This window comes from Bacillus sp. V5-8f, assembly GCF_002863565.1.
In the GTDB taxonomy this organism is placed as follows: Bacteria; Bacillota; Bacilli; order Bacillales; family DSM-1321; genus Peribacillus.
This window is the reverse complement of sequence record NZ_PGUW01000002.1, coordinates 173,014-230,684: the sequence shown is the minus strand read 5'-3', so window position 1 is coordinate 230,684 and position 57,671 is coordinate 173,014. Positions and strand designations below refer to the sequence as shown.

The 57,671-nt window shown below is 40.8% G+C and carries 55 protein-coding genes, 1 pseudogene and 1 riboswitch (1 of these 57 running past the window's edge); of the genes and pseudogenes, 16 read left to right on the top strand and 40 right to left on the bottom strand.

Features of this window, described 5'->3' with window-relative positions:
• The 7 genes from CUU64_RS02800 to pepF form a co-directional block, all read right to left on the bottom strand.
• Positions 1 to 501 carry the 5' portion of a CaiB/BaiF CoA transferase family protein gene (locus CUU64_RS02800; protein ID WP_101631892.1) on the bottom strand. It extends 684 nt beyond the left edge of the window, so 501 of the gene's 1,185 nt are visible here — the first part of the coding sequence; the start codon lies at positions 499 to 501; its stop codon lies beyond the left edge, outside the window.
• A gap of 269 nt (positions 502 to 770) precedes the next feature.
• Positions 771 to 1,172, bottom strand: coding sequence for a cytosolic protein (locus CUU64_RS02795; protein WP_101631755.1), 402 nt, complete (start codon positions 1,170 to 1,172; stop codon positions 771 to 773).
• A 110-nt stretch (positions 1,173 to 1,282) separates the two neighbouring features.
• On the bottom strand, positions 1,283 to 2,041 hold the full coding sequence (locus CUU64_RS02790; protein ID WP_101631754.1) for an exodeoxyribonuclease III: 759 nt from the start codon (positions 2,039 to 2,041) through the stop codon (positions 1,283 to 1,285).
• 109 nt (positions 2,042 to 2,150) lie between these two features.
• Positions 2,151 to 2,669, bottom strand: a complete 519-nt coding sequence (gene mug, locus CUU64_RS02785) for a G/U mismatch-specific DNA glycosylase (RefSeq protein WP_101631753.1) — start codon at positions 2,667 to 2,669, stop codon at positions 2,151 to 2,153.
• A gap of 232 nt (positions 2,670 to 2,901) precedes the next feature.
• Complete coding sequence (locus tag CUU64_RS02780; protein WP_257985384.1) at positions 2,902 to 3,138, bottom strand: 2TM domain-containing protein; 237 nt, start codon at positions 3,136 to 3,138, stop codon at positions 2,902 to 2,904.
• Positions 3,139 to 3,226: 88 nt separating this feature from the next.
• Complete coding sequence (locus tag CUU64_RS02775) at positions 3,227 to 3,568, bottom strand: STAS domain-containing protein (RefSeq protein WP_101631752.1); 342 nt, start codon at positions 3,566 to 3,568, stop codon at positions 3,227 to 3,229.
• Positions 3,569 to 3,729: 161 nt separating this feature from the next.
• A complete protein-coding gene (pepF, locus tag CUU64_RS02770; protein WP_101631891.1) occupies positions 3,730 to 5,526 on the bottom strand; it encodes an oligoendopeptidase F in 1,797 nt (598 codons plus the stop codon).
• Between the two features lie 378 nt (positions 5,527 to 5,904).
• On the opposite strand from pepF, the gene CUU64_RS02765 reads away from it, so the two are divergent.
• Positions 5,905 to 6,084 carry a hypothetical protein gene (locus tag CUU64_RS02765; protein WP_101631751.1) on the top strand — a complete coding sequence of 60 codons (180 nt, stop codon included), beginning with the start codon at positions 5,905 to 5,907 and terminating at the stop codon, positions 6,082 to 6,084.
• A 137-nt stretch (positions 6,085 to 6,221) separates the two neighbouring features.
• Positions 6,222 to 6,845: a sporulation-specific diadenylate cyclase CdaS gene (gene cdaS, locus CUU64_RS02760; protein WP_101631750.1), complete on the top strand. Its 624-nt coding sequence runs from the start codon at positions 6,222 to 6,224 to the stop codon at positions 6,843 to 6,845.
• Between the two features lie 63 nt (positions 6,846 to 6,908).
• On the opposite strand, the gene CUU64_RS02755 is transcribed toward cdaS, so the two are convergent.
• From CUU64_RS02755 to CUU64_RS02745, 3 genes are all read right to left on the bottom strand, one after another.
• Positions 6,909 to 8,120, bottom strand: coding sequence for an iron-containing alcohol dehydrogenase (locus CUU64_RS02755; protein WP_101631749.1), 1,212 nt, complete (start codon positions 8,118 to 8,120; stop codon positions 6,909 to 6,911).
• Between the two features lie 21 nt (positions 8,121 to 8,141).
• On the bottom strand, positions 8,142 to 9,674 hold the full coding sequence (locus tag CUU64_RS02750) for an aldehyde dehydrogenase family protein (protein ID WP_101631748.1): 1,533 nt from the start codon (positions 9,672 to 9,674) through the stop codon (positions 8,142 to 8,144).
• A gap of 78 nt (positions 9,675 to 9,752) precedes the next feature.
• Positions 9,753 to 10,640, bottom strand: coding sequence for a R2-like ligand-binding oxidase (locus tag CUU64_RS02745; RefSeq protein WP_101631747.1), 888 nt, complete (start codon positions 10,638 to 10,640; stop codon positions 9,753 to 9,755).
• A gap of 148 nt (positions 10,641 to 10,788) precedes the next feature.
• On the opposite strand from CUU64_RS02745, the gene CUU64_RS02740 reads away from it, so the two are divergent.
• The gene (locus CUU64_RS02740) at positions 10,789 to 11,475 is read left to right on the top strand and encodes a LuxR C-terminal-related transcriptional regulator (RefSeq protein WP_101631746.1); all 687 of its coding nucleotides are present in this window, start codon (positions 10,789 to 10,791) and stop codon (positions 11,473 to 11,475) included.
• On the opposite strand, the gene CUU64_RS02735 is transcribed toward CUU64_RS02740, so the two are convergent.
• The 5 genes from CUU64_RS02735 to uvsE all read right to left on the bottom strand — a co-directional run bounded on the left by CUU64_RS02735 (position 11,465) and on the right by uvsE (position 18,354).
• Positions 11,465 to 12,448 carry a DMT family transporter gene (locus tag CUU64_RS02735; protein WP_101631745.1) on the bottom strand — a complete coding sequence of 328 codons (984 nt, stop codon included), beginning with the start codon at positions 12,446 to 12,448 and terminating at the stop codon, positions 11,465 to 11,467. The two genes, CUU64_RS02740 and CUU64_RS02735, sit on opposite strands and share 11 nt — an antisense overlap.
• A 279-nt stretch (positions 12,449 to 12,727) precedes the next feature.
• Entirely contained in the window at positions 12,728 to 14,971 is a 2,244-nt protein-coding gene (locus tag CUU64_RS02730) for an AAA domain-containing protein (RefSeq protein ID WP_101631744.1), read from the bottom strand.
• A gap of 108 nt (positions 14,972 to 15,079) precedes the next feature.
• A complete protein-coding gene (locus CUU64_RS02725) occupies positions 15,080 to 16,180 on the bottom strand; it encodes a branched-chain amino acid aminotransferase (RefSeq protein ID WP_101631743.1) in 1,101 nt (366 codons plus the stop codon).
• A 164-nt stretch (positions 16,181 to 16,344) separates the two neighbouring features.
• Positions 16,345 to 17,304, bottom strand: coding sequence for a metallophosphoesterase family protein (locus tag CUU64_RS02720; RefSeq protein WP_180954442.1), 960 nt, complete (start codon positions 17,302 to 17,304; stop codon positions 16,345 to 16,347).
• 78 nt (positions 17,305 to 17,382) lie between these two features.
• Entirely contained in the window at positions 17,383 to 18,354 is a 972-nt protein-coding gene (gene uvsE, locus CUU64_RS02715; protein WP_101631741.1) for a UV DNA damage repair endonuclease UvsE, read from the bottom strand.
• A 181-nt stretch (positions 18,355 to 18,535) separates the two neighbouring features.
• On the opposite strand from uvsE, the gene ylbJ reads away from it, so the two are divergent.
• Positions 18,536 to 19,735 carry a sporulation integral membrane protein YlbJ gene (gene ylbJ / locus CUU64_RS02710; RefSeq protein WP_101631740.1) on the top strand — a complete coding sequence of 400 codons (1,200 nt, stop codon included), beginning with the start codon at positions 18,536 to 18,538 and terminating at the stop codon, positions 19,733 to 19,735.
• Positions 19,736 to 19,758: 23 nt separating this feature from the next.
• Here the strand turns inward: ylbJ and CUU64_RS02705 are convergent, their stop codons facing one another.
• Positions 19,759 to 20,634, bottom strand: a complete 876-nt coding sequence (locus tag CUU64_RS02705) for a patatin-like phospholipase family protein (protein ID WP_101631739.1) — start codon at positions 20,632 to 20,634, stop codon at positions 19,759 to 19,761.
• Positions 20,635 to 20,863: 229 nt separating this feature from the next.
• On the opposite strand from CUU64_RS02705, the gene CUU64_RS02700 reads away from it, so the two are divergent.
• Positions 20,864 to 21,961: an AI-2E family transporter gene (locus tag CUU64_RS02700; RefSeq protein WP_101631738.1), complete on the top strand. Its 1,098-nt coding sequence runs from the start codon at positions 20,864 to 20,866 to the stop codon at positions 21,959 to 21,961.
• A gap of 86 nt (positions 21,962 to 22,047) precedes the next feature.
• Here the strand turns inward: CUU64_RS02700 and CUU64_RS02695 are convergent, their stop codons facing one another.
• The 4 genes and pseudogenes from CUU64_RS02695 to CUU64_RS02680 all read right to left on the bottom strand — a co-directional run bounded on the left by CUU64_RS02695 (position 22,048) and on the right by CUU64_RS02680 (position 26,224).
• Positions 22,048 to 23,049, bottom strand: a complete 1,002-nt coding sequence (locus CUU64_RS02695; RefSeq protein WP_101631737.1) for a phosphotriesterase family protein — start codon at positions 23,047 to 23,049, stop codon at positions 22,048 to 22,050.
• Positions 23,042 to 24,730, bottom strand: coding sequence for a long-chain fatty acid--CoA ligase (locus tag CUU64_RS02690; RefSeq protein WP_101631736.1), 1,689 nt, complete (start codon positions 24,728 to 24,730; stop codon positions 23,042 to 23,044). Before CUU64_RS02690 ends, CUU64_RS02695 begins: the two co-directional genes overlap by 8 nt.
• A gap of 352 nt (positions 24,731 to 25,082) precedes the next feature.
• Positions 25,083 to 25,865, bottom strand: a pseudogene (gene fdhD / locus CUU64_RS02685) (formate dehydrogenase accessory sulfurtransferase FdhD); the annotation flags it as partial.
• 14 nt (positions 25,866 to 25,879) lie between these two features.
• Positions 25,880 to 26,224, bottom strand: a complete 345-nt coding sequence (locus CUU64_RS02680) for a Na-translocating system protein MpsC family protein (protein ID WP_101631734.1) — start codon at positions 26,222 to 26,224, stop codon at positions 25,880 to 25,882.
• A gap of 415 nt (positions 26,225 to 26,639) precedes the next feature.
• Between CUU64_RS02680 and fdhF the strand changes: the two genes are divergently transcribed.
• From fdhF to CUU64_RS02665, 3 genes are all read left to right on the top strand, one after another.
• Positions 26,640 to 29,579, top strand: coding sequence for a formate dehydrogenase subunit alpha (gene fdhF / locus CUU64_RS02675; RefSeq protein WP_374702696.1), 2,940 nt, complete (start codon positions 26,640 to 26,642; stop codon positions 29,577 to 29,579).
• A gap of 18 nt (positions 29,580 to 29,597) precedes the next feature.
• On the top strand, positions 29,598 to 30,089 hold the full coding sequence (locus CUU64_RS02670; RefSeq protein ID WP_101631732.1) for a helical membrane plugin domain-containing protein: 492 nt from the start codon (positions 29,598 to 29,600) through the stop codon (positions 30,087 to 30,089).
• 132 nt (positions 30,090 to 30,221) lie between these two features.
• The gene (locus tag CUU64_RS02665) at positions 30,222 to 30,995 is read left to right on the top strand and encodes a formate/nitrite transporter family protein (protein WP_101631731.1); all 774 of its coding nucleotides are present in this window, start codon (positions 30,222 to 30,224) and stop codon (positions 30,993 to 30,995) included.
• Between the two features lie 138 nt (positions 30,996 to 31,133).
• Here CUU64_RS02665 and CUU64_RS02660 read toward each other — a convergent pair whose 3' ends face one another.
• Both CUU64_RS02660 and CUU64_RS02655 read right to left on the bottom strand, forming a co-directional pair.
• Entirely contained in the window at positions 31,134 to 31,631 is a 498-nt protein-coding gene (locus CUU64_RS02660) for a hypothetical protein (protein WP_101631730.1), read from the bottom strand.
• 99 nt (positions 31,632 to 31,730) lie between these two features.
• Complete coding sequence (locus tag CUU64_RS02655) at positions 31,731 to 32,177, bottom strand: YueI family protein (RefSeq protein ID WP_101631729.1); 447 nt, start codon at positions 32,175 to 32,177, stop codon at positions 31,731 to 31,733.
• 230 nt (positions 32,178 to 32,407) lie between these two features.
• Between CUU64_RS02655 and CUU64_RS02650 the strand changes: the two genes are divergently transcribed.
• On the top strand, positions 32,408 to 33,151 hold the full coding sequence (locus CUU64_RS02650; protein WP_101631728.1) for a L,D-transpeptidase family protein: 744 nt from the start codon (positions 32,408 to 32,410) through the stop codon (positions 33,149 to 33,151).
• 1,080 nt (positions 33,152 to 34,231) lie between these two features.
• The gene (locus CUU64_RS02645; protein WP_374702693.1) at positions 34,232 to 35,434 is read left to right on the top strand and encodes a chromate transporter; all 1,203 of its coding nucleotides are present in this window, start codon (positions 34,232 to 34,234) and stop codon (positions 35,432 to 35,434) included.
• A gap of 104 nt (positions 35,435 to 35,538) precedes the next feature.
• On the opposite strand, the gene CUU64_RS22445 is transcribed toward CUU64_RS02645, so the two are convergent.
• The gene (locus tag CUU64_RS22445) at positions 35,539 to 35,661 is read right to left on the bottom strand and encodes a hypothetical protein (protein ID WP_257985383.1); all 123 of its coding nucleotides are present in this window, start codon (positions 35,659 to 35,661) and stop codon (positions 35,539 to 35,541) included.
• 318 nt (positions 35,662 to 35,979) lie between these two features.
• Between CUU64_RS22445 and CUU64_RS02640 the strand changes: the two genes are divergently transcribed.
• Together CUU64_RS02640 and CUU64_RS02635 are read left to right on the top strand one after the other, a co-directional pair.
• Positions 35,980 to 37,080, top strand: coding sequence for a CotS family spore coat protein (locus CUU64_RS02640; protein ID WP_101631726.1), 1,101 nt, complete (start codon positions 35,980 to 35,982; stop codon positions 37,078 to 37,080).
• Positions 37,077 to 38,645 carry a glycosyltransferase family 4 protein gene (locus tag CUU64_RS02635; RefSeq protein ID WP_101631725.1) on the top strand — a complete coding sequence of 523 codons (1,569 nt, stop codon included), beginning with the start codon at positions 37,077 to 37,079 and terminating at the stop codon, positions 38,643 to 38,645. Before CUU64_RS02640 ends, CUU64_RS02635 begins: the two co-directional genes overlap by 4 nt.
• Before the next feature lie 38 nt (positions 38,646 to 38,683).
• On the opposite strand, the gene CUU64_RS02630 is transcribed toward CUU64_RS02635, so the two are convergent.
• The 16 genes from CUU64_RS02630 to CUU64_RS02555 form a co-directional block, all read right to left on the bottom strand.
• Positions 38,684 to 39,334: an amino acid ABC transporter permease gene (locus CUU64_RS02630; protein WP_101631724.1), complete on the bottom strand. Its 651-nt coding sequence runs from the start codon at positions 39,332 to 39,334 to the stop codon at positions 38,684 to 38,686.
• A gap of 13 nt (positions 39,335 to 39,347) precedes the next feature.
• The gene (locus tag CUU64_RS02625; RefSeq protein WP_101631723.1) at positions 39,348 to 39,986 is read right to left on the bottom strand and encodes an amino acid ABC transporter permease; all 639 of its coding nucleotides are present in this window, start codon (positions 39,984 to 39,986) and stop codon (positions 39,348 to 39,350) included.
• A 63-nt stretch (positions 39,987 to 40,049) separates the two neighbouring features.
• A complete protein-coding gene (locus tag CUU64_RS02620; RefSeq protein ID WP_101631722.1) occupies positions 40,050 to 40,877 on the bottom strand; it encodes a transporter substrate-binding domain-containing protein in 828 nt (275 codons plus the stop codon).
• 15 nt (positions 40,878 to 40,892) lie between these two features.
• Positions 40,893 to 41,621: an amino acid ABC transporter ATP-binding protein gene (locus CUU64_RS02615; protein ID WP_101631721.1), complete on the bottom strand. Its 729-nt coding sequence runs from the start codon at positions 41,619 to 41,621 to the stop codon at positions 40,893 to 40,895.
• A 274-nt stretch (positions 41,622 to 41,895) separates the two neighbouring features.
• Positions 41,896 to 43,257: an APC family permease gene (locus CUU64_RS02610; protein ID WP_257985382.1), complete on the bottom strand. Its 1,362-nt coding sequence runs from the start codon at positions 43,255 to 43,257 to the stop codon at positions 41,896 to 41,898.
• A 14-nt stretch (positions 43,258 to 43,271) separates the two neighbouring features.
• On the bottom strand, positions 43,272 to 44,177 hold the full coding sequence (locus CUU64_RS02605; RefSeq protein ID WP_101631720.1) for an acetamidase/formamidase family protein: 906 nt from the start codon (positions 44,175 to 44,177) through the stop codon (positions 43,272 to 43,274).
• Between the two features lie 77 nt (positions 44,178 to 44,254).
• Complete coding sequence (locus CUU64_RS02600) at positions 44,255 to 45,625, bottom strand: hypothetical protein (RefSeq protein ID WP_101631719.1); 1,371 nt, start codon at positions 45,623 to 45,625, stop codon at positions 44,255 to 44,257.
• A complete protein-coding gene (locus CUU64_RS02595) occupies positions 45,618 to 46,319 on the bottom strand; it encodes a response regulator transcription factor (protein ID WP_101631718.1) in 702 nt (233 codons plus the stop codon). The genes CUU64_RS02600 and CUU64_RS02595 overlap by 8 nt, the downstream gene beginning before the upstream one ends.
• The gene (locus CUU64_RS02590; RefSeq protein ID WP_101631717.1) at positions 46,300 to 47,061 is read right to left on the bottom strand and encodes a sensor histidine kinase; all 762 of its coding nucleotides are present in this window, start codon (positions 47,059 to 47,061) and stop codon (positions 46,300 to 46,302) included. The genes CUU64_RS02595 and CUU64_RS02590 overlap by 20 nt, the downstream gene beginning before the upstream one ends.
• A 495-nt stretch (positions 47,062 to 47,556) precedes the next feature.
• On the bottom strand, positions 47,557 to 48,738 hold the full coding sequence (locus CUU64_RS02585; protein WP_101631716.1) for a CaiB/BaiF CoA transferase family protein: 1,182 nt from the start codon (positions 48,736 to 48,738) through the stop codon (positions 47,557 to 47,559).
• A gap of 300 nt (positions 48,739 to 49,038) precedes the next feature.
• Positions 49,039 to 49,449 carry a hypothetical protein gene (locus CUU64_RS02580; protein WP_101631715.1) on the bottom strand — a complete coding sequence of 137 codons (411 nt, stop codon included), beginning with the start codon at positions 49,447 to 49,449 and terminating at the stop codon, positions 49,039 to 49,041.
• 166 nt (positions 49,450 to 49,615) lie between these two features.
• Positions 49,616 to 49,888, bottom strand: coding sequence for a phage holin (locus CUU64_RS02575; RefSeq protein WP_101631714.1), 273 nt, complete (start codon positions 49,886 to 49,888; stop codon positions 49,616 to 49,618).
• Between the two features lie 128 nt (positions 49,889 to 50,016).
• Positions 50,017 to 50,745, bottom strand: coding sequence for a 7-carboxy-7-deazaguanine synthase QueE (queE, locus tag CUU64_RS02570; protein WP_101631713.1), 729 nt, complete (start codon positions 50,743 to 50,745; stop codon positions 50,017 to 50,019).
• Positions 50,738 to 51,214, bottom strand: coding sequence for a 6-carboxytetrahydropterin synthase QueD (gene queD / locus CUU64_RS02565; RefSeq protein ID WP_101631712.1), 477 nt, complete (start codon positions 51,212 to 51,214; stop codon positions 50,738 to 50,740). Before queD ends, queE begins: the two co-directional genes overlap by 8 nt.
• Positions 51,215 to 51,218: 4 nt before the next feature.
• Positions 51,219 to 51,878, bottom strand: a complete 660-nt coding sequence (gene queC, locus CUU64_RS02560) for a 7-cyano-7-deazaguanine synthase QueC (protein ID WP_101631711.1) — start codon at positions 51,876 to 51,878, stop codon at positions 51,219 to 51,221.
• A 56-nt stretch (positions 51,879 to 51,934) separates the two neighbouring features.
• A riboswitch (PreQ1 riboswitch) is annotated at positions 51,935 to 51,977 on the bottom strand.
• A gap of 260 nt (positions 51,978 to 52,237) precedes the next feature.
• Entirely contained in the window at positions 52,238 to 53,002 is a 765-nt protein-coding gene (locus CUU64_RS02555; protein ID WP_101631710.1) for a DUF4931 domain-containing protein, read from the bottom strand.
• Between the two features lie 610 nt (positions 53,003 to 53,612).
• Between CUU64_RS02555 and CUU64_RS02550 the strand changes: the two genes are divergently transcribed.
• From CUU64_RS02550 to CUU64_RS02535, 4 genes are all read left to right on the top strand, one after another.
• The gene (locus CUU64_RS02550; RefSeq protein ID WP_101631709.1) at positions 53,613 to 54,401 is read left to right on the top strand and encodes an HAD family hydrolase; all 789 of its coding nucleotides are present in this window, start codon (positions 53,613 to 53,615) and stop codon (positions 54,399 to 54,401) included.
• 99 nt (positions 54,402 to 54,500) lie between these two features.
• Entirely contained in the window at positions 54,501 to 55,304 is an 804-nt protein-coding gene (locus tag CUU64_RS02545) for a LysR family transcriptional regulator (protein ID WP_257985381.1), read from the top strand.
• A 197-nt stretch (positions 55,305 to 55,501) separates the two neighbouring features.
• A complete protein-coding gene (locus tag CUU64_RS02540; RefSeq protein ID WP_101631708.1) occupies positions 55,502 to 55,870 on the top strand; it encodes a CidA/LrgA family protein in 369 nt (122 codons plus the stop codon).
• A complete protein-coding gene (locus CUU64_RS02535) occupies positions 55,867 to 56,562 on the top strand; it encodes an LrgB family protein (RefSeq protein WP_257985380.1) in 696 nt (231 codons plus the stop codon). The genes CUU64_RS02540 and CUU64_RS02535 overlap by 4 nt, the downstream gene beginning before the upstream one ends.
• Positions 56,563 to 56,635: 73 nt before the next feature.
• Here CUU64_RS02535 and CUU64_RS02530 read toward each other — a convergent pair whose 3' ends face one another.
• Entirely contained in the window at positions 56,636 to 57,358 is a 723-nt protein-coding gene (locus CUU64_RS02530) for a CBS domain-containing protein (RefSeq protein ID WP_101631707.1), read from the bottom strand.
• Positions 57,359 to 57,671 lie beyond the last annotated feature (313 nt).

Sequence of the window (57,671 nt, the reverse complement as noted above, 5' to 3'; positions counted from 1 at the left end):
AGAGATGGCAACTCCCACTTTCATGGGCCCGGATTGTTTTTCTCCGGTTATGCTCATTAAGCCTGACATTGCCTGAATAATGAAATCATATCCAGGAAGGTCCTTATAGGGTCCAGTCTGGCCAAAGCCTGTGATCGAACAGTAAACGATACCTGGATTGACCTTCCTTAGATCCTCATAACCTAAGCCTAATTTCTCCAAAGTACCTGTCTTGAAGTTCTCAATCACAACATCTGATTCAGCAATCAGCTTTTTGATGATTTCCTTTCCGGGCTCCGACTTTAAATTCAGTGTCATGGCCCTTTTGTTGCGATTCGCACTAAGATAGTAAGCACTTACATTTTCTGCGTAAGGTGGTCCCCATTCTCGTGTATCATCACTTCCGCCAGGAGCTTCCACTTTTAAAACATCAGCTCCCATGTCACCTAAAATCATCGTGCAGTACGGACCAGCCAAAACCCGCGTTAAGTCCAATACGCGCAATCCTTTTAAGGCGCCAATAGCCAACACCTCCTTTAAAGAACAAAAAAGCCAGCCATATCAAAAAGATACAACTGGCTTTAATCTATTACGCTGCTTCGGGCTGGCGAAGTCAAATAGATTTCTCAGTTTACATTCATATAAAAATTTTGATAAAATTCACTGGTCATGAAAGCGGTTTACTTTCTAGGAGTGAATTAATGACAGAATACAAAAGATTAATCTATTTGTCAACAATATTCGTAAAATTTAAAAAAGTGCCTCAAGTAAAAGAGGCACTTTCGGTTTCATTAAGGGTTAAGATCTGCTCCATTTTCCACGATGTGAAATAACAAATGGGCAAGGTGGTGCAGTGGACCATATTGTTCCTCTTCGTCACCATCTTCACTTTCCTCATAAAAATAAGCATCCTGCAAGAAAAGAGCCATGAATTCATAAAAGTCCTTCAGTTCAAATGAGTAGCATCCGGTTGGTTCCTCATTTTCCCCTTCATATTGCAGCACGAGATAAGAAATGTCACCATCCTCATCTTCCGCATCCAGAAAAACGAAAAATCCAACATTTGTATCGAGTTCGAATAAGCGGCGTGTTCCACCGCTGGTTGACTTTTCGAATTCTTCCTGGTTTATCTTTTGGACCTGCATCGCATCCACATTATCTTCCTGGTGAAAACTTACAATGAAAGATTTCATAGTTCCCTCCTTGTTCATATAAAGAAATAAATTCCTGCCACATTCAATTATTCCCATTCCCGCACGTAAATATTGGTTCCAATATTCTTTATATCCTCTTTTTAAAAACTTTAATCCATCTCAATGTCTAGCATTACAGGACAATGGTCACTTCCTAACACATGTGAATGGATTTCGGCTGCCTGTATGGATTCTGCCAACCTCGATGATATAATAAAGTAATCGATCCGCCACCCAATATTCCTTTCCCTCACCTTGTTCATGTAGGACCACCATGTATAAGCACCTTCTTTATCAGGATAAAGATGCCTAAAAGTATCGATAAAACCCGAACCAAGCAATTCAGTCATTTTTCCTCGTTCTTCCATGGTGAAACCAGAATTCTTGCGGTTGGATTTTGGGTTTTTTAAATCTATTTCATTGTGTGCAACATTTAAATCCCCGCACAGGATTACCGGCTTATGTTCATCCAACTCCCTAAGATAATCCCTGATCTGGTCCTCCCAGGAAAGCCTGTATAATATTCTAGCTAAATCCCTTTGTGAATTCGGTGTATACACAGTGACCATGTAGAATTTCTTAAATTCCAGGGTGATGATCCTGCCTTCTTCTTCCTCATCAGACGGACCAACGCCATAGCTTACTGATAATGGTTTTTTCTTAGTGAAAATTGCTGTTCCTGAATAGCCTTTTCGTTTGGCGTAATTCCAATATTGATGATAGCCCGGGAGCTCTAAATTGATTTGGCCTTCCTGCAATTTAGATTCCTGTATGCAGAAGATATCTGCATCCATTTCGTTAAAATAATCGAGAAATCCTTTGCCGACACAGGCACGGATTCCATTAACATTCCAAGATACCAATTTCATAAAAATATAATCTGCTCCTTGCTGGTGAATCTATTAAGCTTTGATAATACTATACACTTATAAAAGATTTCGTTAAAGTAATGGACCTTCGTATTTAGCCGTCGGTTTGTTATTTTTCCTTAAGGTTCTTAAGAACCTCAGGCAGCTGGCGGTATATTTCGATGACTTCTTCTATTTTCATTCTTACCAACCCACTGGAAGATGGAGCAACAAAATCTATAGTGCCCGGTATGACAGAATCCTCCTGGGGTCCCCACGGAACAGATTTTTTGCCGCTATATTGTTGGTACACACCTTTTCCAACGAAACACACGATTCTAGGTTTGTAATGGACAATTTTTCTTTTTAATTCCACTCTGCCTTCCCGGTATTCTCCCTTTGTGATTTCGTCCGCAGCTTTGGTGGACCTTGATACAATGTTCGTAAAGCCATATCCGAGCTCCATTAATGTATAATCCTCTTCTGGGCGGTATTTCCTATCGGTTAGCCCTGCTTCATTAAGAATTTTCCAAAATCTGTTATTAGGATTAGCGTAATGATGTCCTGTTTCACCAGAACGTATGCTTGGATTAAAGCCGCAAAACAAAATATCCATATTCGTTCTTATGTGGTCACTGATTGAGTTCATTCTGCCCGATTCCCCTTTCTCCTTTATAATTTTTGAAAAGGTAACCTAATATTAAAAGACCTGAAAAGGGTAGGGTACCCATTTTCAGGCCTCTTTTGGCAGCTCTAGGTATATTATCCTTCCTGCTGCATTTATTACAGCTCCGCCTTGTATCATCAGCGAATCGTCTAATAATCAATGTTTTCTCTTATTTTTCTCCATGTACTCGTAGATCTTTCTTTATTCCCAATTATTAGAAAATAAAGCCTCCGGAAAATAATAGTGTTAAGCCATGTGCTGTCAGGCCTATACCCCATCCTAACAACGGCCTGAAGAACCAAAAGTTAGAGGAGTCATCCAACATATCAATGGTAAATAAAAATATATTAACCATGACATAAACAAATGCATGTACAATAAACGACTTAAGAAGCATGACTCTTTTTTTGGCTGCCTGATATTCTTCCTGTTCATTTGGATATAATTCCATCGTCCCACATCCCTTTTTTACTAATGATACGGGCGTTAGGAAGAAAATGGAATATAAAACAAGTTATACACACGCGGAATTATGGAGCCTAGTTGAAAAGTTCTATTCCCTTTTCAAGATTAGGCGCTGTGTTCGCTCCATTTAACTGTATCCCCAGTTCAATCAAAGTGATGGCGACTGCGGGCTGAATTCCTGTTAAAATCACTTTTGCCCCCATCAATTCAGACATAGAAACAATTTCACCAAGGATCCTGGCGATGTAAGAATCAATGATATCCATCGAAGTAAGTTCAAGAACCACTCCTTTTGGGGATGTTTGGTGGATTTTGTTTAATAAATCCTCCTGAAGCTCTATGGCACTTTGGTCATCAAGATCAACTTGAATGGAAATCAGTAAGAGATCGTATAACTTTAATATTGGGATCCTCACATAAGCACTCCTTTGCAAAACAGGGATAACCAGCGGTGGAGCAACAGACGAGTTTATATGCACTTATTATAGGACTGTACAATTTAGTAAGCAAGATAAAAAAAAGGATAGAATTAATTAAAATTCGTCATATTCCTACAAGCTATTTATGTTTATTGTCTTTATTCCATAAGCAAAGCAAATTCTTCCACCAATTCTCCGAAGATTGCAAGGGCCTGCTGTATGGGTTCCGGTTTAGTCAAGTCAACACCGGTTTTCTTTAACAGCTCAAGCGGATAGTCGGAGCTTCCGCTTTTGAGGAACTCCAAATAGCTATTTAAGGTTGCTTGGTCACCTGAAAGGATCTTGTCAGCAATACTGAGGGCGGACGCATACCCAGTTGCATACTTATAAACATAAAAAGGACGATAAAAATGCGGGATCCGCGACCACCCGTATTTTACTTCCTCATCCAGAACAAGAAGGTTTGAACCATTATATTCCTTAAACAGGTTTTCATAGATGGAATTGAATGCCTCGCTATGCAGCGGTTCACCGCGCTCCGCTTTTTCGTGGACGATTTTTTCAAATTCAGCAAACATTACTTGGGTAAAAAATGTCCCTTTAAAGCTATCAATAAAATGGTTCAGTAGATGTTTTTTCATCTCCTTATCTTCCGTTGTATTTAACAAATAACGGATCAACAGAATTTCATTGACAGTTGATGCAACTTCGGCAACAAAAATGGAATACCCAGCAGTAATTTGAGGTTGGTGCTTTGAACTAAAGTAAGAGTGCATAGCATGTCCGCATTCATGAGCAAGGGTAAACAGGCTGTCCAAATCATCCTGATGGTTCAGGAGAATGTATGGATGTACCCCGTAAATCCCCAAATTATAAGCCCCGGAACGCTTGCCTGGGGTTTCTCTTACATCAATATAGCGCTTTTCTTTAAAGTAAGATAACGTGTCTATATATTCGTTGCCGAGAGGCTTCAGGGCATTTAACATTGTTTCATACGCATCATGATACGAAATTTCCAGTTTTATCCCTTTTACCAGCGGGACGGTAAGATCATACTGGCGGACTTCCTCCAAGCCTAGCGTTCTCTTCCGCAGAAGCAGGTATTTATGCATCAGTTCGATATTATCCTTGGTCGCTTTGATTAGGTTTTCGTATACTTCTAACGGTACCTCATCAGAAAAAAGTGATTTTTCTATAGCAGAAGGATAATTCCGCAATTTTGAAAGGAGGACATTATTCTTCACTGCAGAGGACAATGTGGAAGCAATTGTGTTTTTCATCTGGATATATGGTTTGTAATAAGCTTTATAGGCCTCTCTTCTTTTTTCACGGTCTTCGTGTTCGATTAATTTTGAATACATTCCGCGGGTCAGTTCCACTTTATTGCCATGTTCATCTGTAACCTCTCCAAATTTTATATCTGCGTTGTTCAGCATGCCGAATGTTTTTTGCGGGGATGATAGAGTCTCCCCCATTTGTGATAATATTTCTTCCTGATCCTTTCCCAAAACATGCGGTTTGTAACGGAAAGAATCGAGCAGGTCCTCTTCAAAATATTTCAATCCTTCCACTTCCGCTATATAACGCTTAAGGGTTTCTTCTTCTAGGCTTAGGAGAAACGGCATAAAAAAGGAATTAGCAGCACTTATTTTTTGCCCGAGCTGGCTCGCCCTGTCAAGTAATGCCTGATGTTCTGCCTCCCTGGTGTTACAGTCCACCTGAAGCATGGCGTACGCATATACTTTTCGGTAAAGAAAAGATAATTCTTCACTTTTGCTCAAGTATGAATACAGTGTCATCGCATTAATTAAACGGCCATCAAAACTCTTCAATTCTTCTGCCATTTTACCGATACGGCTATAATCCTGTTCCCAGGCGCTCTTGTTTTCATATATATCCGCCAAATTCCATCGCTCTTGTTCGGGTACTTCCTCCCGGGAATTGTATGTTTTCAATGTAAATAACTCCCCTTTTCCTACAATGGTATTTTCCATAATCATATAATGTCTATATTATCCTATTCCCATTTTAAAGAAAATGAAGCTGCTTTTAGAATAGTTAATTTTCTAGTAAGCTCTTTAAAATATGAAAAAATTTCTCATTAATGGTTTGTCCTCTATTTTGGGAGGGTACTACTATAATGTAAGACATTCTCAAAAACCAAAGGAGATGATTCTGCAATGTGTATGAACTGCTGCCATTGGAATAAAGAGAATGATGAAGCGATCAATAGTCCGGGTGATCATACATTAGCCACTGAAAAAGATAAATGATTGGAATTTGATTTCGTTAAACGCTAAAAACCATATTGAGACTAAAGGAGTTGAAGGTGAATGTCCAAGATTCTCAGCCTCTGGAATATGGAAAACGACGAAGCCGTTAGAAGTCCAGGTGATCATGATCATAACGGACTTTCAAAGAATTTATTAGGTGCTAATACGTTTGAAATGGCCCAGTTAAGGGAAGACACGCCAGAATTCGATTTAAATGGAACTGCATTAAATAGTATGTAAATGGAAAGCCCTTGCCTAAGGAATGACCGCTCCTCAGGCAGGGGCTTTTGGTTTGTAATGATTCGGACTGAATAAGCTTCCTTTTCGTGGAAATGATATAACAAACCGACTTTTTTAAGAAAGGACGCCCAGAAGAAATGAAAGAAATCGATTGTGATTATTCCCCGCTCAAAATCAAATTGAAAGAAACAATGCGTTCGATTCGGGATGATTTGACCACAAACATTGAAGCGGTTAATGATGAGGAGAACTGCTTATTATGTAAATTGGAAGAAATAAGAAAAGAATGCGTGAAAATGGAAGCCATTGCCTCTTCCTTCTATTTGACCTGCTATCTATCAGAATTTACGAATAAATATGAGGAAATTGCGAAAAGCGTGCAGAATCTCAGCAAGAAAAAACATGGAGCGATCATTGTAATAGAACGGACAGTTCCAGTAGATACCTTTATCCAAAAAGGTGTTCCCATAGGAGCCTTATTGACTCCTTCTTTGCTAGAGGCCATCTTTTATCCAGGAAATCCCCTTCACGATGGTGCCGTTTTGGTAAAGGAAAATACAATCATTTCAGCAGCAAATGTACTACCACTCACTTCCCAAGTAATCACTGGAAAAAAACTGGGCACAAGACATCGGGCTTCACTGGGTTTATCAGATCTAACCGATGCTCTTGTTTTGGTGGTATCGGAAGAAACAGGAAAAATTTCCTTTGCCTTAAATGGGACGCTTTATCCAATCAGTAATAACCATGAGATTCACTAAATTGTCTGATTGAAATGACTTATTACATAAAAAGACAGCTCCAGGGTGGAGCCGTCTTTATGGCTATTTAACAGGCACAGGAACTACCCTTTGACCAATTGCCTCAATTAATTGGGCGGGCATTGGGAAGTTGATGGCTGCCGGGTCAGATGCGACAGCCCCTGTTGCTCTTTGAAGGTCTTCCTCGCAAATATTGTATTGTGTAAAGTCAGCAGGCAGCCCGATTTTAACCTGTAGCGACCGGATCTTTTCTACCGCCTTGGCAAGTAAGGCCTTCTGGTCATCAGTGTCGACTTTGATATCTAATGCTTCTGCCAATTGTTTTGCTTTAGGAAGGTAAAGGTCAGGAATATATTCCATAACGACAGGCAAAAATACAGCGTTTGCAAGGCCGTGTGGAATTCGGAACATAGCACCGTAAGCATGAGCCAGATTGTGCACTGGAATAGCATTCAATGCGAAGCTAAATGCAGTGATTCCCATCAGGCTGGCATGCAGCATTTCCATCCGTGCCTCGACATTTGATCCGTTGCTGACAGCCAGCGGAAGGTTTTTCTCAATGAGACGGATAGAATGGAGAGCAAAGGAATCTGTCAAAGAAGTGGCATTCGGCGAGGCCAGTGCCTCAATTGCATGGGTCAATGCATCCATTCCGGTAAAGGCAGTAATGAGCGGCGGCAGTCCAGTGGTCAAGTCCGGATCTAAAATCGCCATATCTGCACTAATAAATGGATTGATTATATTTGTTTTCAGCTTTATTTCTTCATTGTAAATAACCGCAATCGGCGAAACTTCCGATCCTGTACCAGCTGTTGTAGGGATTGAAATATGGGGAATCGGGATATGCTCGGCTTGCGGGAACGATTCCATTACAAAACCACCTGGTATCGCTTCATTAATGTCAGTTAACCCTTTAAACAAGGAGTATTTTACCCCTTTAACTGTATCGAGCACGCTGCCTCCCCCGACGGCAAGCAATGCATCTGCTCCCACTTCTCTTGCGTAGCGTGCGGCAGCATTCACACAGCTGCTTTCGGCGTCCTGTGTGATATCAAGAAAAATGCCTGCTAGCTCTGGACCGGTCCCATGCGGGGTAAGGCTGAAAATTTGTGCTACTTTTTCCACGATTCCTGCCTTCTCCAATCCTCTGTCACTAAAAAGAACCACCCTTTTTGCACCTAGTCCCCTGAATAAATCGGGTACGAGCGCCCTTGTATTTGAACCGCTGTGAATGGCTGTGCGCAGCCAATAACTGGACATTGTCGTTGTAAGCATCGAAATCACCCCTGCCTTTTTTTAAGATTCATTGGAATTTTGGAATAAAATTTGATACCAGTTCCGTTTATGAAGCTCTGGAACCATGGATGTATGAACATGTTTTAGCTGTGTATACGCATCGAGGGAATGTTTTCCCATTTCCCGGCCAATTCCGCTCTGCTTGTAGCCTCCAAACGGAGCGTCATTGCGGAGCATATGCCAGTCATTGATCCAAATCACTCCCGCCTGCAGCTTTCTGGCAATAACGTACGCTTTATTCACATCCCGAGTCCATACTCCTGCAGCAAGTCCGTAGATCGTGTCATTCGCCATAGCAATGGCTTCGTCAACATCAGAATAACGAATAACCGATAAGACAGGACCGAAGATTTCCTCTTGCGCTATCTTCATATCATTTGTGACATTCGTGAAAATTGTCGGTTCAATAAAGTGGCCTCCCTCACAGCCTGGAACCGTTACTGCATTCCCGCCACATACCAAAGTTGCCCCTTCCTGCTTCCCGGATTCGATATAGGAAAGGATCGTTTCCTTTTGCCGCTTTGAAATCACTGGGCCGATAGTGGTATTCGGATCAAGCGGGTTGCCCGGTTTCAAGCTCTTTGCAAGCGCAACGAGACGTTCAACAATTTCATCGTGTAGCTTGTCCGGAACAAATAACCGGGTACCTGATTCACAAAGCTGGCCCGAGTGTAAGAACACTCCAAAAAGACTGCCCGGGATTGCAATATCCATGTCTGCATCCTCAAGAACTATGTTCGGCGATTTTCCGCCGAGCTCAAGAGTGGTGTGCTTAATTGTAGTAGAAGCAAGGGCCATAATTTTCCGTCCAACTTCGGTGGAGCCGGTAAAAGCAACTTTATCGACTTTTGGGTGACGCACCAAAGCTTCCCCAACCTCGGCACCTGGACCGGTGACCACATTGATGACGCCTGGAGGAACAAATTGTGAAATGATTTCTGCGAGTTTCAGTGTAGATAGCGGAGTGTAGCTTGCCGGCTTAATGACTACCGTGTTCCCCATTGCAAGAGCCGGAGCTATTTTCCATGTCGCAATCAACATTGGCATATTCCATGGTGTAATGGCCGCGCAAACACCTATCGGTTCTCTCCAGATAAAATTATGGGCTGGTCCTGGAAATGGCGGTGACGGAAGAGTCTCCGAAAATGGGTACGTTTGTACAAATTTAGCCATTGTGTTAAATAGGTCAACCATTTGTAGAATATCATTGGAGGCAACCCTGCGGATTGTTCCTCCGCTGGAAATCGTTTCAAGAAAAGCAAGCTCCTGAGCATTTGTCGCAATCCCATGCGCAATTGCATTTAATACTTTGGCCCGGTCTTTTGGCAGCATTTCCTTCCAATCAGTTTTGTCAAATGCATCCCGTGAAGCCTGTACAGCTTTATCCACGTCTGAAGCCGTCGCTTTCGCGACTCTGGCAGCCAAATCACCATTTGCCGGATTTATAACATCGAAGGTTTCCCCTCCTGATGCCGGCTCCCAATTCCCATTAATAAATAACGGGAACGTTTGAATATCTACTTGAACAGTCATTTTTCATCCTCCTTTTAGATTCGGCCAAACAGAAAAGGCTAACTTTCCTTTTTGCTGTATATCGTTTTGTTTTTTGAATTAGACAACCCCGAATTCACTTTCCTGCTGCTTGTAGATATCATCCAATTTCTGGCCCCTTGATTTTGCGAGGATGTCCATCCTTACGGTTAGCTGTTTCATCGTAAAATTCATCGTATCTTCAAAGTCAACGCCAAATGGAGATTCCTCCACCCTGCCCTCCTGGTTAAGCTGTATGGCTAGAGGAGTCAGTTCCTCCATTTTCTTTGATACAATGTCAAAGATATGAGGATGTTCGCTGATCAAGCGCTGCAGTAAAAATGTACCGTAGGCAATGTGGCGCCCTTCATCCTTTTTCAGGTATCCGATTCCCTTCAATAATGATGGCATGGCATCAATACCTTCTAATGATTTATAAAACGAGTAATATCCGGTCTCCGCAAGGACTCCCTCCACGAACATATTATAGACGGTCGATGCTTCAGCCAAGGCTTCAGGGGAATGGTCATGCTCAAGCCGTTCCAATGAAGTTGGAAGTATTTCATTAAATATAGTGTTATAAGTATTTGAATGATAGATGGACAGATCTCCTGTTACCCCGAGAGCATTCAGCAGGAGCCTGAAAAATTCCGTATGCTTTGCTTCCTCGAATAAAAAGGTTGTCAGGAACATTTCCTCTTCCAGACGGCCTTCTTTTGCAATGACCATCATTAACGGAAGTAAATCCCTTGTTACTGCTTCCTCGCCCGCCTGGAATTGTGAAATCAGCCTCAAGATTGCTTCTCTTTGTTCATTTGTAAAGTTATTCCAGTCCTTCACATCCTGGGTAAAGTCAAAATCAGCAGGATTCCAGATACCGAACCGCTTAGCCTTTTGATATAGGCGAAACGGGAGCGAATCCAGCAAGAGCCCTCTTTTACTCGTCGTTAAAATCGTTCTCTTCTCCATAAATAACCTCCTTCGAACATATCAAGCCCAAAAAACCAGTCAGACCAAGCAAGGTAAATGCTTTAAAAATTGTAAGGGCTTTCAATCTATAGTACGATGGATTTAGCATAAAAAACATTCCTGAAAATATAGGGGGGGAAAATGTCGAATGATGGAGAACGCTGTAAATGAGTATATAAAGACAGTGGCTGAAGTAAATGATATTCGAAAAAAGGCTGAACAAATGCTGCGAGGTTGTGTTGACTTTTTTCCATTCGAGCGTGCTTCTCTGTTCACATATTCGCCATTAAGCCATTTTGGTGAAGGTATTTTTCTGATTGAGAACAGTAAAGTCATTTCGCTTCAGCATGTGAAAGACGACATCCGTACCATTTTTCCGCTTTATCAGGCCGTCACCAGAAATAAACCAGTATTAATCCACCGTGAAGATATACTTGAATCGTTTCCTGATAAATATGTCCGCCATTTTCAACTTTCATCTCTTGCGATTATCCCCATCAGCCTATTGAATATAGTGGTCGGATTTGTTTTGGTTGACAGATACATGGGTGAATATCCCTTTGAAAAAAACTATTTAACGCTTTTATCCCATTATATTAAAAAGGCACTGTCCCCCCTGTCACACAATTCAGAAGAAAAGCCTTCCTTGAGCAAAAGGGAAACAGAGGTCCTGCAACACCTGGCAAATGGATACTCTATGAAGGAAATGGCATCCATGATGAATGTAAGTGAATTTACAGTAAGGGATTATATCAGTGCAAGCATGAGAAAGCTCGGCGTTAATCACCGAGCTGAGGCCATCGCGGTAGGTATGAGGAAAGGAATTATCCTGTAAATTTCTCTTCTTTAACAGTTTGGATCATTGTTTTTTCAGGTTTTGATGAAACATAGCTATGGAGCACCATGCCAAGTATGACGAGCATCATTCCAGTCCATGAAACAGCGGATGGCCAATCACCCGAGAGTATGATAATCTCCCCTGCGGCAGCAAATAAAACCTCTAAAGATTGTGTAGCTTCAACCGCACCTAATTTTTGCATATTTCCTTTTACCAAATCGGTTGCCGCGAAAAATAGCACGGTGGCAAATACACCTGAAAACAGGGCGACAGCTGCCGACTGCCAAATTTGTCCTGGGGCTGGAGGACCTGATGTGGTAAAAGCGAAAACAGAAAGGATAAGCCAAAATGGCAGACTTGCGATCGTCATTCCCAAAACTCGCTGCCAGGCATCTAGCCTTCCTGAACAGACCTCCATCATTTTTCGATTCCCGAGCGGATAAGCAAACGAGGCCACAATGAGGGGGATTACGCATAAAAGTGTTTCTAATAGTGAAATTTCGTTTGCATGCTCATACTGCATAAGTGCGACTCCAAGAAGAATCACCATGGACATCATTAATCCGCGGTATGGAATTTTTCCTTTAATTTGGACCATGCCGTGGGCAGTCTGCTTCGTCTCATAAAAAAACGGTACAAGCAATGAACCAGAGATGATCGTGATCAGCCATGTTCCCGCAATTAACCAACCAGGACCATATGCTGCCGAAAAACAAATGGGAGCGTAAAATAACCCGAACCCGACAAAACTCCACACGAGCCAATAAGATGGGCGTGACTGCATTTCCTTTAATAAGGGAATCAAGTTCTTTCGTGACATGACAATGATTAGGAGCATTGGCACCATGAAAAAATAACGCAAAGACGCACTCCAAAGCCAGCTCCCTCCAGAAAGGTCCATCATGCGGTTTAATATGAAGGTAAAAGCGAAAAAGAAGGCAGCGAAAACACCAAGTGCAATTGGACGCATGGGTCCACCTCTTTTCTTGCAAAGCTATATGCATTATTGTACCTGGAAATCCAATAATAGCAATCATATGCTTAAATATTCTGAATTGTATACTAGGCGAGTACACAGTATGAAAAAATCGCATTGTTATGAAGGAACCGAATAATACATTTTTCCATAAGTACCAACAACCCCAAGAGGATGCTAGCTATATTGGTGAAATGGAATTGTTTTAAAATAAGGGAATATTTTCCATTATTATTCGAGCTTTCGCAATATTTACAATATTTTTCTTGAACCTCATTTCCCTTCGAAGAGAGAAATCAAGTGTTTTGCAATTAGAGTTGAATCAAGGCGGGCGGCTACATGCGGAGGCCTTGAACCAATCATGGCTTCCCATGGGTGACCCAGCCAAAGCAAGCATTCATCAATTATCATAAATGGAAAGTCAACTTTCGCTGACATATTTAAATCTGGTTGAACTTCATGTATAGGTCTATCAGACATAATAGTGAGCGAAACATTATAGGGTCTTTTTTTCAAGCGTTCCAGCCAATCTTCCGGTAGTCCCGTACCGTTTGGTAAAGACAGGATAACGGAGGATTTTGCCAAAGAAATGTCTTGAAATGCCTGTTCCAGCTTTTTGGCATGCATCCATTGCAGTCGGGGAAGCTGATTTTTCACCCATGTGCCGATTTCATGCTTCTGTATAGACTGGCCTTGGGTTTTTTGGTGTTCAACCAATTGCCTGATTGTCTTGTTTTGGTAGACTGAATCCTGTATGAAAGAAGCGTCTCCCACATGGATAAACTTGCCTCTTGTCCTTGTGATGGCTACGTTGATTAGCCTTTCGCTTTCTTGACCTGCCACTAAATAACCGGCACGTTCCATAGGGTGGCTGTCAACCGTATCAAAAATGATAACATCCCGCTCGCTTCCCTGGAATCGGTGAACGGTAGAGGCCAATATATCGCAGTGCGTTCGCTCCCTTTCATACAGCGACGAAAGAAGCAGTTCCATCATTGATGCCTGAGCGCGGTACGGTGTTACATACCCAATTGATCGTGCCCCGGCAAGATAGCTTTCGTGGATTAACTGGAAGGACTGCAGAAGCTGCCATATATTTATTCTGGAGTGTGAAGCAGGTTGTGTAAAACAAAATTTTCCACTATGGCTACTATCCAGCAAGATGGAAGCACGTCCAGGAAATGGCGCTTGTTCGACGATTTTATTTCGGCTTGTATACACACTTTCATGGTCCTCTACTAATGATTGATAAACATATTTATTGGTAAAGGCTGAAATTTCAGGATGCATTCGTCTCTGTTCATTTAGTAAAAATAAATGGACGTGCAGTTTTTCCTTTGTTGTCCGTTCAACAACTCCAGATGCGTGAAAAATATCTTCTTTTAACCATTGATTAACGAGCGCATGACGGGAAATGGCAATAGGCGCCAATTGTTTAAAGTCTCCGCAGATGATGACTCTCTCTCCTAACGATGCAGCGAAGGCAACCTGGGGAATAAAAGCCATGCTAGCCTCATCCACAATCACAACATCAAATTGTTTTTCATATATCGATGAGTCGCTTGCCGCCTTAGCGAGGGTTGTTCCGATTATGCTTGCCTCCTTCAGGAGTTGCATCTCTTTTTGGCGGTATTTTTCCAAAACCTTTGCCAGCTTTGTTTCCAATTCAAGCAGATAATCTGAATCTCGTTTACTAAAAGAACTCAATAAATCGTTTTTAATGTTTCGTCTTGCTTCGATCAATTGTTTTTTGTTCTCCGCTAGTTTGGGTTCTCCTTTTTCAATCAGTTCGGTGGTCGTTAAAGGTCTGCCCTTATGAGATGAATCAGTTCCGATTGTTCCGTAACGGATTATGCCTCCTGCACGGAAGCGTTTTTTTTTCTTTACATATTGTGCGGTTTCATCCATCAATATATCCACAGCCTGGTTGCTGTGCGATAAAATCAATACGTTCTTACCTTTAAAATGATGGTTTGCGGCTACCCTTGCAAGTGTATAGGTTTTTCCAGTACCCGGAGGGCCCCAGACGTATGTAACAGGATTATACTTGGAGCGTAAAAATAACTCATGGACATTACTCTTACTTTTTTCGGCCGGATGTTTTGCAGGCATAGAAGGATCCAACAGTTTTTTTATTCTTAAACGTTTCCGTTTACTTTTTTTTATTTCATCGAGTCTTAGAATTAGCTGTTCTAAAAGTTCCCATGGATCATGGTAAAGGAATGCTTCTGAGACAAAATCCCCTAGGAAATGCTCCGTTGTGAGGATGATGCTTTTTCCCTCTGATGAAAGGATACGACCGTTCTTCCTCTCAGAACCCTGTTCCAATCTGACTATTGACCCGACCGGAATCCTAATAGAAAAGTCTGTTTCGAAATAATAGGTAAACCCATCTCGATCGGAAACCAGTCGTCCGTCCTTAACCGAATATTTACTGCTTCCATGTTTTTTAAAATGCTGAATTTCTATTTGCAATGCTTTTTGCCATTCTTTTAAGTATGCTAAAGTTGAGGTCATATTGTACCCTTCCTTTTAACTAAAAACTGAACAATAAAAAAGCTCAATCAATGGAAGATTGAGCTTTTTTTATTCTATTACTATAACATTAATTCTGTAAACTTGCTATTAACGGGCAACTGAAAATGTATTTTCCTTAGTCACTTCTACCACCCAGCCAAGTGGATCTTCTAGTTTTCCGCGCTGGATTCCGGTCAAAGTATCAAACAACTTTTTGGAAAGTTCTCCTGTTTTTCCATCGTTAATGACAATCTTCTCATTATTCCAGAAGAATTCTCCAATAGGGGAAATAACAGCAGCGGTACCGGTACCGAAAGCTTCCTCCAACGTTCCATCCACATGAGCCTGTCGAACCTCTTCCATAGAGATTTTGCGTTCCGTTACAGGGAGATTCCAATGCTTCAATAATTCAATTATGGATGACCTGGTTACACCTTCAAGGATACTTCCGTTCAATGCCGGAGTAATAACCTCACCATTGATCTTGAAGAAAACATTCATACTTCCGACTTCTTCTATATATTTCTTCTCAACACCGTCGAGCCAGAGGACCTGGGTGTATCCATTCTTTTCTGAAACTTCTTGAGCCTTTAGGCTTGCCGCATAGTTTCCGCCTGTTTTCGCTGTACCTGTTCCGCCATTTACAGCACGCACAAACTTGTTTTCAACAGCTATTTTTACCGGATGGATCCCTTCTTTATAGTAGGAACCTACAGGACACAGGATAATCATAAATTTGTAGGAACTGGAAGGATGAACCCCAAGAAATGGTTCTGTTGATATAATAAACGGCCTGATATAAAGGGATGTGCCATCTGCCTTTGGAATCCATTCCCGGTCGACTTCAATGAGTTTTTTGAGGGCTTCAAGAACGAATTCCTCATCAATTTCAGGAATACATAGCCTCTCATTTGACTGGTTCAATCGACTGAAATTCTTTTCGGGACGGAAAAGCAAGACTCTTCCATCTTCTGTTTCATATGCTTTCAATCCTTCAAAAACTGATTGGCCGTAATGAAATATCATAGAAGCCGGATCCATAGTGAGCGGCTGGTAAGGTACGATACGAGGGTCATGCCAGCCAAGTTCAGTGCCATAATCCATTATGAACATATGGTCCGTAAAAAATTTGCCGAACTCTAGCTGATCGGATTGAGGTTTCTCTTTTTTTGTCTCGCTCAAGGTGATAGTTATATTTTGTGTTTTCATTCCGGTAACTCCTCATTATTAAGTTAATGTATATACATAAATCTATAAAAGCCATTTTACTCCTATAACTATCTACCTTCAAGCCTAATTATTAAAAATTTCAGAAATTTTTTCTTGTTGTATTCTATTTTTACTAAGTCCAATGCTCTATTTCCGACGACATGCTAATTCCTTCTATTTTGAATTGTGAAGCTCCTAATCCATGTGTTGTTGCTGAATTCTCTAGCTTTGATTTCCACTCTATCTTTATATACATTAACGAGCAGTCCTTGAGATAAGCCTCTTTTTCTCCCTTCCCGGCTTGTTACATAGCTTACGGATGATGTGTTAACTATGGTAAGCTCCTTTTGGTACACTGTTTTGGGATGGTCCAGGGTGTAGTGAGTATGACCGCTAAAAAGAATTGCTTGTGGATATTTCCGCAGAATATTTTTGAGCCTTTTCCCATCAAAATCAATATAATTTCTTTCTGTGCCATATACGGTATCCTTTATCGGCTGATGGAGAAAAACAAAGATCGGTTTATTTGAGGCAGCATTCAAGCTTAGTTTAAGCTCCAACCACCGATATTGCGTATCTGAAATATATGGGGCATTTGGATTTTCAGGCATCATTCTTTCGCTTCCCAGTGTTATAAAATGATAACCTGCAATCCATTTATCATAATAAACATTTTCCATACCGGTTTTCATTAAAAAACGCATTAGCAGCATCTCATTAGTAAGCAAAGGCCGGTTCCATAGCTTCATTTCGAAGAACTCATGGTTTCCCATTGCAAGAATTCGTTCAGCACCAGGATTTGATCCGGTAAACAAAAGGTCCATAAACCGGTCGTATTGCTCCTCAAGTCCATGGTTCGTAAGGTCGCCCACAACCGCGATTGCTTGATAAGAAGGTGCAATCCGCTGATAGTCCTCCAATGCTTTCAGAAATTTATGATCGGTATTATTCCAGCAGATTGGAATCCTATCGATGACGCGCGGTTCTCCACATATATGTACATCACTCATCACAGGAAATTGAAGAATGGGCACTTCTTTTGCCGGGTACGCGGTCGCGTTAGGATTTATAGCGATAAAGAGCATTGCTGAAGAAAATATAATGATCCGGTATACCAGCTTCAAAGTATCCCCCCTTTTCGGCATTAATTTTAATAAAAAGTTTTCCCTGGACGGCTATAAATATGAACTCCCCTGCACTATTCAATGAATATAAAAACTTGCTCCGTCAGTGATTTCGATATTAGAAAACTGCTTTAAATCTTCCATCAACGTAAATAGGGCATCATCCTTTTGTTTCGCTTCAATCATACAGTCTATTTGTGAGACGCTGCCTTTTATCTCTTCCAAAAAGTCCATGAACATTTGGGCTGACACATAATCAGCGTGGGCGCGGAAATCCCGTTCGGAACGCGGGCTAGAAATATGCATTTTAATTGGAAGTTTTGCATGATTCCAGGTACTGCTAACCCTGTCCCAAATTTCGGCCCAGTTTTCGCCTTGGGAATGGTGGGCCAGGTAATGGTGATAATCAAAAACGAGGGGAATACCGAGTTTTTCACATAGATAAAGGGTTTCAGATAGTGAAAAGGTGGTATCGTCGTTTTCAAGCATGACCATTTTTTGAAGAGATGCGGGTACGAGCCCCCAATTATGGATAAATTGCTCCAGTGCTTTTTCATGATCGTTATACCCCCCGCCTACATGCATGACGCATCGATGTTCTGGATCGATCCCCATCCCTCTTAGCAGGGAATAGTGCATTTTCAATGTCTTTACGGATGTTTTCAGCGTATCGGAATCTGATGTATTTAGAATAACGAAATGGTCAGGGTGAAAATCGACCCTCATGTCGGGATGTTCAATTAAAAATTTTTTTATGTTAGTAAGCTCTTCTTTCAATGGAGAAACAAAATCCCATTCCGGCAATTCAGGGTGATTGGCAAGCGGAATCATTTTAGAAGTCAGCCGAAAAAAAGAGATGTCATGGGCCGCGTTATGCCGCAGCAGTCTCAGACAGTTTTCAAGATTAGAGGCTGCGATCCTTTCCAGTTTTCGAACGGCAGCATCACGATCTCGAATCCTGGAAAACTGTGAAAAGGTCATCGTTTGCGAAGGAGAACAATTTTTTACATGAGTACTCATTGCTACATAACCCAGGCGGACTCTAGTCAAAGAAAACCCTCCCCTATTAAGTATGTTAAGCATTATTATTCCCTTGAGATTGAATTTCTACCTAAGAAATATGACTTTGAAACCAGTGTTCTAAACGAAATTATTAATAAATATATTGTGTTATATGCGGACAAGGTCGAAGATTTTGCAGGACATTTACTTTTTAAAGGAGGATTAAGGAGTGGTTCCTTCTAAATTCAAGTCAATTATCTTGGCTATGATCATAACTACCTTGGCAGTCTCGCTAATCTCCTTTCCACAGGAATCCGTAGACGCCTCCAGACGGGGATTGGAGATGTGGTGGGAAATCGTGTTCCCTTCGTTACTGCCGTTTTTTATTATATGTGAGATCCTAATAAGCTTTGGGGTAGTGGGGTTTTTGGGAGTAATATTGGAACCTTTAATGAAACCTTTATTCAGGGTTCCGGGAGTCGGTGGATTTGTTTGGGCGATGGGAATGGCGTCAGGGTTCCCAACAGGTGCAAAGTTAACAGCAAGGTTAAGACTTGAAAAAAAGATAACGAAAATCGAAGCGGAACGCTTAGTTTCTTTTACGAATTCATCGAATCCCCTTTTTATCTTTGGTGCGGTTTCGGTCGTATTTTTCGAAAATCCAGAGCTTGGTGCGATTCTAGCCCTGTCCCATTATTTAGGGAATATCAGCATTGGTTTGATCATGCGCTTTTACGGTAATGACAAAAAAACAACAAAGATAAAAGGAAGTTCCTTTTCCATCAAACATGCCCTGTCTGTACTCCACCAGACACGATTGAAAGATAAAAGGCCTTTTGGGACTCTATTAGGAGATGCTGTTCTCTCTTCAATAAATACCTTATTAATGGTAGGCGGATTCATTATCTTGTTTTCCGTTATTAATAGACTGTTGATTCATCTCCATATCACTGAATATCTGGCCTCCTTTGTTACTCATATCCTGAAACTTTTCCGATTTGAGGATGCGTTGACTGTCCCATTGATTGCCGGGTTAATGGAAATTACGACTGGCAGCCAGATGACAAGCGCCCTTCAGAATGCAAATCTAATGCATCAAGCTATTATAGTAAGTTTTATTCTCGCGTTCAGTGGTTTCAGCGTGCAAGCGCAAGTAGCAAGCATTTTAGCCCCAACTGATATTAGTTTTAAACCTTTTTTCTTTGCTCGTATTCTGCATGGATTCTTATCCAGTTTCTTTACTTACCTTCTTTGGACACCTGTATACCAGGCAAGTGCGACGAATGCCTTACCCGTTTTCCTGTTTGGAAGAGACGAACAGCAAGCACTCTTCAGTATGATGAATATTGGCCCAATCATTACAATATCAGCCCTGAGCATCTACATCATCATTTTTGCAAGGAAAATCTATAAGGGGGCTAATATATGAAAACGGGGTCAGGCCCCCGCACATCACACCAGTGTAGCAGCGGGAGTCTGACCCGAAAGGAATTCGATTAGGTTTTCATTGTTTCGTTTTGCTTCTTCATAGCCTTGTTGGTACAGTCGACCGAGTTTTTTTGGATTGCGTTCCACCCTGCCTACTTCCAGTTTTTCTGACGGACGGATGATCAGCACATTCCCTTTTGCTTCTTGATCCTCTAAATAGTCGATTGTGTCGTTATATACTTTATGACGGTTAAATATTGCGTTCACTAGCCCTTCGTATTGGCCGTATTTACGTTGCAATAGCCATTTCATGGATTGCTCTGTTTTTTTGTATCCCTTATTTCTTGTTAAAATCACTACATTTTTAACATTTCCGTCCCGCTCAGATTTTCGGATTGGAATCGGGTCGGAAATGCCCCCATCCATTAAATATTTCCCTTGGAAATTTATGATAGGCGCCATTAGAGGAAGTGAACTTGATGCCCTGAGAATGGTGAGTATATCGTTCCTAGAGGAAGACTTTTCAAAATAAACCGGCTCACCGCTTTTGCAATCAGTGGTTCCCACCACGAATTCTTCCTGCGCCTGGTTAAATGTTTCAAAGTCAAAAGGAGCTAGCTCATTCGGCATTTTATCAAAAATAAAATCCATGCCGAATAACTCCCTTTTTTTAAAAAAACGTTTCAAAGAGATATATTCCGGGTGCCGGACGAAGTCAATATTCGTAATCCGGTTGCGGTCTATTTGCCTAGAAATGTACGAAGACCCATTACAAGCCCCGGCAGAAACGCCGATTACATAGGGGATATAAATCCCCTGCTCCATCAAATATCTAATCACACCTGCCGTAAAAACACCCCTCATGCCGCCGCCTTCTAAAACCAGCCCAGTGCTTTTCATACATTAATCGCCTCTTTATTGTTAATTTTACCTATTATACGTTTGCAAATTAATAGTAACGCTTGATTATACTGTGTTCAAGCAATTCAGCTTGTTTTGTACTGGAAGTCACAATCATATCATCTTCCTTTATATAGTAAAAAATCCATGCAAAAAACGTTTAATGTCATCGTAAATAAGGAATGTAGTAACAAGGCAAGGTAGCATAGGGTTTTGGGGGGGTTATACATTGTGGATTCATAAACCATTTTTTAAATATGCAACAGCAGTGTTGTTAGTTATTTTAATTATTTTTTTAATGGGCAAGATTGATTACTTTTTGTGGCCGTTTCAAAAAATAATCGGCACGATTTTTTTTCCGGTTCTGATCGCGGGACTGTTTTACTATATCGCCCGGCCGCTTGTCAAGTTTCTCTCGCGCTTTATGCCAAAAACAGTAAGTATCTTATTATTCTTTGCGGCAATAATCGGGTTAGTATACCTTGCTATCCATGTTTCCGCACCGACTATATCTGAACAAATGCATAAATTGTCCAGCCAGTTTCCTGATAAAGTAAAAGAAATTTCCTCAAAGTCAGAGGATACGATAAAAGAAAATGATTTTGGTATGGTCAAAAATAGCGAGAATATAGAAGAAAAAGCATCGGGATACTTAGAATCGCTCTCAACAAAAATCAGTGGAAATTTAATAACCATTATTTCTATAATCACGAATATAGCAACAGTATTAATTATCGTCCCATTCATTCTTTTTTATTTTCTCAAGGATGACCATAAACTGAGGCCTTTTTTGCTAAAATACATTCCCGAGGAAGTTGAAAGTGAAGGGAACAAGATTTTAAAGGATGTTGACAAAACCTTATCAGCCTACATTGTAGGCCAATTCATTATTGCTATGGTAGATGGAGTATTAATGTATATTGGTTATAGAGTGATTAGCCTTGATTATGCGATTATCCTGGCCCTGTTTGCGATGTGTTTAACGGTTGTTCCTTTCCTTGGTCCCTTTATTGGAATCATTCCCGCTCTCTTTGTCGCTTTGCAGCAAGAACCGATAATGGCGATAAAGGTATTGGCAGTTTTACTTGTTGTCCAACAACTGGAGGGAAATTTTGTGACGCCTAATGTAATGGGAAAGCGGCTTGACATTCACCCGCTGACAATCATCTTCCTCCTGCTTATTGCAGGCTCCATTTACGGTTTCATCGGCATCTTGATTGCCATTCCGCTCTATTCCGTGATTAAAACTCTAGTCAAAAATTTCAGGCGGTTTTACCAGCTTCGCCATAGAAGCAACCGCAAGGCAATGAATGAAAACACCGGCTAATACTCAGGTGAACAAAAAGGGCTGTCCTGAAAGTCAGTTAAACTGACATTTGGACAGCCTTTTTTATTATTTCCCTAGTGAACTAACTATGAACGTATCTTAACAGCTTCACCTGCGAATAGATCAGCTGCATTTTTCCCTATTAGTTTATCAATCTGCTGTTCTGTCACCCCTCGCTGCCGTAGCTCAGGAATGATACTTTCGAATAAATGCCCTGGATGCCAGTTTTCCATCAATTTCATTACAGGCTCAGGCATGACCGGCGGCCTTCCAAGCCAGATGTTTACAGAGTCATGAGCAAGCAGGATTTGATCTTCGTATCCTGCTTCCAATAATGTTAAAAGTGTTTCAATACGCTCATGGTCATACGGTGCCCCTACCGAACCCTGAATACCAAACCTGTCAAATCCGATCCTTACTCCTTGGTCCAACACGTTTCTGTGATATTCCGGATTGGTATTTCCACACATATGCCCGATAATGATCCGGGAAGGATCTGCTCCTTGTTCTGTTAGGAACCCAACCTGTTCGGGTCCCATTGTCCCTTCCTGTGTGTGTGTCAAGATAACGGTGCCCGTTTCTTGCTGGATACTTGCTGCAGCGCGGAAAAACATTTTTTCATACTCAGTAATGGTATCCTTGCTGGATGCAAGCTTAATGATTCCAGGTTTGATCCCTGTACCACCAATTCCGTCTGTAATTTCCTTTTTAAACATTTGATAGATTTCTTCCTCGGCTGACCCTAGCGCCTGCCTGAATTTAAAATAAGGAGGTGCTCCCTCACCTTCATAGTAATAACCGGTCGCACAAATAATCTGTAGTCCGGTGGCCTCGGAAATCTTCTTTAAAAATGCCGGATTCCTTCCACACTCATTTGGAGTTGGATCTACTACGGTTCTGATGCCGTAACTCATCATTTGCCGGGCTATGTTAATGGAAGCCTCCAAAGCTTCTTCCTCAATAAAAGGACCTAATGTTACATCCCCCTGGAAGCCGGGATAGCCAAAGATAAAATGCTCATGAATTAATGTTTTTCCCAAGGATTCGATTGGGATTGGACCTGTTACCGTTTCAACCATCTTACTCATTTCCTGCCACCGTCCCCGCTTTTTCCTTTTCTTCTTCTTGCAGCTTACGCCAAAGGATCTTCCCGCTCGCCGTAGTTGGGAATGAATCCCTGAACTCCACGAATCTAGGATACTTGTAAGCTGCCATTTGTGTTTTCGCCCAGCTTATAATTTCGTCTTCAGAGACTTTTCCTTTAAACTCTTGGTTCAGGATAATGAAAGCCTTGACCGTTTCCCCTCTTTTCGCATCAGGAACTCCAACGACACATGCCTGCTCTACGGCAGGATGCTTGTATAACAGAGACTCCACTTCAGTTGGCCACACCTTATAACCTGAGGCGTTGATCATCCGTTTAACACGGTCAACCATAAAATAATAGCCTTCTTCATCCATTTTCCCGATATCGCCAGTCCGGAAGAAGCGTTTTCCGCCTTTTTCAATAAAAGCCTGTTCCGTTTCTTCAGGACGGTTATAATAGCCTTTAAAAACCTGCGGGCCATGGACAATAATCTCTCCGATTGATCCAGGCGGTAATTCTTCTAAGGAAGCCGGATCAATGATTTTCGCATCAACGTCAAATGCCGGAATGCCCAGACACTGCATTTTTGGACGGTCAGGCGGATTAAAATGTGTCTGGGAAATGGTTTCAGATAGTCCGTAGCCCTCCACGAATTTCAAACCTGTCAGTTTAAAAAGCTTCTCCCCGACTGCTTCCGGCAAAGGTGCTCCGCCGCCTGAGATACTCGATAAAGATGAAATATCATAATCTATAAGATTCGGATTCGCCAAAAAGTCAATCAACATCGTACTAATATTGACCCAATGGGAACATTTATACTTTTGTATAGCTTCCACGGCGGTATTCCGGTCCCATCTGGTAAGCATCACCATCGCTGCACCGGCATAAATCGGCGCATGCATGCTGTGGACCATTCCTGTCACATGAAATAGAGGCAAGGTGGTCAATGATACAGAATCACTTGTAGTGCCACTCCAATAGTAGGCGCTTAGGACATTCGCCTGTACAGTACGGTTTGTATGGATACAGCCTTTCGGAAGTCCGGTGGTCCCGGAGGTATAAGGTAAAACGACCACATCATCTGCATGGCCTGTATATTGGGATGGCGCTAATTTCTCTTCGATTGCTTCTTTCCATAAATATTGGTTTTCCCCTGAATATGTATTTCTTGGTGCGGCAACTTCTGAAGGAATGGATTGAGGTGAATCTTGCTGCGGCAAATAATCGGAATAGGCAGCAACCAGGATATTTTTTAAGGAAGTAGTGTTTTGGAGCGGCTGGGCGTGCCCGAAAAGCTCCTGCCCAACAATGGCAGTTTGAATTTCGCAATCTTTTATGTAGAAAGAAAGCTCATTTTCGGTATTCATTGGATTAATGGGTACGACAATAGCCCTTGTGCGTACAATGGCATAATACGTGATCAGGAACTGCGGTGAATTTTGCATGAATAAAGCTACCCGGTCTCCCTTTTTTACATTCAGTTTCTGTTGTAGGTAGCCTGCAATTGCTTCCACTTCATGTAGGAGCTCTTGATACGAATACTCAGCACCATAGTAATATAGAGCTGCTTTTTTGGGATACCGTCTTGCTGAAACCTCAAGGTTGTCAAATAAGGTGGTTTCTGGAACTGTAAGTGTTTTTGTGACTCGTTTTGGCCAGTAGGCAAAATGGTTTTTGTTCATATGCTTCCCTCCTGAATATCTTTATTTAACATTCATGCTTCAAAAACTATAATGGTCGAAGAACAGATTTAACAGTATGAAAAGTAATGAATGCGCTTACATAATTACGACTAGCTAATATACTAACCATTCGGTATGTTTCATAGTTATTATACTATCAATTATAAAATTTTACCAAGAATAGTTTCTAAACTTTTGCACAAATTTTTATAACATAAAAAATGTCAAAGGGATTCTAACACCCTTTGACATTTATACTTTAAATTGAACAAGAAGATTGTCCTTGGTCATTTTCTCTTGTCTTATTGATGATACCTTCACAAACCAGCTTTTCATGGCTTTGTTTTAACTCGATGCGTTCGTGATGGGTATACACATTTAATGACTGGTTCCTGACAAAACCGATCGTAGTGATCCCTAGCTCCTCTGCTGCTTGAAGCGCCAGCTCGGTCGGTGCTGATTTAGAAATAACGATTTCGCAGCCGATCTTTGCCACCTTCAATAATATTTCTGAAGAAATACGCCCGCTGAAAACGAGCACCTTATCACGAATCGAGATGTTGTTTCGGAGGCAATATCCGTAAATTTTATCCAATGCGTTATGTCTGCCTATATCCATTCTGCTAAGCATTGTGCCTTTTAAATCGCATAATGCGGCATTATGGACACCGCCTGTCCTTTTGAACATCTCAGCAGAACCCTGTAATTCATTCATTAACCGGAAGCAATCTTCGGGAGTAACTTTAACACTTACTTCCTTCATCTTTTTTGCGGTAAGGGCATCATTTACGAACACAAAGCCTTGTCTGCTCATTCCACAGCAGGAAGTAATGTAGCGCTTATTTGACAGCTTTTGATAATACGGGTTGATTTTGTTGGTTTTGACATTTACTACGCCATCTTTTTCCTGGATCCATATATCATCGATGTCTTCAAACTTCTTAATAATTCCCTCAGAAGCCAGATAGCCAACGACCATATCTTCTATATATTCAGGCGTACAAACCATTGTAACAAATTCTTCACCGTTGATTTTGACCGTTACCGGGTACTCTGTGACGATCGAATCCTCAATCCATTCGGCGCCCGTGGTAGAAAAGTGGAGGATTTCCCTTTTAATTTCAAGTTCCTTCATGATCGTATCCCTTCTCAAGTAATATCCTTGTCGAAAATAAAGACAGAGATGCCGATATCCTCTTCGACCTTTATATCAGAGAACAAATGGACAAGGGTTGCCCCGACCAATTCATTCATCCCTTCCGGAGTACCGCTTTTGTAGACATCTTGGATAAGCTTCGTCCTGGCTGCGTGCACCATATCCCGGCCTTCCGGGGTCCTTGCTATAAATTTTTCTGTTGGCGTAAGATTACCGTACAGCGTCGAAATCGCTTTATTTTCCACAAATATCGTCTGTATTTTTTCCGGTCCCTTGCCAAACAATTCCTTTCTCAGCTTTCTGAGAATGTCATTAAACTCATGAATTTTTTTTGACATACTCCTATCCCCTGTAAATCAATTTACGTCTCTCTCTATTTTATCGACATAAGTTTGTTCTCTTTCCATTGTTAATCATAAAGGAATTATTGCAAAAAAAAAAGCAAGACATATTAAAATGTAAACAAATTGTGAATTTTTAATTGTGAACATATTGTGTATTTAAAAAAACAGGTTTATAATGTTTCAATGTTGGACCCGTAATAACTGATTTGTTATGGATCTATCGGACGATTACATAAAAATGGATTGGTAACTTAGTAAGGTTTGCTAATTGACTATTCCACCATGGAAGCGCACTCTCTTTTGTCAAGGAGAGCTGTGTTTTGTGGTGGTTTTTTTATTTTGAAAGGTAGGGTAAAAAATGGCTATTGATACGATAAGCCTGATAGGAAAAGATGGCTCGCTGAACATTCTGGCCAGAGACACCATAAGTGTTACGATTAATAATCAGCTATACACTGCTGACAAAGGAAAGACAATTCTGCAGATTATCAATGAAAACAATATTGAGCATCCGCAGATTTGTTACGTACCCGAAGTTGATCCGATTCAAACATGTGATACATGTATTGTTGAAGTGGATGGGAAACTTGTTCGTTCTTGCTCAACTGTTGCTGAGGACGGCATGTTCATCGATCTTGGTTCAAGCCCTGCTGAAGCAGCACGTACGGAAGCTATGGACCGGATTCTTGAAAATCATCTATTATACTGCACGGTTTGCGATAACAACAACGGTAACTGTAAATTACACAATACCGCAGAAATGATGGGAATCGCACATCAGAAGTATCCATACAGACCTAAGGTCACAACTGATCAAGTAGATATGTCACATCCATTCTACCGTTATGATCCTAACCAATGTATTGGTTGCGGACAATGTGTTGAAGTGTGCCAAAGCCTTCAGGTCAACGAGACTATTTCTATTGATTGGGAAGCGGAAATTCCACGTGTTATCTGGGATGACGGCGTAGCTATCAATGATTCTTCATGTGTAGGCTGCGGCCAATGTGTAACAATTTGCCCATGTAACGCGTTAATGGAAAAATCAATGCTTGGTGAAGCTGGCTACATGACTGGGCTTGATGATGAAATGTTAACTCCAATGATCGATCTAGTTAAAGAGGTTGAGCCTGACTACACAACAATTTTTGCTGTGTCTGAAGTCGAAGCTGCTATGCGTGATACACGTACGAAGAAAACGAAAACAGTTTGTACTTTCTGTGGTGTCGGCTGTTCATTTGAAGTTTGGACTAAGGACCGTAAAGTTCTTAAGATCCAGCCTTCACACGATGCACCAGTTAATGCTATTTCTACCTGTGTTAAGGGTAAATTCGGCTGGGATTTCGTAAACTCTCAGGAACGTATCACTACCCCTCTCATCCGTAAAAACGGTGCTTTCGTTGAAGCGAGCTGGGATGAGGCTCTTGATTTAGTCGCTAAAAACTTAGGTGGTATCAAAGAGCAATATGGCAAGGGATCAGTTGGATTTATTTCTTCTTCTAAGATTACGAACGAAGAAAACTATGTTATTCAAAAAATGGCACGCCAAATTTTTGAAACAAACAATGTAGATAACTGTTCACGTTACTGTCAATCCCCTGCAACAGATGGTTTATTCCGTACTGTAGGTATGGGCGGCGATGCCGGAACTATTAAGGATATCGCACAAGCAGGTCTTGTAATCATTGTTGGTGCAAACCCAGCGGAAGGCCATCCAGTTTTAGCGACTCGCGTAAAACGTGCGCATAAATATCATGGCCAAAAACTAATTGTTGCTGACTTACGTAAAAATGAAATGGCTGAGCGTTCTGATATCTTTATCAGTCCTAAGCAAGGAACAGACCAGGTTTGGTTAATGGCTGTTACAAAGTACATGATTGACCAAGGCTGGCATGACCAGAAATTTATTGAAGAGAACGTCAACTTCTTCGACGATTTCCATGAAGTTCTAGACAAATACACATTGGATTATGCTGAAAAACATACGGGCATTAAGCGAGATACTCTCGTTGAAATCGCTGAAATGATTCGTGATGCAGATGGCACTTGTGTACTTTGGGGTATGGGTGTTACTCAAAATGTTGGCGGTTCTGATACTTCCGCAGCTATTTCCAACCTGCTTCTTGCAACAGGAAACTACCGTCGCCCAGGGGCTGGAGCTTACCCACTTCGCGGACATAACAATGTTCAAGGTGCGTGTGACCAGGGTACTCTTCCAGGATGGCTTCCAGGATATCAGCATGTTACAGACGACGTTGCACGTGCAAAGTTTGAAAAAGCATACGGTGTCACTATTGATGGCACACCAGGCCTTGATAACATCCAAATGCTTCATGCAATCGATGAAGGCAAGATGAGAGCCATGTATCTTGTTGGTGAAGATATGGCATTAGTGGATTCCAATGCCAACCATGTACATGATATTTTATCGAAGCTTGATTTCTTCGTTGTCCAGGATATTTTCTTATCAAGAACAGCTCAATATGCAGATGTAATCCTACCGGGTGTCCCTTCTCTTGAGAAAAATGGAACATTTACGAATACTGAACGCCGTGTTCAAAGATTGTACCAAGCTCTTCCTGAATTAGGAAATGCGAAACAAGACTGGTGGATCACACAAGAGATTGCAAACCGTTTAGGAGCGAACTGGAACTACAGCCACCCAAGTGAAATTATGGCGGAAATGGCAAGCCTTTCTCCTCTATTTGCAGGAGCAACTTATGACAATCTTGAAGGCTGGAACAGTTTCCTATGGGGCAGCCACTCTGGGGAAAGTACTCCACTTCTTTATGTAGATGGCTTTAACTTCCCTGATAAAAAAGCCCGCTTTGCACTTTCTGACTGGTCTAAACCTGTTGAGTTCCCTGAAGAATACGACCTTCATATCAATAATGGCCGTATGCTTGAGCATTTCCATGAAGGAAATATGACCAATAAGTCTACTGGTATCCAGTCCAAAGTGCCGGAAATTTTCGTGGAAGTTTCACCAGAACTTGCACAAGAACGCGGCATACAAGACGGTTCTCTAGTAAGACTTGTCTCACCTTATGGTGCGGTTAAATTAAACGCTCTTGTCACAGACCGCGTTAAGAAGAATGAGTTGTTCCTTCCGATGAACTCGGTGGACAAAGATTCAGCTATTAACTTCTTAACTGGACCTGCGATGGATGCACGAACTCATACACCTGCTTATAAGCAAACCATGGTCCGTATGGAAGTTATACGAGTGGATGGAGAAACTCCTCTACCTTCCATTAACCACAGGAATAAAAAACGCAATCCGCAAAACGGTGTAGAAGTTGAACGGAAATGGAACCGTCCAGGTTACGTCCATTTGACCACTCACTAATCGAAAGGAGGAAAAATAATGGCACAGCCAATAAAAATCATTGAGAAAAAAGTACCGACTGCCGAAGAGCTTCAACAGCAGAAGCTCGAAGAACTAAAGTCTCTTTTATCTGATAATAAGGAAGCACTCGACAAGATGATGGGCATAGCCGGCGAACTGAATGATTTGGGAGTGCTTGAAGCGGCACACGCAATGATTCAAGCGAAGGATAAGATTGCAAAAATTGCTCTTGGCCAAGTGACACGTGAACCTGTAACGAACTTGGTAAACGTGCTGATGGGAGCTACCGGTGCGATGATGAGTGCCGACCCAAAAGCCACTGAAACTGTGTTGAAAAGCAGCATTGCTGGCTTGCATGAAGCAAATGAGCATTTAAAGAGCAACAAAAAAACAGGTGTCCGCGATTTCATGAAAGCAATGAATGATCCCGACATCAACCGTGCCGTTGGTTTCGGCATCCATTTCTTACGAGGAATGGGTAAAGCATTGAAACATGAAGATAACCATTAAAAATGTAGATGTAACGTGAAAGTAACATCTCCCCCGTCTCTTTTAGGTTTAGAGGCGGGGTGTTTTATGGTAAACAACCTACATACATGGAACTTATTACATTATTTTTCTTAATATTAGGAGGATTTCAACATGGCATTTCGCAGTCCACAACAGATCGCAGAAACTGCAGTCGAAGCTGGTGTCAAAAAAGCGTCACTATCCCTCCCTAACATGCTGATACTTGGCTTTTTAGGTGGAACTTACATTTCATTAGGTTATCTTTTGTATATTCGTGTAACCGCTGGCATGCCGGCAGAATGGGGAACATTTACCCAATTTTTAGGAGCAGCAGTTTTCCCTTTAGGCTTGATTTTGCTAGTTGTTGGCGGTGGTGAACTTCTTACTGGTAACATGATGGCGCTGCCAATCGCGGCATTAAATAAAAAAGTCGCGATGTCCAAGGTAATCATAAATTGGTTCTGGATTACGATTGCAAACTTTTTAGGTGCTATATTTATTGCTTATTTCTTTGGCCATATTGTGGGGTTAACAGAAATGGAGCCTTTCCTTCATAAAACAGTGGCGACAGCACAAGCGAAGGTTGACCCTACTTTTATACAGAGTCTAGTATCCGCAATAGGCTGTAACTGGCTAGTTGCATTGGCTGTCTGGTTATCTTACGGCTCTGAGGATACTGGCGGGAAGATCCTCGCTATTTGGTTCCCTATCATGGGGTTTGTTGCTATTGGATTCCAGCACGTTGTCGCAAACATGTTCATTATTCCTGCTGCCATTTTTGCAGGACACCTTACTTGGATGGATTATCTAGGAAATTTTGTTCCCGTTTTCATTGGGAATGCTATAGGCGGAGCTCTTTTTGTAGCTTTCATTTACTGGTTCGCATACCTTCGTCCGAATAAATAAATAAATCAAACCCCCTTTCCTCGCGAAAGGGGGTTTGATTTTGCCGGTTTCTTCTATATATAAAAACACTGCCATTAGAAAATAACAAATGATTACGTTTATAATACTAGTCCTATCTTTTCTAAAATAATATCTGGCTCATCTAACTCTTAACATAGATATATACTGGATGGTGCCCTGTTCAGCCTTAAAATTTGCTTCAAATAGATAGTTCCCTGCTTTATCTGGAGCATGGAATGTCCCTTGCAGGTTTTCCACCTGCATCTTTTTTCCATTTTGGCTAAGGAAGAGCAGCACTTGTTTCCCATTCAGTTCATGTCCTTTGTCCTTAATATAAAACCGAACTTTTGCCCCCCTCTTTAACGTTTGTTCAGGATTCTTCCGTGCGTACTCCTGGACATCAGGAATATTTTCAGACAACAACTGATTGCTTTCACTTTTCCATTGGTAATTTGCTTGTGGAATTTGTTCGCTGTTAAAGACTGTACTTAAATATCCATTTGGGATAACTTGTGTATGTTTTATGGTGTCCTGGCCGCTATAGCCATGTAAAATGAAGACTGAAAATAGCAAGGAGAGCAAAACAACACCATTAACTAAGATTGTGGAAACTGCCGAAAATACCTTCCAATTCATAATGTTCCCCCCGGGTAAGCAGCGTTTGATTTATTTATAAGTTCAGCTTACCTCTCCTCATTCCCTTCTTTTCCTAATAAAAAAACTACCTAATAGCGATTATCTTTTCGGTTTTAGCTTTTTGCCAAGCCAAGAAAAGATACTTTGTTTTTTCGCTTTTCCTGTTGCCTCTTTTCTCCTTTGTTCCACCGTAATAATCTCTTTGTCGATTGCTGTATTGTATGCCAACACAAGACCTAAATCGGTCTGATTTCCGTTTTCTGCGACGATTTTGAAAGACACGTTTTGTTTGGTCGCCAATTCAATGTATTTTGCGATTTCAGAGTATTCCATTTCGCCATTTAATAATAAAGTTGCTTTGGGATTCTGTTTTAGCTGGCTTGCAATTTCGGGGTAAACTGTTTTTTCCCTCACCTGTCCCTTAGTTAAAACAACAACTACTCTTTCTCTAAGTGTACCTAGGTATTTCTTTCGTTCTTCTGGTTTTATTTCTTTTACTCCATAAATCCCCTGCTGGAGCACTTCTTCTACCGTTTTCTTTGACATTTTTATACCCTCCTATTAGCTTAGCTTCCCATCTTATTAAATGAATGTATCCGGGCTTCCTGACACTTTTATCTTTAGATTTCACAGAGTTTCAATGATTTATCGAAGGGGTTTTAGGTGCTCACTGCAATACAGGTAAAATCACCTATACATTACTGTAATCAATAGCCAGTCTTGCGGCATAGGATGGTAGAGTTAGAAATCAACATAGATATAAAGGAAGGGAAGAAATGAGAAAATTTTTGCTTAGTGCTCTCCTGGTTTGTTTTATGTTCATGGGGGTAACTCCTGCGTTTGCACAAGGAAGCCAATTCATCATCATCAACAAAGGTAACAACCAGCTAGGCTACTATGAAAACAGCACGCTGACCAAGGTCTTCAGGGTTGCTACAGGAAGGAGCGCGTCCTATACGCCGGAAGGGAATTTCAAAATTGTCAACAAAATCGTCAATCGTCCTTATTATAAGAAAAACATACCTGGAGGAAGCCCTCGAAATCCATTAGGAAACAGATGGCTGGGACTTAACGCACGCGGTACTTGGGGAACCACTTATGCCATCCATGGCAACAACAATCCAAGCTCGATCGGCGGTTATGTAAGCAGCGGCTGTGTCAGGATGCATAACAGCGAAGTACAATGGCTTTTCTCAAAGGTAAAAGTTGGTACTCCAGTCATCATCACGACATCTGGAAAAACGTTTGATGCGATTGCAACAGCCAAAGGATATAAAGTTAAAAAATCAAATATTACCATTCCTGTATATTCTTCGGCAGTGTTAAAGAAAGGCAGCCGCGGTGCTGAAGTGAAAGAACTGCAGCGAACTTTAACAAATCTGGGGTACAGTACAAATGGCATTGATGGGGTTTTTGGGTCTGGAACCGATTCAGCAGTCCGTAAGTTCCAAAAAGCTAAGGGATTAAAAGTCGACGGTGTCGTAGGCCCCGCAACAAAAAAAGTATTGGGAATGATATGAAAAATAACGTTAACCCAGTTTGCTTCGGGTTAACTTTTTTGTTTTTAGCCATCGAATACCATAACTAGCTATTGGGTAAACTAAAGACAATTTTTTGGAGATGAGAATGTTGTACGATGATTTAGTGGAAGGTATTCTCCAAGCTGTGCTTGCGGCAGGCTGGATTGGGATGTTTATTATCCTTGGGTTCATTCGTTTAGAAAGATAGTCAGAGCATAAAGGGGTTCACTTTAAATACTGCAAATTATTTTCCAGTGCGTATAAAGTCCAGGCAATCTTCAGTCCAGAAGTGTCGTTTGGCTATGTTTGAAAAATGGATTTTGAATTTTTTCCGTCCATATTATGGGTCCATACAAATTTCCCGCTACGTAGAAACTATTCTATGGTTGTCCAATACTATCAGGTACTAATTCCAATAAAATAAAAAAGCCAGGAGCTTTTCATTCCCGGCTTTTTACCAATCGTTTGTATTTTCTAATAGCTGGTCGATGTCTACAATGTTCAGATCAAGATCTAAATCGGCAATCCCCGCGGTAGCCTCCAATAATTTATCAATATCAATATTCCTCATAGGTAAAACCTCCTTAATGTCTGATTGATGTTATGTAATACGGTTTTATATACCCTTTCTGGTTTCCTGTTAAACACTTCGTTAACAAAAAAGGTAATTATGTGGGTAGAAAGTTTGATTTAATAATTGTCATGTCATTGTTACGAAGCAGAAATATATTTATAGAAACCGTCATAAAACAGGATGGTTTGACATAATACGTGCAGTTAGAAAACTAGCATCATCGTATCTTATATCAGCCTCCCTTCTCTTCTTAATCCTTTGGCTCGACTATAAGTTTATTAGGAAAACAAAAATCGTTAAATTAACGGATTGCGATTTAAATACAAATAAATAATGTTTAGAACGGATTTAATCCCCCTCGGTATTTACACGGTACTTCAGGGGTTTTTTATTTCAAGCTCAAATCTGTTCAATGTATTAAAAATTTGTAAATTCATGCGTAAATTTTTGCGATGAATCCCCCTTTTCTGCTACATTTTATCTAGTTTATTTTGATTTAGGAGAAGATGATGAATAAAAAAAAGAATGGTACATTTTCAACCCTGATAGAACTACTATTTGTATCTTTTAAATTAGGACTCACCTCTTTTGGAGGGCCAGTGGCGCATTTAGGGTATTTTCGTGAGGAATATGTTAAGCGAAGGAAATGGTTGGATGATAACACCTATTCTGATTTAGTCGCTTTATGCCAGTTTCTTCCTGGTCCTGCCAGCAGCCAAGTAGGAATCAGTATAGGAACACTGCGTGGAGGAATGCTTGGAGGGGTTGCTTCCTTTATTGGATTTACCCTTCCTTCTGTAATCGCACTAATTGCCTTTGCTTTATTGATTGATGGTTACCAGGTTATAAATTCAGGTTGGATTCACGGTCTAAAGCTTGTTGCAGTAGCGGTAGTAGCTCATGCCATTGTAGGAATGTCAAAAGCGCTGGTTCCTGATGTGCCAAGAAAATCGATTGCCTTATTTGTTATGATTGCCATTTTGCTATGGCCTTCCCCCCTTAATCAAGTGGTAATGATTTTGCTGGCCGGAGCTATTGGACTTGTCTTATATAAAGATGAAGCAAGTGAAAATCATGTACATAATAATAATTTTAGTGTTTCTTTTAAAACAGGACTAATCTGCTTGGCAATCTTTTTTGTTTTATTATTCGGCCTTCCCCTCATAAACACATATACGAACATCCAGTGGCTTGCCATGGTGGACAGCTTTTACAGGGCTGGTTCACTCGTGTTTGGAGGCGGACATGTAGTTCTTCCGCTACTTGAAACCGAATTTGTACCTGGGGGATGGCTTAGTGAAAATAACTTCCTGACAGGATATGCCGCTGCACAGGCCGTTCCGGGCCCGTTATTCACGTTTGCTTCTTATATCGGTGCAGTGATAGGAGGCTGGCCTGGAGGCTTGCTGGCTACTGCTGCGATTTTTCTGCCAGCATATTTGCTCGTGATTGGCACTTTGCCATTTTGGGATCGAATTCGGCGCAATCCATATGCAGGCGGTGTGTTAAAAGGTGTAAATGCAGGAGTACTAGGACTTTTAATAGCAGCTTTCTATGACCCGATTTGGACTAGCTCTATTTTTAAGCCTCAAGACTTTGCATTTTCTGCGTTTATGTTTTTTATGCTTGCATATTGGAAGGTTCCTCCATGGGCCGTAGTTATCACAGGTACATTTGGCGGCTGGCTGCTTTCATTATTACAAAATTGACTAAAAAAATCCGGAGGAAACCGGATTTTTTTAGTGTATGTAATTAAAACTTTGGCTTGTCATCTAATAGCAGGGCTTAAAGGAATGGATGACTCCCATTCCTCTTAGTCTAACGCTGAAATCTTCCAGAAGAGCTCTTCAAAATAATCAACAGAACCATCTTCCACCCTTTCATCCGGTGTCTCTATAATGAATGAATAATTACTTTTCATGATAATGGTTTTCATCTCTAATTCCCCCTACCCTTACTATATAAATATGCAATGATAGGCTTGTTAGGTGATTACAACAAAATATTTTAAGTAAACATCCTCATTTTTTCCTTACGGATCTTTATTGTATCCGACAATGTCCTATACAACTGTTTCAAGGTAGCATAATTTAGTAAAAAGTACAAAAATACACACAGGAATGCTAGCCTGTCGGTGAATAAACATTAGCCAAATTTAAAAAGTGGCTCAGTTGGGTCGTGGAAGATACATGATGGACCTTTTTACGGTACTCCGTAAAGATTGGACATTATTTTAGTACGTAGGAGGGATAAGGTGGAAAACACAATCATTACACCTTGGGAAGTCGACGAACTAACGCATGAGTTTTATGTGCCCGATTATATTGAAACCATGGCACAAGATGTACTTAAAAGTTATGACCTGTCGGTTTCCAGCATCCAGGTTGTGACTACAAAGCCTGATAAAGGAGGAGCCATTTGGAAGATCGAGACAAATAAAGGGCCGAAAAGCTTAAAACTCCTCCACCGCAGGCCGACAAGAAGCTTGTTTAGCTTAGGGGCCCAGGAGTACTTGGTAGAAACTAAGTCTGCAAGAGTCCCGGCGATCGTTCAAACAAAAGATAGCATGAATTACGTGGAAGCTGGAGGGAAATTGTGGTTTGTAGCCGAATGGATTGAACCTTTAGAACCAGTCACAAAAGATTTAGAAGGCGCAAAACACCTCTGCCGCGCACTGGGCGAATTCCATCGATTAAGTAAAGGCTATGTTCCGCCTGCCGGAGCAGAAGTTGCTTCAAGAATCCATAAATGGCCGAAAAGCTTCGAAAAGACGCTAATTAAAATGGATTGGATCCGGACGATCGGAAATGCCTATCGGGAAATGCCTGCCTGTCAGACAATACTAGATGTCGTGGATCAATTTGAGGAACAGGCAAGAACAAGCATTGAGAGGCTCAATCAATCAAATTATTTTGAATTAGCCAAACAGGGTAACCAATTCTGGGGCCTCGTCCATCAGGATTACGGCTGGTCAAACGGTCAAATGGGCCCCGGCGGCATGTGGGTGATCGATCTAGACGGTGTAGCCTTTGACTTTGGAATCCGTGACTTAAGAAAATTAATATCCGGTACTATGGCGGATTTATTTCACTGGGACGTAACATGGGTACGTGAAATGATTAAAGCTTACCATGAAGAAAATCCAATTACCCCGCAACTCTATGAGGTTCTAATGATCGAGTTTTCCCTCCCAAATGAATTTTACAAAAATATAAAAGAAGCGGTGTACGAACCTGAATTATTTCTAAATGAGCAAACTACTCAGCTTATTCAAACCATTGTAAATACTGACCAAACAAAGTGGCCTGTTCTTAAGGAAATCGAGAATGATTGGAAGGGAGTGGAACAACAATGAAAATACTGATGATTTGTACAGAAAAGCTTCCAGTTCCAGCGGTACTGGGTGGGGCCATTCAAACTTATATTTCAGGAGCCCTCCCCTATTTAAGCAAACATTATGATATCACGGTGTTAGGCATTACTGATCCTTCCCTCCCTGACAAGGAAACCATAAGTGGTGTCCACTATGTTCGTGTACCAGGACAAATCTTTGAAGTATACCGGGAGGCTGTTGTGAGATATGTTGAATCCAACGAATTTGACCTTATCCACATTTTTAACCGCCCTCGGCTCGTTCTGCCCATCAGGAAAGCAGCACCCCACTCAAAGATAACCCTCAGCATGCATAATGACATGTTTAAAAGGGAGAAAATTGATCCTGAAGAAGCGAATGAGGCACTGAATGAAATTGCCGGAATTGTAACGGTCAGTGATTATATTGGCAATGTGATTCGGGAATTGTATCCCCAGGCGTCTTCCAAAATCCGTACCATCTATTCAGGGGTAGACCATAACAGATTTTTGCCGGGAAGCCACCCAAAAATGCAAAGCATTCGCAGCCAGCTTCGAAAAGATCATGGTTTGGAAAATAAGACTGTGATTTTATTTGCAGGCAGGCTATCGCCTAATAAAGGTGTAGATAAACTAGTCAGGGCCTTGCCAGAACTCTCAAACAAATTCAAGGACCTTGCCCTCGTGATTGTAGGAAGCAAGTGGTTCAGCCAGGAGGATACAACTGATTTCATTGCCTATGTTCGGGCATTGTCGAAAAAATTGCCAGTTCCGGTTGTCGCAACAGGGTTTGTGTCACCTGATCAAATCCAAAATTGGTTTGCGGCCGCAGATATATTCGTTTGTACTTCCATATGGCAAGAACCACTGGCACGTGTGCATTACGAAGCCATGGCTGCCGGGCTACCGATTATAACCACAGCAAGGGGCGGAAATCCCGAAGTCATCCAACCAGGTGAAAACGGACTAGTAGTTGAGAATGCTGAGGATCCTGCCGCCTTCACTGAAAAGATCTCAACAATCCTGTCAAATAAGCCATTGATGAAGCAAATGGGAGAAAAAGGAAGGCAGCTTGCAATAAAAGAATATAATTGGGAAAGGGTAGCAACTGATATACTGGAAGTTTGGAAGGCTGCGATGAATTGGTCGACCGAAGCCTTGTCTGACGAAGAAGCTCTTGAAACTGTTGAAGATTTAAATATTGAGGATTCTATCCCAGAGACTGCAGTTATCGTAAATGATGAACTAAACCCTAAGACAGTTACTAACAAGAAGAAAAAACAAGAAAATAAAAAATCACGTGTTCAAAATGAAAAACAAAATACTGATTCAGTCACCAGAGCGGTTGATTTAACAGTTGATCCAGTGGTCGAAAATACTATTTCAATTAGCAAATCCGAAGGACGATTGCTCAAGGGTTCTGATCCTGTTTCGCAAAAGGATAGATTCAGAGAATCACTAAGAGATATGCTTAGGCAATCAATCCGTAATTCACTCATGAGTTCCTTCCCTGAGACCGCCACAATGGCTGAGACATTCCGGGAATCAAGAAGAAAATTGCGCAAGTAAGAAAGCATGAAAAGAGGCTGACTCGGATCAGCCTCCTTCTATGCTTGTTTAATTTCCAATCTACGGGCTATTAAGGATAAGCCATAATTTACTATAAAGTACATTAGCGCTACGGTGACAATGATCGGAATGATGTACACGTCCTTTTGCGCATATACGATTTGTGCATTGTGCATTAAATCCGGCAGGGCAATAATGACAGCCAGCGATGTGTCCTTTAATAGTGAAATGAACTGGCTTACAATTGGAGGTACCATTCTTTTTAATGCCTGCGGTAGAATGATATGGTACAAAGTTTGAACATAGGTAAGCCCTGATGAACGGGCTGCCTCTATCTGTCCTTTTTCGATCGACTTTAAGCCGCTGCGGATAATTTCCGAAAGCATCGCTGATTCAAATATGGTCAAGGCAGCGATAGCCGCATAAATAATATCGAGTTTAATTCCTACTTCGGGCAATGCGAAATATGTAAAGAAGATGATCAATAACAATGGCAGGTTCCGAATTGTTTCAACCAATACCGCCAGCACCTGTGATACGACCGGAATGGATGCATAGCGTAGGATGCCTACAATCCCGCCGATAAGGAAGCTTAAGATTATGGAAATGAAAGCAACCTTTATAGTGACCCAGAAACCCTCCAGCAAAAAACTAAGATGGTCTGGTGAAAGCGCTCCAGCGAAATCCATCTCGACACCTCCCTCAATTGTTTTTGGCTAGGCGTTTTTCCATGTAACCAACGCCAAGGCTTAATGGAATCGTTAAGCTTAAATAAAATAGTGCCACAAAAATATAAACATCAAATGTTACATAAGTGCGGGATGAAATTAAGTCAGCATGATACATTAAATCCAACCCTGCAACAACACCCAATATTGAGGAGTTTTTTACAAGATTAATAAATTGGTTTCCTAGTGGCGGGATGACGATTTTGATTGCCTGCGGAAGAATGATAAGCCGCATGGTTTGTCCGTAGTTTAGCCCCGAAGAACGAGCCGCTTCCATTTGGCCTTTGGGGACAGAAAGGATTCCAGCCCGGATTGCTTCGGCAATGAAAGCAGCCGTATAAATCGTTAACCCCAATGCTCCAGCCACAGGGCCGCTAAATCTAAGGCCAAAGAAAAAGAAAAAAACGATAACAAGTAAAGGAATGTTGCGAATGAATTCAACATAAACCGTTCCAAGCCAGTTTAGAGGCTTAAAAGGAGCGATTCTAAAGACGGCGATTAGCGTTCCAAGAACAAAGCTTGCTATAAGTGCGATAAGACTTGCGATAATGGTAGTCTGATAGCCCTCAAGATAAATATCAAAGTTTTCAGTCAAGATTGTAAAATCGAGCACATCGTTCCTCCTCCTAATTAATCAGGATGAGCAAAATGATCGCCCATCCTGATTAAGAAGATATTATTCCTTGATCCACTTGTCGTGAATTTCATCGTACTTTCCTGAATCCCTTAGCTTCTTAAGTGCATCGTTAAGGGCATCAACAAGTTCTGTATTTCCTTTTTTAACAGCAATACCATACGGTTCTTCCGTGAAAGTGCCGCCTACCAATTCATAGGACGGATCTTCGTCAGCCATACCGTAAAGAATTGCGTCATCAGTAGTTAATGCGTCACCCTGCTTGGATTTTAAAGCGGTAAAAGCCTCTGCATAGTTTTCAAATTCTAATACTTGTGCCTCAGGTGCCTTTTCACGAATATTGATAGCAGAAGTTGAGCCTTTAACAGCAAGGACTTTTGTGCCTTTTTTCAAATCTGCAATACCCTTGATTCTGCTACCCTTTTTTACAAGAAGGGATTGGCCTGCTTCAAAATATACATCGGTAAAGTCAACTTCTTTTTTGCGTTCCTCTGTAATTGTCATAGTAGCCACGATTGCATCAATATCTCCGTTATTAAGGAGCGGAATCCTGGTTTTTGATGTAACCTCTTTAAATTCTACTTTGTTTTCATCACCTAGAATTTCCTTGGCAAGCTGCTTGGCAATATCAATATCAAAGCCCTCTACTTCACCCGTGCTTGGATTTTTTAACCCAAAAAGACGCGTATCGTGTTTGACGCCGATGACAAATTTGTCACGCTCTTTAATTTGCTCCAGGGCATTCGTGCTTTTTTCTTCACTGCCGCTTCCGCTCGTTTGTTTTTCATTACTTCCGCATGCAGCTAGGATCAATACAGCCATCATTGAAACAAGTACCAGTTTAAACAAGTTTTTTTTCTTCAACTTCATTTCCTCCCCTTTTTATTAGTGATTTAAAATACGGCTGAGAAATAGCTTGGCCCGCTCTTCACGAGGGGTTGCGAAAAATTCAGCCGGTGTTGCCTCCTCGAGGATGCGGCCCTCATCCATGAAAACAATTCGGTCCGCTACTTCCTTGGCAAATCCCATTTCATGGGTTACGACTACCATCGTCATACCTTCTTTCGCCAAGGCCTTCATAACATCAAGCACTTCTCCAATCATTTCGGGATCGAGTGCAGATGTAGGCTCATCAAACAGCATAACTTCGGGGTTCATCGCAAGTCCGCGTGCAATGGCAACTCGCTGCTGTTGTCCTCCCGATAGTTGGGATGGATAGGCATCGGCCTTTTCGGCTATGCCGACCTTCTTAAGATATTGTAATGCTGTTTCCTTTGCTTCTTTCTCTGATTTTCCCAGCACCTTGATGGGGGCAAGAGTAATATTTTGAAGCACGGATTTATGAGGATAAAGGTAAAAATGCTGAAACACCATACCAATGTTACGTCTAAGCTTATTGATATTCGTTTTTTTATCAGCGACTGAGATATTATTGACGGTTAATTCCCCGTTGGAAATGGTTTCAAGGTGATTAATACAACGGAGCATTGTACTTTTGCCTGAACCAGAAGGCCCTATCACAACAACAACTTCTCCCTTGTTAATTGTTAGATTAATATCTTTCAATACATGAAAATCACCGTAATACTTATTAACCCCCTTGAATTCGATCAAATTTTCAACCTCCCTTTTACAATACTTGTATGTATAAATACTAGCGTTCAGATTAATATTGATAGTATGAAAATTCTGAACACGGTTATTATAATAGAATTATATTCTGATATGTTCAATAAAGTCAAATCATGCCAAGTATATCGTTACCATTTATATAAATGTAATCCAGAAGTATGTCTTAATTATCTATTATGCTTTTGAAATTTATAACAGAGAACATAGAAAAACCCGGTTGGGACACAAACCGGGTTTTTGAATAAATAGAATCTGATTATGCATCAAGCTCTAGACTAGTATCTTTTTTCATTAATTTAAGTACTATCAGGTAAACAATTCCAATCCCAAGCCATGTGAAACCAAGCTGCTTTGATAGTTCATCAAGGTTTAACCATACATAACCGATGACAGCGAAACCGATTGCGGGCAAAAGTAAGTGACGGAAATAGTCCTTGCTCCCTTTTTTCCCGATATAGTAGCTCACTACGGAAATGTGCAGAAATAAAAATGATGACAACGCCCCAAAATTAACAACGGATGCCAATTTATCTAGATGAGAAGCAAAGAATCCGGTAACTCCTAGGGAAATCACTGCTATCAAAAGAGTACTGATGTACGGCGTGTTAAATTTTGGATGAATCTTGGCCAAGATGACAGGAAGCTTTCGATCGCGCGCCATGCTGAACAGAATACGGGAAATCGCTGCCTGTGCTACAAGTGCGTTTGCAATTCCCCAGGACAGGGCTGTTGCGACAATTGTAAGTGTCTTTAACCAAGGTCCGCCGGCAATTTCAGCAATTTGGTAAAAAGCAACATCAGGATTCTCAAAAGCTTTATAGTCTGGCCAGATTAACGCAGCGACCCACGTTTGGATGATGAACAATGCACCGACTGTTAATAAAGCATATACACATGCCTTTCCTATTGATTTTGTTCCATCCTTCGTTTCCTCTGCAAGAGTAGATATTCCATCGAAACCTAGGAAGCTAAGTACAGCAATGGATACCGCCCCCATCACAACATTCATGTTAAATTCTCTGTCATTATAAACTGGATCCATGGTAAATTCCGCACCATTAACCCCATGTATGATAGCAGTTATGCCCACCGCAAGGAAAATACCAAGTATAATCAATTCAGCAATGACAATAATCTTATTCGCACGGGCTGTAAACTCGATTCCTAGAATATTAATGACAGTATTAATGGCTATGAATATAACAATCCACAAATAACTCGGCACACCTGGTAGCATATCGCCAAGTGCAGCAGCACTCACTAAGTATAACAATGCCGGGATGAAGACATAATCTAATAAAATAAGCCAGCCGGCAATGAAACCGACAGAATCATTGATTCCCCGCTGAGCATATGAATATACCGAGCCTGCAATAGGAAATGCCTCAGACATTCTAGCATAGCTGAATGCGGTAAAAATCATACCAACCATTCCAATGAGATAGGCAAGCGAAACCATCCCATTCGAGCCTTGGGCAACTACTCCATAGATGCCAAATGGAGCAATCGGTACCATAAAGACCATTCCGTATATAAGCAAATCCCAAAAGGTCAGAGACCTCTTCAAAGCCGGCTTGGCAGTAGGTCCGCCATTTGATTTTTGTTTATGAACTTCCACTCATTCATCTCTCCTTAAAAAACTTTAGTTATTCCCAGTTTGTTGAGCAATTCTTTTGATACTAGGCAACGGGCTGTTTTTAATGGGTCTACAATCTGGCTGACCTGCACCTGGCCAGCGGCACTTAGAAGCATAGTTGCGTCCTCGATGGTAAGATCTGTCCGCTCAAGTAAGTAATCAACCATTTCCTCAACAGCTTTTTCCGCTGATTCATCAAGTGTTTGTTTAGAAACTAAGAACGCCATGCTATCACTCGTTTCCACAACAGGAACATTTAGGTTTCCGCCTTTTATGACATCTAGAGTAACCGTAACTTTTGCGGGGATTTCAATACCTGATACACAAACTTCACCGTCACCCATAGCTGCGTGAACATCACCCAAAGAAAAAAGAGCTCCACTGTGAAACACAGGAAAGTATAAAGTTGCACCTTCACCTATGAGTTTGGTATCCATATTTCCTCCATGATCTCCGGGAGTGCCACATGATACCGCCCCTTCCTTTGGTGCCACACCGATAACCCCGATCATTGGATTTAATGGCAAACGGATTTGTTCATTAAACACTGCATCATTACCTTCAATCTGTATCATCTTAAGAGAGAACTTATCAATCCGATGACCCATTACACCGAGGTCAGGACCTGTTGCCATGACACCTCTATCTTCCAGTTCAATCTTGTTGATTTTCACAACAAGAATGTCTCCCTCCTCAGCGCCGTTTATGTAAATTGGACCGGTAGCCGGATTTATTTGTGTCCAATCAATACTTTGATAAGAAGTTTCTTCTGATTGGATTTGATTCAAAAAACAGTCGTAGGTCTCGATTTCAACCGTGTCGCCGGCTGAAGCATGTAAGACAGGTTTATGTTTAGCGCTCATTTCATAAATATAGGAACTCTTCTCCAATACCTTAGCCATAATAAAAACACCCTTCCATTTTTCTTTAGATTATAAAGAATAAAACGAAAGGGATTTTATAAAATCTTGTGCACTTTTTATATCATTTTATCTTTTTCAGAAAAATCGAAATAATAAATGACGAGCCCAAGGAAAATTGACGAGATCAATCCAATATATAAAGAAAGGGCAAATGAATCATAAAAACAATAAAAAGCAACTGTTCCTGTTGGTGTAGACAGCATCACAATTGGGATCCAAGAAGGCAAAATTCCTTTTCTTAATAGGAGTGCCATCGAAGGAATGGACATAGAAGCAGAAAAAAGTAAATATATAAAAATGATTTGCAAGGAGTGCCCCATTAACGTATTGGCAAATGCAACAGACATTGCCCCTGCTATCATTGAAAATAGATAAACTTTTTTGGTGGTCGCAAGTTTACGGCTAAATTGTTCAACAACGGCTACCGCAAGAGAATTTATTGAGTATATTGAAAAAATAATCGAATGTGCTGCTGTAATGAACCAGATAAAGACGGCGACTGATAGTAACAAATCACCCTGATTTTCTGTAAAAGAGCGGAGTATTGGCAACCAATCCGAATCGAAATATTGGCTTGAAATATATACAAAGTAAACAAGCAATGAAATTGAAAAGGATGCACTGCCGGCTACTGCTAACTTTATGGCTGAAGAAAAATGAGGTCTTTTTAACGACAATAACACCCTCCAGATGAACAGACTGGTAGAAATTTTCAAGCACACTAAATTAATTAAAATAATCGTAAATACGAAACCGTCTTGTAAATCGACAACATGTATAAAGGACCAATTACTGTATAGCTGATACACATGTTCAATCCCTTTAATGACATATAAATAGATGGGTAAAAAAACAAGAGCTGCTCCGGTGACAATCATCAAAATCTTAACAGCCCTGGAAATACCTCCAATTCCTCCAAGACCAGAAATTATTACACAAAAGGATACCAAAAGCGAAATAAACAGCAGGCCATTTGTATCAAAAAGGGTGCGAAACAGCCACAGAGCAATGGTTGGTTGTATAATAAGCCCGTCTAAATTTACTAGCAGCAGAATAATGAAAGAAAGATTCCTGCCCTTTCCTGCAAATTTACTGGAGTATATATCTGGTAACCCCCTGATATTTTCAGATTCCGCTTGTTTTATTGCCAATGGTATACATTTGGAAAGGAGAAGGTAAGCAAGAATATAAAAAGCGATCCAATAAGTAATACTTATTCCTAGTCCGAAGGCGACACTTGAAAAAAACGCCATTTCAAATATCCCGCCGGAAAAAAAAACTGCCCATATTAGAACGGTTCCTTTCCCGATCCCATATTGAACAGTGGGTGAAAAATAATCAGCAACCGAACGATGGGACACTACAATTTCAAGACAATAAATCAGGAGACCGGCTCCAAAGAATAAAAAATAATACCAATCAAGCATTCTTTTCTTTCTCCTTGTAAACACTCGGAGAAACGCCTTCATACTTCTTAAAAGCCGTGCTGAAATGGTTTTGGCTGGAAAAACCGGTTTTTTCAGCTATCATGCCCATACTTAAAAATGGATTTTGTTTAATCATTTCTTTTGCCTTTTTAAGGCGCAGCTCTACAACGAATTCCTGAAAATTCTTACCTGTTTCCTCCGTGAATTTCCTGCTCAGATAAGACGGGCTAACATGAATAAAAGAAGCGAGTTCCTGGAGGTTTAACTTTTTAGAAAAATGATGTTGGATATAATCCATTACTTTGTGAATTTCCGGTGACAGCTCAGTCCTGCCAAAATGCAATATAAAGTGCTCCAGGGCTTGATAAAGCTCTCTAGCAATCACAGGCTTGGTTAAATAATCCATAACCTGAAGCTTGATGGACTGGCGGGCATAGGCAAATTCCTGGTATGCGGTAATCATCATGCATTCTGTTTGATAATTTTCCTTTATGTATGCGCAAAGATTCAATCCATTCTCTCCTGGCAAATGTATGTCGATTAAAGCTAGGTCAAAATGATGATCTGCAAGGAGCCGTTTCGCCACAACCCCATCTTCCGCTTCTTTAATTTCCCACAAGGGATATTTTTCTTTTATTAAATACCGCAATTGTTCCAATTCGAGCGGCTCATCATCAACGAGTAATATTCTCATTTCCATCCCCTCCCGGACTATAGGGCCACTCTGCCATTACTACTGTAAACGGATAAACACGTCTTAATTGGACTGAAGTCCTCAAATCGTATATCAACATTAGCCGTTTTCGTATATTGGCAAGACCCACACCATTTTTTTCCTCGTACTCCGGCTGTGTATCGGGGCCGTTATCCTTTACTGAAAGCCTTACCCAGTTTCCATACCTTTTCAATTCGATATGAAGCAGCTTTTCACCGGTTTTTCTTTCTAATCCATGTTTAAAAGCATTCTCTACAAAGGATTGAAGAATGTAGGGAGGCAGATATGTCTGCTCGGCGTATTCATCAATTTCATAGCTTACCTGTAAATTACGGCCAAACCTCAGCTTTTGGATTGATATATAGTGTTTTGTATATTCAAGCTCAAGATAAAAAGGAACAAGCGCTTCTTTATCTTTGTATTTATAACGTAAAAACTGAGAAAATTCTTCCATGGCCTCGACTACTTCTCTCGTTCTCCCAAGTCGGCCAAGTGATAGCATAGCATTTAGCGAATTAAATAGGAAATGGGGCTGAATTTGTTGGTTCAATTGTAAGTACTCCATTTTTTGGAGTTCCTTCTCAAGCAAGATCCGATTATTCTCCAATTGCAGGTAATCGAATTCCCGTTCGAAAAAATCTAACAGCAGTAACAACACAAAACCGGCGATTGGAAAACCGATTGCAGTGAGGATTATCATGGTGAAAATAGTTTCATTCATATGGTTTCTCCTCTATATCATGGCATATTTTAAATGTTGTAACCGAATAGTGCAATACAGACATTTTGCTGACTCGGGATATAAGCAGAATATTATCATAAACAAGCATTTTTTCACTTGACGAATGACATTTCGAAGCTGGATTTTTGGATGAGGAAAATATGAGAAGGGTGATTAATAGCACTTTGAATTTATATCCGTGGGCTACTGTTGAGGCTTGGAAAAATATCGCTTCTTTTTATGTAGTCCTTGTAACCGTGGAGTTAATGCTGATTGCAACATCTAAGTGTATGGTACTGTTTCAATGGTAAGTTTCATTCTGTGGGAAATTTGATATTTCTGACAGGTATGTCCCGATTATATTAATTGCATTTGGAAAAGCGGCCGCTTCTGCATTGCAATCCACTCCCTTGCCTATTGAAGATATAGCTTGTTTCATTTAGGGAAAAAATGAAGGATCCCGTTGTTAGATGGGATCCTTAGGGCAGCTTCCTTCTAGGCAATCGTTCCGTTTTCCCTCAATAAGGATATTTCTTTATCACTCTTGCCCATTTCCCGTAAAACTTTCTCAGTATGCTCTCCTAATTTGGAACCGGTATGGTAATATACCGGGTTAAAGGCAGTTGATTTAATCGGGTTAGCGATTTGTTTCTGCAAACTCCCCTTCCCATCTGGAACCTCAACAATCATCTCTCTCGCAGAAATTTGCGGGTGACCGCATGCTTCAGCAAAATCCAATACCGGCTCGACGCAAGCTTCTCTTTGGGAGAAAATTTCTTTCCACTCGGCAAAGGTTTTTTCACGGAATATATGCTTTAATGCTGTTTTAAGTGACCTGATTCCTTCTTCACTTTGCTTCATCGCTGTTTGTACTAAATCTGGCCTTCCAATAGCCTCGCAAAGGGATGCGAAGAACTTGGGTTCGAGGCTCCCGACCGAAAAGTATCGCCCATCACTTGTTTCGTAGAAATCATAAAAACTCCCACCGTTAAGTATCATGCTTTCACGTTCAGGCTGATTCATCCCTGTAGCAACAAATCCAGCTCCTAGCATTGCATTCATCGTAAAGCAACTGTCAGTCATAGAGATATCCAGCCACTGCCCTTCCCCCGTTTTCTGCCTATGGATAATCGCAGATAAAATGCCGATAATGGAGTGCAGAGATCCTCCAGCTATATCGGCAACTTGCGTTCCAATGGGTGTCGGCCCTGTTTCCTTTCTTCCGGAATACCCCATAATGCCGGAAATCGATAAGTAGTTGTTATCATGTCCTGCCCTGTCACGGTAAGGGCCGGTTTGCCCGTATCCAGTAAGAGAGCAAAAAATGATGCGTGGATTCACCGCTTTCAATGCGTCATAGCCAACACCCAGCCGGTCCATGACGCCAGGCCTGAATTGTTCAAGGACAATATCGTAATCTTGTACCAGACCTTTGACAATATCCACTGCTTCAGGCTTTTTTAAATCAAGGGACATTGACTTTTTTGATCGGTTTAACTGACCATGAGCCGCCGAAACGCCATTGACAAAGGGAGGAAAGCTCCTGGTATCATCCTTTCTAACATGAGATTCAATCCGAAGCACATCCGCTCCAAGGTCCGCGAGCATCATCGTTGCATAAGGTCCCGGAAGCAGCGTTGAAAAATCCAATATTCTTACCCCTTCTAATAGGCTCACACGCTTACTCCCCTTTTGATTAATATCCTATATAAATATCTTATCAAATAGGATATAATAAAGGGTGAATTTTTGCCGGAATTTTCAAAAAATACGCGTTGGATTGTCAGCATAATACCGTTTCTATTCAGATAGTATGAGAACTGAGTGTAACGAACGTAAAAACATGTGTTTTTAATTCAGCACAATTTGTTAATAGGGCCATTTAGAATTTTACTATAAATATAAAAGCGCCTTTTTCTATGGTAAGGCACTTTTATTGATGATCTTATAATTATTAAATAATGAAGGAGTTCAAGGCTATTCATTTTTAGCTTCTTCGAATGGCGCATAGAAAGTTCCCTTTGGGCCGAGCATGTCCGTCTCAGAAAGTTGCCTTTCCCCATTCACTTGATAAAATCCCGAGGGAAAATAATCAAAAAGGCCTGAAGTCTGGAATATTTCTACGTAATAGTCATGCAAATCCTCCATCAATTCAAGGTATTTGGCATGATCGATAATGTCTCCGGAATCATCCAGTTCAAAATTTTTCTTAATGGCATCTTGAAATTCATCATGGTTTGTGGTGGCTATATATAAATCTACGTCTCCGCATTCCATACAGAGTAGCATTTGCTCTTCTTTCACTTCCTCATATGCTGCCTGTACAATATCCTTTAATATTTGTTCGATTTCTTCGCGGTTGATTAACTCCATTTTGGTTCTAAGCATTGTATCTCCTCCCAGAATCTACTGGTAGTATAAGCAGTACCCTGTTTTTTACACGTAAAGCTTATGACAATATTGTATATCTTAGCGGGAAAAATGTCTTAAATGGAGATTGGTATGTGAACACTAGCAGGTTACTATTGCCAAGCAGAGGAAAAACCAAAATAAATTATTGGGGATCTGTGTAGTTTTTGGCACGTTCACTATCGCTAATGCCCTTTGTGGTTGGGTCAACTACACCGCCAATTCCCAGGAACGTGATGGCGAAGAAGTTGACGATTTGCAGAAAACCGTTCAGTGCATCATTACTGATGGTGAAGCCTATTGGGTAGATAAATTTATTGATGAAGGCGAGTATCATTTGAGCTAAAATTAATGCAGATGGAATGCCAACGGTTACTATCCACGTCGGGTTCCTGAATCTTAATTTCCAGTTAATCATAAATATCCCTCCCTATTATCTCATTGAGATAGTTTATAAATGTTTTAGAATAGTTGCTTGTACTCTTCACCAGCCAAGACAATAAAAAACGGCTTGTTTCCTGTAAGGAAACAAGCCGTTACTGCTTTTTAAACGCCTCTTTTATTGCCCCAAATATAGGTATGCAATTGAGGGAGAACTTTTATATCAGTCAATTCTTCGTCAAGCATAACTTTTTCAATTAACCATTCGTATTTTTGCAATAGACTGCTGATAAGTGCTTGGTCGTCTGTTGTTTTATTGTCATCATTCCCAACCTGCATATAGAAGGGAACGTTTGGATAACGCTGGTAAACTGCTTTTGCATATTCAAAATCTTTATCGTCGAAAACAACAACTTTTAAGCTTGCATTTTTTGTAGGAGCCCAATCAGTTAGCTTTTCCAGAATGGAATCAAGGATGATAAAATCTGTATTCATTCCGGAGCTCGGAGGCTTTGGCGAAATTGTTAGCTCATCAATATCCATAAACCAGTCCTGCCACCTGCTTCCCTGTGTTTCCAAGCAAACTTTTATGTCGTTTTGGTGCAATAAATCAATCAAGTTGGAGAGATTTTTTAACAATGCAGGGTTTCCGCCTGAAATCGTGACAAAAGAAAAACCGTTACCGCCAAGTCTCTTTAATTCATGCCAAATTTCTTCTGCCTCCATCTGGACGATGTCTTCCTTGCCTGTTCCGTCCCATGTAAAGGCAGAGTCGCACCAAGCGCACGAATAGTCACAGCCTGCCGTCCTGACAAACATCGTTTTTTGGCCAATCACCATGCCTTCTCCCTGGATGGTTGGACCGAAAATTTCCATAACAGGCAGCTTACTCAATTTCCATCCACTCCCGTCTCGCTTCCGCATAGCTTGTCGGGGTTTCATACAGCCTCACGAATTCCACTCTTGCCCCATCATATTTGTCTGTTCTGCTGGTAAGCGCTTCAGCCACTTTCTCATAAATCCAGACAACCATGTTTTCAGCCGTTGTATTCATCAAAGGTAGCGTTTCATTTAAATATCTATGGTCAAGGTGAATTTCAATCTCATTTTTCCAAATTTCCTTGATATCCCCGAAGTCCATCATCAGCCCACGCTCATCAACGAACCCGCTTATCCCAAAAATAACGCGGTAGGTGTGGCCGTGCAGATTTTTACATTTTCCTTCATAGCAGTGCAAATGGTGAGCGGCGTCAAAGGTGAATTCCTTGCTCACTAGAACCCGCTTTGAATGATATTTTAATTGTTCACGCTTGATGTCTTCATCTATTTTCTGGAGTTTATCAACGATCCTGAATCCGTACATGCTGCTAAAACTCCTTTCTGTGTTCCAAATATTGATCAAGTCCACGCTTGCGCAGCTTGCATGCCGGGCATTCTCCGCAGCCATCAGCGATGATGCCGTTATAACATGTTAGCGTTTTTTCCCTGACAAAATCGAAGGCTCCCAGCCTATCTGCGAGCTCCCAGGTTTGGGCCTTATCGAGCCGCATTAAAGGAGTATGAATGACAAAAGGGTAATCCATCGAAAGATTTAATGTAACATTTAGGGATTTAATGAAAACATCCCTACAGTCCGGATAGCCGCTGAAATCCGTCTCACATACACCTGTTACGATGTGTTTGGCCCCTATTTGCTTTGCTAGTACTCCGGCAAATGAAAGAAATAACAAATTCCGTCCCGGCACGAATGTTGAAGGCAGTTCCCCCTCTTCTCCCTCAGTGACTTGAATATCATTTCTTGTCAGTGCATTAGGGGCAAGCTGGTTTAAAAGAGACATGTCTAATATATGATGCTTTATGCCAAGCTCGTTTGTTATATTTTTTGCACATTCGATCTCGAGACTGTGCCGCTGATTATAATCAAAAGTGACTGCTTCAATCTCATCAAATTGTTCCATTGCCCAGAACAGGCATGTAGTACTATCCTGGCCGCCGCTGAACACGATGACAGCTTTTTCTTTTTTCATAGTTAACTAGAACTTCCTTTCATTAAAAAAACAGCACCACTAAGAAAGCAGTCCTGTTTTCCTTAGTTTTTTTGAGAGGGTAGCTAGAACCTCTTCCGAATGTACGGATTTTATTCAATTAACACAAATAGTATAGTAACAATATTTTAAGATTTTCACAAATCTTTTTCTTAAAAATGAGTGAACAATGTTATAAGTGGATAGATGCATCCATCCACCTTCGGCTCCATCAATCCCTATCGCTTTCAAACGGTTCGTTTACTTTTCAAATTTACAACTGTACAAATTTTTTTCGGGCATGCCGCTTCGACCTAGTTGAGGATTTACTATGTGGAAATAGCAGGAGTGAAAATTAAGGCTTAAGAAAAATATATACTCTTGATTTGGTCTGCTACATTTTCGATATCATTTGGAACCTGCGGGATCATATACCCGATAAAATAAGGAGAAGAAACGAACCTTGGGATAATTTTGCAAGCTATATACGAATCCATATGATAAAAAAACAAATTGTAGCTCTCACATTTAAACTGGAAATCGTTTAATAGAAATTTGACTGCTGCTTGAACACAATCTGCCATTTTTCTTACTTCATTCATATCCTGAATCATTACATTGAACTCGTAAAACCCGATAATCGGATTGTTGGATAGCGTAAATAACACCTTTTCATTTTGGTAGATCGAGATCCCTTCAAAGTGCTTTTCATTAATTAACTCTTTATAATCAACTTTCTCAAGCCCAACAATTTGCATATGCGGGTGCCTAATTGTACCTCCTGACAGACGGCCATGATTCTTAAATAACACCACCGAACGGTATACACCACTTTTCTCCATCTCCATCCAATGTCTAACAGCAAATGTGAACAATTTATGTAGATGTTCTTTTGGATATATAGATAATTCATCAGCACACTTATCCGTCTCAATTAGCACCGTTTGAAAAGTGTTTTGTAATGTTTTGTATTTATTCTGCAATAAAATGAGTGGCCCCTCTTGCGCTATGATATTCTCAAGGTTTTCTATTGCACAAAATGGGCAAGCTGTGGACTTGTTAGCAAGTGTCTGCGGCTTTTGTTTCCCTAAATGTGTTATAAAATGCAGCTGATGTTCCGTATCCATGATTCACCTCTAAAAAAGCATTCTTACAATATCTCCATTTGTTATATTCGCCTCTTCGTTACTATATTCCTTTATAAACAATCTAATTAAAGGAGCACTAAAACCGAAATCAAGGAACCCACTGAAAAAAAGGCTTTCCGCCTTCCATTGATTGGCGCATTAATTGCTACAAAAGATTTTTGAAAAGCCCAACAGAGAATTTTCAACAAGACTTTTAAGCATCATGCCTGATTGAAGAGAACATAACCCTTTTTATTTATTTCACTTAATGAGAATACTTTCAAAAACCTGTACAGAAACTGGTTATAGTATTTCCAAACTTGATACCGATAGAAGTTTCTACTCGAATTTAACGTCTTCAAAATATGTTTGTAACCATAAAATGAGTATTTGTGTCTGATTTAACCAGCATATGCCGTTAGCAATATGGTTTTTATCATTTTGTCCATTCCACATCATTATTAAAAAAAGTATCCGGATGAGAATCTTTGGTGTAACAAGATGTTGTTTAAAAAATTTGAATGTACTTTTTCCTTTTGTAAAGGGGTTATTGGAAAAGAGTTCATTTCCGGTATATCATGGTAAGGACGCAAAATAGAAGGAGTACATGATGGAAACTTATAAAATAGTTTTTTTGGATATTGATGGAACGATTATGCGGCCGGATGAAACGATTGAAGAGTCGACCAAAACGGCAGTAGCCCAGCTCCAGCAAAAAGGAATTGAGATTGTGCTTGCCACGGGCAGGCCGCTTCATGAAATTGCTGATATTGGAGAATTACTGGATGTAGATTCTTTCATTGGCTATAATGGCGCTTATGCAATTTATCAAGGCCAAGATTTTTTTAAAAAGCCGATGAGCAGAAGATCTGTTGAATTTTTCCTGGTAACTGCAAGGGAAAACGGCCACGAGCTTGTGCTTTATTCAAGTTCAAGAAATCATTTTACAACGTTGGAAGGCCCTGTTGTACAACGGTTCATGGAGCAATTTCATTTAAAAAAGAATCACAGAATAGTATCTGGTGTGCTTAATGACATCCTGGGAATTACCATTATAGGGTCTTCAGAGAACGATGCAGAACTCTATAAATCGGAGGAAGGGATTTATTTATCCCAAGTGAATGTTGAAGGCTTTCGAAATTGCTTTGATGTAATTCGTACTAATGTAAATAAAGGGACAGGTGTTACAGCTTTGTTAAACGAGCTCGATATCCCCCGTTCGGGAACCATTGCGTTCGGAGACGGAATGAACGACAAAGACATGTTATCTGCTGTTGGTGAAAGCTTTGCAATGGGCAACAGTTCGCCCGAACTATTCTCTTACGCAAAGCATAAAACTACCGATGTAACTGATTCAGGCGTCTATAACGGCTTAAAATCCCTTGGATTGTTGAAATGATTGTTCGGGAATCGGTATAAATACATAATCATAGGGGTAAACGTAAGGATGCTGAATGAAGAATGCAAGTTATAATTAAAAGTTTCGGAGATGGCAGACATGGAATTGCGGCAGCTTAAATATTTCTTGGAAGCAGTAAAGCAAAATAATATCACAAGGGCTTCGGAGCAGCTGCATATTTCACAGCCGGCCCTAAGCAAAATGATTAAAAGTCTTGAGGAGGAAGTCGGAATGCCTCTCCTCCTTCGTTCCAATAAGACAGTTGAGATGACGGATGCCGGGCAAATCGTATATGAATATGCCCAAAGAATCCTTGCCCAGGTAGATGAAATGAACACCACATTAAATGATATGACAAGCCTTATGCGCGGCCAGATTAATATTGGCCTTCCTCCCATTATAGGGAGCCTATTCTTTCCCAAGGTGATGTCAGAATTTCATCGGCAATATCCAAATGTAAAAATAAACATCACTGAATATGGAGCGGCAAGGGTAGTAAATAGTGTGGAACAGGGCGAGTTCGAGCTTGGTGTGGCCGTTCTTCCTGTGGACGAAGATCAATTCGATATTTATCCGATAGTAAAGGAAGAATTAAAGCTGCTGGTACCACAACAACACCCTTTATCAGCTAGGAAAGAAGTGCACATTAAAGAACTCCAGGAAGAAGATTTTATTTTTTACAGTGAGGAATTTGCCCTTTATGATATCGTCCGGAAAAAATGCATTGAAGAAGGTTTTGAGCCAAAGATTCTGTTCAAAAGCTCCCAATGGGATTTCATGACGGAAATGGTGGCCGCCAATTTAGGAATCACGCTCTTGCCTGAGTCAATATGCAGCAGGGCAGAAAATAAACAAGTCAGCATTATGAAGCTGCACCCGGTTTTTCCTGGCACTTGGCCTTAATAACGAAAAAGGAACGCTACATTTCCTTTGCTGGCAGGGCTTTTATTCAATTTATGGAAAAGGAATTCAATCATAACTTTTAGTTATATGAAAGATAATAAATATATATTTCACGAATGCTACTTTTCATTGTAACATTACCTAGTGATAAAAGTGACGGATCCATCTGGTCTGTCCTTTTAGGAAGGATGTTACTAATGAAAATAGGAATAATTATTATACAGATACTGTTTATTCACGTATTTCTGTTTTTAGGAGCGGCGATCAAACAATTGTTGCCGATTCCGATTCCCGCTTCGATGATTGGGCTGGTCCTTTTGTTGGCAGCTCTTATGTTGAAAATAGTAAAGCTTGACTGGTTGGAAAAAGGAGCAAACTGGCTGCTAGCCGAACTGCTTCTATTTTTTATCCCATCTGCAGTAGGAATTGTCAACTATGATGAAATTCTTAGCTGGCAGGGGATTGAGGCTGTTCTGTTAATTGGAATAAGTACTTTTATCGTAATGGGCTGTACTGCATATGTTTCAGAAAAACTGGACCGTAAAGAAAGAAGGAACGCAAGTTGAAAACACTTATTTTTACACTCGTAACCGTTATTATTTATATGTTGGCGAAACGTGCCTATAAAAAGTGGTCCTTCCCCTTCTTGCATCCTTTATTGATCGGTCCGCTTGCAATCATTCTATTGATTTCGGCAGCAAAAGTACCAGCATCCGAGTATCTGGAAGGATCCAAATGGATTTCCCACCTGCTTGGACCGGCCACGGTAGCATTTGCCGTACCAATATACAAACATATGCACTTATTGAAGAAATACAGCAAAAACATACTGCTTAGCATTACAACTGGAACGCTTGTTGCTATTTTTTCTTCTTTTGTTCTGTCCCTGTTTATGCATTTAAGCCCTGATCTTGTTGTCAGCATCTTGCCACGCTCCATCACTACTCCGATTGCAATTGAGGTTTCAAGAGAAATTGGGGGGCTGCCGGCATTAACGACAGTGTTTGTTATCTTTACCGGAGTAATAGGCGGAATCATCGGCCCTTCCGCGATCAAGTGGCTATCGATCACTTCCCCGGTTGCCAGGGGCTTGGCCCTTGGGATGGGCGCACATGGTGTGGGAACCAACAAAGCCAGGGAATATGGCGAGCAGGAAGCAACATTTTCAACACTTGCCATGATTCTCGCTGCCTGGATCACCATGTTTTGGGGGAACTCGCTAATCCCATTAATGACCAGAATGATACCTCAAATGTAGCATAGTACTACGAAAAGCGCTGAGGCTTCACCCTCAGCGCTTTAATCGTTAACGGACAGTAGTCCTATCCCCCCTATTCACCTATCTCTGCTTCAAGTAAGTCCCAGGAGGTAATGATCCCATTAGGCTGCTCCTTTTTAGATCCCGATTTGGTAATCAGTATAGCGTCTACTTTCTGGTTTTTAGATTGGAATTCTTCAAAAATATCCTCTATTTCGAACAAGCTGCTATCCTGTGATACAAACAGAACATTGTGTTTTTTCTTTTCATTAAACAATTCCCTCACGTTTACTTGTTTCAGATTCATGCTGTCATTAGAAAAATGTTCAGCCAGGTATTTTACAATTTCAGCTGATGTTAACAGCCACACATATTCACCGTTAGCATTATATACAGGAAACTGGGAATGGGATTCTTTTTTGATCGCTAGTAGCACATCAGACAGCTTGTCCGACTCATGAAAATAAGTAACCGGTTTTGTTGAAATCGAAAGTGCAGATGCAGGTTTTTCAAACTCCTCCGCAATGCTTTCGATTTTCTCCACGATATCAAGGTGAGGATCAGCTATATAGTATCCTTCCTCTATCTTTTCATGGACGATTGCATTTCTCAACTTCGCAAACTGGGCTAAGTCATGTTCATAAAAACGGATAAACGCATGGTTTTTCCCTTTGTATACCAAATCCGTAAATTTATCGCTTCTTGCATTTTTTACTGTCTGCATCAATGCTTTATGAATACGATTGAATGCTGCCTCAAACCGCTCCGATTGGCTCTTTTTAGTTTTTGTGGCCATCGTCATCTCTCCTCGCAAAATAGTATGCTCACTCCTTGATAATTCCCTTTCTATACAATTTTCTAACACGTTCACGATATCCAATTTGCCATCTTCTCTTCAACAGCTAGCTAATAAAATCACTTACAAATAATCATGTAAGTAACCTGACGAAACAATTGAACAATAACTATGGTTCGGTTATATAAAGAAACAAGGTTTTTCTGATGGAGCCCTCTTTCCCCTAACTTTTTATATCCTTAATATGGTTACTAATTTTTCCAGCGAATAATTAGTGGAGTATTTATCATATTCACCGTTTTCCAGCTTCATA

Coding starts and splice junctions, on each gene's coding strand:
- CUU64_RS02795 (WP_101631755.1), bottom strand. CDS start 1,172: ATGAAATCTTTCATTGTAAGTTTTCACCAGGAAGATAATGTGGATGCG.
- CUU64_RS02790 (WP_101631754.1), bottom strand. CDS start 2,041: ATGAAATTGGTATCTTGGAATGTTAATGGAATCCGTGCCTGTGTCGGC.
- mug (WP_101631753.1), bottom strand. CDS start 2,669: ATGAACTCAATCAGTGACCACATAAGAACGAATATGGATATTTTGTTT.
- CUU64_RS02780 (WP_257985384.1), bottom strand. CDS start 3,138: ATGGAATTATATCCAAATGAACAGGAAGAATATCAGGCAGCCAAAAAA.
- CUU64_RS02765 (WP_101631751.1), top strand. CDS start 5,905: ATGTCCAAGATTCTCAGCCTCTGGAATATGGAAAACGACGAAGCCGTT.
- cdaS (WP_101631750.1), top strand. CDS start 6,222: ATGAAAGAAATCGATTGTGATTATTCCCCGCTCAAAATCAAATTGAAA.
- CUU64_RS02755 (WP_101631749.1), bottom strand. CDS start 8,120: ATGCTTACAACGACAATGTCCAGTTATTGGCTGCGCACAGCCATTCAC.
- CUU64_RS02750 (WP_101631748.1), bottom strand. CDS start 9,674: ATGACTGTTCAAGTAGATATTCAAACGTTCCCGTTATTTATTAATGGG.
- CUU64_RS02745 (WP_101631747.1), bottom strand. CDS start 10,640: ATGGAGAAGAGAACGATTTTAACGACGAGTAAAAGAGGGCTCTTGCTG.
- CUU64_RS02740 (WP_101631746.1), top strand. CDS start 10,789: ATGATGGAGAACGCTGTAAATGAGTATATAAAGACAGTGGCTGAAGTA.
- CUU64_RS02735 (WP_101631745.1), bottom strand. CDS start 12,448: ATGCGTCCAATTGCACTTGGTGTTTTCGCTGCCTTCTTTTTCGCTTTT.
- CUU64_RS02730 (WP_101631744.1), bottom strand. CDS start 14,971: ATGACCTCAACTTTAGCATACTTAAAAGAATGGCAAAAAGCATTGCAA.
- CUU64_RS02725 (WP_101631743.1), bottom strand. CDS start 16,180: ATGAAAACACAAAATATAACTATCACCTTGAGCGAGACAAAAAAAGAG.
- CUU64_RS02705 (WP_101631739.1), bottom strand. CDS start 20,634: ATGAAAAGCACTGGGCTGGTTTTAGAAGGCGGCGGCATGAGGGGTGTT.
- CUU64_RS02695 (WP_101631737.1), bottom strand. CDS start 23,049: ATGAGTAAGATGGTTGAAACGGTAACAGGTCCAATCCCAATCGAATCC.
- CUU64_RS02690 (WP_101631736.1), bottom strand. CDS start 24,730: ATGAACAAAAACCATTTTGCCTACTGGCCAAAACGAGTCACAAAAACA.
- CUU64_RS02680 (WP_101631734.1), bottom strand. CDS start 26,224: ATGTCAAAAAAAATTCATGAGTTTAATGACATTCTCAGAAAGCTGAGA.
- CUU64_RS02670 (WP_101631732.1), top strand. CDS start 29,598: ATGGCACAGCCAATAAAAATCATTGAGAAAAAAGTACCGACTGCCGAA.
- CUU64_RS02665 (WP_101631731.1), top strand. CDS start 30,222: ATGGCATTTCGCAGTCCACAACAGATCGCAGAAACTGCAGTCGAAGCT.
- CUU64_RS02660 (WP_101631730.1), bottom strand. CDS start 31,631: ATGAATTGGAAGGTATTTTCGGCAGTTTCCACAATCTTAGTTAATGGT.
- CUU64_RS02655 (WP_101631729.1), bottom strand. CDS start 32,177: ATGTCAAAGAAAACGGTAGAAGAAGTGCTCCAGCAGGGGATTTATGGA.
- CUU64_RS02650 (WP_101631728.1), top strand. CDS start 32,408: ATGAGAAAATTTTTGCTTAGTGCTCTCCTGGTTTGTTTTATGTTCATG.
- CUU64_RS02645 (WP_374702693.1), top strand. CDS start 34,232: ATGATGAATAAAAAAAAGAATGGTACATTTTCAACCCTGATAGAACTA.
- CUU64_RS22445 (WP_257985383.1), bottom strand. CDS start 35,661: ATGAAAACCATTATCATGAAAAGTAATTATTCATTCATTATAGAGACA.
- CUU64_RS02635 (WP_101631725.1), top strand. CDS start 37,077: ATGAAAATACTGATGATTTGTACAGAAAAGCTTCCAGTTCCAGCGGTA.
- CUU64_RS02630 (WP_101631724.1), bottom strand. CDS start 39,334: ATGGATTTCGCTGGAGCGCTTTCACCAGACCATCTTAGTTTTTTGCTG.
- CUU64_RS02620 (WP_101631722.1), bottom strand. CDS start 40,877: ATGAAGTTGAAGAAAAAAAACTTGTTTAAACTGGTACTTGTTTCAATG.
- CUU64_RS02605 (WP_101631720.1), bottom strand. CDS start 44,177: ATGGCTAAGGTATTGGAGAAGAGTTCCTATATTTATGAAATGAGCGCT.
- CUU64_RS02600 (WP_101631719.1), bottom strand. CDS start 45,625: ATGCTTGATTGGTATTATTTTTTATTCTTTGGAGCCGGTCTCCTGATT.
- CUU64_RS02595 (WP_101631718.1), bottom strand. CDS start 46,319: ATGAGAATATTACTCGTTGATGATGAGCCGCTCGAATTGGAACAATTG.
- CUU64_RS02590 (WP_101631717.1), bottom strand. CDS start 47,061: ATGAATGAAACTATTTTCACCATGATAATCCTCACTGCAATCGGTTTT.
- CUU64_RS02580 (WP_101631715.1), bottom strand. CDS start 49,449: ATGCTTAGAACCAAAATGGAGTTAATCAACCGCGAAGAAATCGAACAA.
- CUU64_RS02575 (WP_101631714.1), bottom strand. CDS start 49,888: ATGATTAACTGGAAATTAAGATTCAGGAACCCGACGTGGATAGTAACC.
- queD (WP_101631712.1), bottom strand. CDS start 51,214: ATGTACGGATTCAGGATCGTTGATAAACTCCAGAAAATAGATGAAGAC.
- queC (WP_101631711.1), bottom strand. CDS start 51,878: ATGAAAAAAGAAAAAGCTGTCATCGTGTTCAGCGGCGGCCAGGATAGT.
- CUU64_RS02555 (WP_101631710.1), bottom strand. CDS start 53,002: ATGGATACGGAACATCAGCTGCATTTTATAACACATTTAGGGAAACAA.
- CUU64_RS02550 (WP_101631709.1), top strand. CDS start 53,613: ATGGAAACTTATAAAATAGTTTTTTTGGATATTGATGGAACGATTATG.
- CUU64_RS02545 (WP_257985381.1), top strand. CDS start 54,501: ATGGAATTGCGGCAGCTTAAATATTTCTTGGAAGCAGTAAAGCAAAAT.
- CUU64_RS02540 (WP_101631708.1), top strand. CDS start 55,502: ATGAAAATAGGAATAATTATTATACAGATACTGTTTATTCACGTATTT.
- CUU64_RS02530 (WP_101631707.1), bottom strand. CDS start 57,358: ATGGCCACAAAAACTAAAAAGAGCCAATCGGAGCGGTTTGAGGCAGCA.